The organism is Aeromonas molluscorum (genome assembly GCF_051376105.1).
Classification (GTDB): domain Bacteria; phylum Pseudomonadota; class Gammaproteobacteria; order Enterobacterales; family Aeromonadaceae; genus Aeromonas; species Aeromonas molluscorum.
The window spans coordinates 2,027,501-2,082,551 of sequence record NZ_JBPQCY010000001.1 but is presented as its reverse complement, the minus strand read 5'-3'; the positions used below and the strand labels follow the sequence as shown (position 1 = coordinate 2,082,551).

Below are 55,051 nucleotides of genomic sequence, written 5' to 3'. Positions count from 1 at the left end.
GCGGTACAGGGCATATTTCATCAGGGGTTGCGCTTGTATTTGGAGAAGTCGGGGCGGCGTTTCTCGTTGAAGGCGTTGCGACCCTCCTGACCCTCTTCGGTCATGTAGAACAGCATGGTGGCATTGCCCGCCAGCTCCTGCAGACCGGCCTGACCGTCGCAGTCGGCGTTGAGGGCCGCTTTCAGGCAGCGCAGCGCCATCGGGCTGTTTTGCAGCATCTCCCGGCACCAGCGCACGGTTTCGCGTTCCAGGTCCGCCAGAGGCACCACTGTGTTGACCAGCCCCATGTCGAGGGCTTGTTGGGCATCGTACATGCGGCACAGGAACCAGATCTCGCGGGCCTTCTTCTGGCCGACGATGCGGGCCATGTAGGAGGCTCCCCAGCCGCCATCGAAGGAGCCGACTTTCGGACCCGTCTGGCCGAACTGGGCATTGTCTGCCGCGACGGTCAAATCGCACATCATGTGCAGCACATGGCCGCCGCCGACCGCATAGCCGGCCACCATGGCGACCACGGGTTTGGGGCAGGTGCGGATGTCGCGCTGGAAGTCGAGCACATTGAGGTGATGGGTGCCCTCATCATCTTGATATCCACCGTAGTCGCCCCGGATCTTCTGGTCGCCACCGGCGCAAAATGCCTGCTCGCCGAAGCCGGTCAAGATGATGGTGCCGACATGATCGTCGTAACGGGCATCGGCCAGGGCCTGCAGCATCTCCTTGACGGTGCGGGGACGGAAGGCGTTGCGCACTTGCGGACGATTGATGGTGATCTTGGCGATGCCATCGCCGGATTTGTGATAGAGGATGTCCTCGTAACCGGCAGAGCAATCCTGCCACTCCACGGGGGCATAGAGCTCCGCTTCTGTCATTGCTTCAATCATCTGTGCTCTCTTCTCGTTGTTGTCCTGCCCATACCCTCAGGATCCGGGCAAATTGCACGGGTTGGCTGGCGTGCAGATTATGGCCGCCATCCAGCGTCAAGTGTCTGATTTTGGGGTTCTTGCTCCCCAGCTGGCAAGCCAGATCATGAAATTTCCGATCCCGTCGGCCGGAGACATAAATCACTGGCAGCAAGGTGGCGGCGAGCCAGGGGGCGAGATCCGGCTGGCGGCCCAGGGAGCTGGCTCTGAGCATGGCGGCGACGGCGTGGCCATCATTGCCGAGCCGTCTGGCCAGTTGCCGCTCTCTTTGCTCTTCATCGAGATCCGCAAACACCCCCTGCTGGTACCAGTCGGCAAGGACCTCAGCCAGCGGTTCACTCTCAAAGCGCCTGGCCCAGGCTTCGTCATGGGCAAGGCGAGCCTCTCGCTCGGCCAGGGGCAGGCCCGGGTGGCAGTTTTCCAGCAGCAGCCCATGCAGCCCGGCCGGTGCCTGGCTGGCGTGATAAAGGGCGAGGCGCCCTCCGAGGGAGTAGCCCGCCAGCCGGTAACGGGAGATACCTCTCGCCCGCAGCGCATCGCACAACCACTGATCAGCCTGCTCGAAGCCGTTCACCCCGAGCCCCCGGTTGCTCCCATGGCCGGGCAAGTCCAGTGCAATCATCCCGATCTCCGGCAGGGCATCCATGACCGGCCGCCAGTCATGGCCATCGCCGAGCAGCCCATGGAGCAGGACCAGCGGCACCTCGGCGGACAGCGGCTCAGTGGCCACGGATCTGTACGCCCAGAGCATGGAGATCCTCGGCCACTTCGCGGCTCGGCACCTTGATTTCAATCAGGGTTACTTTCTTTTCCGGCCCGGGGCTTGCCAGGGCCTCGCGGTAGGTCTGCTCGAACTGGGCCAGGGTCGCCGGGGCTTGATAACCGAGGCCGAACATGGCGGCGGCCTGCGCAAAATCCAGGCCGTGGGGCAGGCAGTAGTAGCTCTCCAGCAGCTCGCCCTTGGGCACGGGTAGCAGGCGGAAGATGCTGCCGCCGTCGTTGTTGAGAATGATCACCACCAGGGGGGCGATCGCCTTGGTGAGCAGCGCAAGGCTGTTGAGATCGTGCAGGGCGCTGAGATCGCCGATAAGCAGGGTCGTGGCCTGGGGGCTGGTTTGGGCAAAGCCGAAGGCGGTGGCGATCAGGCCGTCGATGCCGGAGGCGCCGCGATTGGTCATCACCCGGCTCGGGCCCTTGCCCGGCTCTCCGAGCATGTCCATCAAGCGGGCTGGCATGCTGTTGCCCACAAAGAGCTGTCCCTCGATGAGGGCGCCCAGACGGTGGCAGACCCCGAGTTCGGAGAAGCGATTGCAGGCGGTGGCTATCTTCAGGCTGCTGGCGCGCTGCACGTCGTGCAAGTGGTGCCAGGGAGTATTGCCCGAGGGTTGCGTGTGCGCGGCCAGGAAAGCGCCGGGCGTACAGAGCAGGCGGCGGCGCAGCCGGTAGTCGGGATCGAGCCGGGCCGGTTGGGAGTCGATGAGCCAGTAATCCTGCCAGGGATGGCTCTTGATGAACTGACCGAGCCGCTTGGAGATGAGGCGGGCGCCAAATTGCAGCAGTACCTCGGCCCGGGCCAGCTCGGCGCGAAAATGGTCATCTTGCAGGGCCAGATCATGGTGACCGAGATTGCGGCCATCGAAGTGGAGCTGGCTTTGCAGATCCGCCAATAGCGGCCAGCCGAGCCGCTCGCTCAGGGCTGCGATGGCGCTGGCTTGCTCGGGGTCCTCGATGCGACCGGCGACGATGATGCCTCGCTTGGTACTCAATTCAGACCAATCCGGCTGGGCCGGGCAGGGAGCCAGGTCGCTCTGCCAGGGGCTCCAGGCTTGCGCCGAGTGCAGCCAGTCTCCGAGCGGAGCCAGATAATCGCTGAAATCGAGATACTCATCCCCCGGATAGAGGGGCTCTGGATACATGCAGTTGAAGTGCACCGGCCCCGGGGTCAGCGCCTGTCTGGCCAGGGCTTGATCCACAGAGCTCAGCACGAAGGCGGCGGGGATGGTCGGGCTTGGGCTCGGCAGATTCTGCTGATAGACGGGGTAGCGGGCGAAGATGCCCTGCTGATCTATGGCCTGATTGGCACCATTGTCGATGAGTTCGGGGGGGCGATCCGCCGTCAGCAGTATCAGGGGCACCCCGGTCAGCTGAGCTTCGGCAACCGCAGGCCAGAGATTGGCAACCGCCGTCCCCGAGGTGGTGATGATGGCGACCGGACGGCCACTGCCCTTGGCCAGCCCCAGGGCCATGAAGCCCAGGCCCCGCTCGTCGAAATGCAGGTGACGGCGAAAGCCGGGATGGGCCGCCGCCGCCATGGTCAGGGGCGCCGAGCGTGAACCGGCGGCCAGCGCCAGGTCGCGTACCCCGAGGCGATGGAGCTCCTCCAGCAGGAGGGAGGACCAGACGTGATTGAAGGTGGCATGACGGCTCGCGAACATGAGGCTCTCGCTATGGGGGTTGGTGCTATCCCAGCAGGGACAGGACGTTGGCTATCTTGTTGTCGAGCTCGGCCCACTCGGCGGCAGGTTCTGATCCTGCGACTATGCCTGCCCCGGCGAACAGGGTGACCGCGTGGGGCCTGACAAGGGCGCTGCGGATGGCCACGCTGAATTCCGAGGTCTCCCGGCTCAGCATGCCACAGGCGCCAGCATACCAGCCGCGAGCATGGGGTTCATGGTCGCGGATGAAGCGCAGCGCCGCTTCCCGGGGGGCGCCGCCCACGGCCGGGGTCGGATGCAGGGCCGCCAGCAGTTGCCCGTCGCTTACCTCGGGATGCAATTCGGCCTCGATGTCGCACTTGAGGTGTTGCAGCAGCCGCAATTTCAGCACGCGAGGCTCGGTCAGGCTGGCGTCATGGGTCAGGGGGGCGAGGCGCTGCAATATGTCGGCATGCACCAGACGGTTCTCAAGCCGGTTCTTGCCATCGCCCAGCAGCTCGGCGGCGAGCTGGGCATCCGTCATCTCGTCACCACTGCGGCGTATGGTACCCGCCAGCGCTTCGGTATAGAGATGGCGCTGCTCGCGGCGATAGAGGCGCTCGGGGGAGCAGGCGATGAAGGCCTCGTCTGGTTCGAACTGGAAGCCGAACTGGAAGCACTCCTCGGCCTGCAGGGCCCAGCTTGCCAGCAGGCTCCAGGGGTTGACGCTGGCGCCTTCGAGTCGACTCTCCCGGGAGAGCACCACTTTGGGCGTCAGGGTCTGGAATGCGGGGGCGGTGACCGTTGCCACCAACCGTTGCCACTGGGGGAAATCCGGGCTGTCGTGCCGTTGCCACTGTTGGGGCTGCAGGGATGGCAAGGGGGCCTCGGGCTGCAGGGCCGTCAAGGCGCTGAGGGCGGCGGTTAGCTCGGCCTCCCGGTTACCCTCATCGAACCAGAGGTTGAGGCAGAGGCTGACGCACTCGCCGCGGCGTATCAGCTCAACCCGTGGCAGCACGAAGCGGCAAGGACCGAAGCCCGGCCAGTCGTGCTGCTCGGGATCGAAGGCGAGACCGCCGTAATAGCGTGGGCTCTCGTCCTGATTGCCATGGGCACCGATCTGCTGGATCTGTTCGGGCTCAGTCAGCTCGCGGATGCAGCCCAGGGCCACATACTGGGGTTTGTCATCTCCCCTGGCATGCCAGTAGATGCGTGGATAGAGGGTTTGGGCGTTGAGCCAGCCGAGGAAGGAGTCCACCTCCATTGCCACGCGCACTCTCACCAAGCCGCAGGCCTTGTCGTGACGCAGGGCGTCCAGTTGTTGCTTGATATGGGTCTGAGCCAACATGGATTTCGTATCCGAGCCTTGGGGTAGCGGTCTAATGGGCGGTGCAGGCCGCGGGTTTATGCCAAAGGGCGATTATTCCTATATATTATCTGCCCATTCGTCCATGTAAATTGCCCAAGGGAGCCCGGCTCCCAGGCTGGCAAGTATACCCAAATCCGTTTCGATAACCCTTAACACGATCAATATCTGATTGTTTGGCCACCAAAATATGACAAAAACCTTCTCTGTGTGGTTGCTGGCGGCGCGTTTGCGAACCCTGCCCCTGGCCTGCTCATCCATCTTGCTGGGGTCGGGTCTGGCTGCCAGTCGCGGCGCCTTCGATGGCGGCATCATGGCGCTCTCGCTGCTGACCGCCATCTTGCTGCAGATCCTCTCCAACCTGGCCAACGACTACGGGGATGCCGTCTCCGGCGCCGACAATGGTGAGCGGATCGGCCCCCAGCGCGCCGTGGTCTCCGGTCTTATCAGTCGTCATCAGATGTGCCTGGCCATGGGGCTGACCGCCCTGGCTGCGGTAGTGAGCGGCCTCGCCCTGTTGATCACTGTCTTCGGCGAGCAGTGGCTGCAGATCCTCGCCTTCGTCGGTCTGGGCGGCGCCGCCATCATTGCGGCCATCACCTACACGGTCGGCAAGACGCCCTATGGCTATCGCGGCTTCGGTGACATCTCGGTGTTTCTCTTCTTCGGCCTGCTGGGGGTGCTCGGCTCCTACTATCTGTTCACCCAGACCCTGGAGTGGGATCTGTTGCTGCCCGCCGCCGCCTGCGGCTTGCTGGCCACCGCTGTGCTCAACATCAACAACGTGCGCGACATAGAGACGGATGCCGCCAGCGGCAAGATAACCCTGGCGGTGCGGCTTGGCCGCAATCGCGCCATTGCCTATCACTGGGCCCTGCTGGGGGCGGCGCTGCTGGCCACCGTCGCCTTCCTGCTGACCCAGCCGACCGGCTTCTGGCCCTGGATCTTCCTGCCGGCGCTCAAGCCGCTGACCGATGCCGCCCGTACCCTGCGCCAGAGCCATGATGGCGAGGTGCTGACCGGCGCCCTCAAGAAGACGGCCATCAGCGCCTTTCTCTACAGTTTGCTGCTCTCCCTGGGACTGGCCCTCTCCTGAGGGATGTGCCCGCCATGAAAAGAGGCGCCCACTGGGCGCCTCTTTTCATGATGGCGCAGGCCCGGCCCCCTCCTCGGGGAGGGTCAGCTTGGGGTCGCTCATGCACAGGCGGGCACGAAACACCCCCTGCTCCAGGCGGGTTGTTATCTGCCAGCCCAGCTTGTCACAGATGCGCTCTATGATGGTGAGGCCACAGCCATAGCCCAGGATCTGATCCGGCACCGCCGCCGTGGGATTGCTGATGGTGAGTGTCTCCCCTTCCAGCCGGATGTCGATATGACCATCGGCATAGCTCAGGGCATTTTTGAGCAGGTTGCCCAGCGCGATGGCGAGCAGGGAGAGGGGGGCGTGCACCTTGCTCTGCTCATCCAGGGCCAGCTGGATGTCGAGGGGCTCCCGCTGCAGCAAGGGGGCCAGGCGTGCCAGCTCCTGCTGGATCAGGGGGGCCACCTGTTGGGGCGGGCGCTCCACGGCCTCCTTGCGGCCCAGCAGCAGGAAGGTCTCGGTGAGCAGCGCCATCTCGTCGCTGGCGGCGCGGATGCGGGCGGTGGCACGTTGCACCGGGGCGGGCAGATCCGTCACCTTGCCGAGCAGGGCGGCCGAGCCCTGGATCACCATGTTGGGGGTGCGCAGCTCATGGCTGGCGAAGCGGCTGAACTCCTGCTCCCGGGCGAATACGGCGGCCACCTCGTGTTTGCCTTCGAGCAGCGCCAGCTCTATTTCCCGCAGCTCCTGCCAGGGGGCATCGGGAATGAAGTCGGCCCGATCCGGGGTCAGCCGGGTGACCCTCAGCCGCAGCCTGTCCAGGGGGCCGACCAGATGGCCGACCAGCCAGATGCCAAAACCGATGCAGGCCAGCAGCAGGGCCAGACCGATGAGGCGGGTGGTCAGGTGCAGTTTGTCTTCATAAGGGTCCAGGTAGTCGTCGGCATCATCGTTGAATACCAGATAGATGAGCCCCTGACCCGAGGGGTGGGGGCGCACCAGGAAGTGCTTGTCCTCATCGGCGAGCTGTTGCTCGAAAAAGCCCGGGGCCTGGTAGGGTTTGAGCCAGCCGGGCAGGCGACCCCGCTCGGTCCAGTAGCTGGAAAATTGGCGCGGGCTGGGGGCGGGGGCCTGATCTCCCAACCGCAGCCAGTCATCCTGGTAGCGGGTCGCCTCGGCCTCCAGCCAGTGGCGCAGGCTCAGCTCCTCCATTTTGTCCTCCGCCACCACCATCAGCAGGCTGATCAGCACCAGCAGCAGCAGGCCGGCGCTGCCGAGGATCAGCACCAGTCGGCGGCGCAGGCTGGGCAGGGCCGCTTGCGGGGTCATGGGGTGACCAGCCGATAGCCCTGGCCGTGCAGCGTCTCCAGCATGGGGTGCTCGAACGGCTTGTCCAGCGCGTTGCGCAGGGCATAAATGTGGCTGCGCAGGGCGTCGGAGTCAGGTTCGTCATCGCCCCAGATGGTGTCGAGCAGTTCCTGGCGGCTCACCAGGGCCGGTGCGCGGCGGGCCAGCAGGCTGAGTATTTGAAAGGGGATCTTGCCTATCTTGAGCTCGACCCCGGCCCGCTTGGCACGGCCCGCTGCGGGGTCCACCTCCAGCTCGCCAAAACGCAGGGGGGCGGCGATATCGCCCCGGGGGCCGCGCAGGGCCAGGGCCTGCAACCGCACCTCCAGCTCCTCCATGGCGAACGGCTTGACCAGGTAGTCATCCCCCCCAGCCTTGAAACCGGCCAGCTTGTCGGCAAGGGCATCGCGGGCGGTGAGAAACAGCACCGGGGTGGCAATGCCGTCGGCCCTCAGCCGCTCGACCGTGGAGAGGCCGTCGAGGCGCGGCATCATGACGTCCATGATAATGACGTCAAAGCGCTGCTCGGCCAGCAGCTGCAGGGCGGCCTGGCCGTGATAGGCACAGTCCATGCTGTGCCCTGCCAGCTCCAGATAATCCATGATGGTTTCTGCCACCTGGGGATTGTCTTCCACCACCAGTATTCTCATCTATCGATCTCCTGCTCTTGACCGATATTTTCACGGTCATCTCACACCGGATAAGGCATCCTGTATGGCAGTGTAACCTCGAGGATCCCCGATGAAGAAGTCTCTCTGCGCTCTCCTGCTGCTTATATTGTTGCCACTTGGCACTGTGCAGTCGGCCGAGTTCAAACTGACCGGTCGTACCACCTGGCAACTGGGTCAGCTGATGGTCAATGGCATCCCCTTCGTGCTCGACGAACAGACTCGCTTCAAGGAGGGTCTCGACGAAGATGATCTTGGCGGTACCTGGGTCGAGCTGGAAGGGGAGGTGCAGACGACGGCGCAGGGGGCGCGACGGCTGATCCGCGAGGTGGAGCCTCTGGAAGAAAAGGATGAGATGGAGCTGGAGGGACAGGTAGAGCAGGGGCGAGTCTGGGGCTATGGCGCCGCCGACGAGAGCCTGGCGCCCTTCGAGGGACGCTGGCTAGAGCTGGAGTGTCGCTTCGACGGCCTGCGTCTGAGCCAGTGCCGAGAGGATGATTGAATCGCTGCTCAGTCGAGCGGAAAAATTACCCGTCCAGGCCCATAGTTAAACCTCATCGCTGGGTTGACCATGGACTTGTCTGCTATGACCAGAACCGCACTGTTCCTGCTGTTGCTCCCCTTTCACGCCCCTGCCGACCAGCCCGAGCGCTGGCTGGTGGAACTGGAGCATAACGATGGCATCCATCTGCAATTTCAAGGGGCCGAGCTGGAGTTGGGCAGTGCCCGGGTGGAAGGGGGAAATGCCCTCCTCAGGCCCGGCGTCTGGCTGGCCATCGACAGTGAGCAGGGGGTGGCGCAGCGGATCCGCCCCCTCGGCGCCTCCTGGCAGGCCGAGGATAGGCTCAACTGGCGCAGGGCTCAGGATCGGCTGCTGGCCCGGCAGGGGGATCGCCTCTTGCTGGCGCGGCTGGGGGCGGTCTCGCTCACGCCGGATGTCAGGCTGATCAACGGCCTGGCCGCCGACCTGCAACCGGGCCGCCAACTGGTGCTGAGCCGCAACGAAGCGGGCCGTCTGACCGAGATCCTGATCCCCAACCCCGAGGATGAATCGGAATAAGGTTCACGCCATTGAATAGAATAATATTGTTTTTGCTAATTTAGAAATATCTTTCATATATATGCCGGGCAATGAATAAGTGACGAATAAGATTATGGGGTAGATGCTCTGATATTATATTTGTCAATATTGAACGATCGTCAACTAATGGCTTTGTTAATATGCAACACATATTAAAGTGTGGGCGAGATCGCACATTGATATTAATGCGGCTGATACTGTCGTACTCACATGCGACCTACGGGTTTATTAGCTCGGTGGATGCATGTCAATGTTCAATATATCGGGGTTGCTATGCGAAAATTAAAAATAACTGGCTTGTCATTCATCATGTCCGGCCTGCTGATGGCACAGGCTCAAGCGGCAGAGCCCGTCTATCCAGATCAGCTACGCTTGTTTTCATTGGGCCAGGAGGTCTGTGGCGACAAGTATCGCCCTATCAATCGCGAAGAGACTCAAAGCGTTAAAAGCAATATTGTCAATATGATGGGGCAATGGCAAATAAGCGGGCTTGCCAACGGCTGGGTCATTATGGGGCCGGGGTATAATGGTGAAATAAAACCAGGGGCAGCATCCAATACCTGGTGTTATCCGACCAGCCCTGTCACAGGTGAAATACCGGCTTTATCCGCCTTGGATATTCCAGATGGTGATGAAATAGACGTGCAATGGCGACTGGTACATGACAGCGCTAATTTCATCAAACCAACCAGTTATCTGGCCAACTATCTTGGCTATGCCTGGGTGAGCGGCAATCACAGTCAATATGTCGGTGAAGACATGGATGTGACCCGTGATGGCGATGGCTGGGTGATCCGTGGCAACAATGATGGTGGCTGTGACGGCTATCGCTGTGGCGAGAAGAGCAGCATCCGGGTCAGCAACTTCGCCTATCACCTGGATCCTGACAGCTTCAAGCATGGCGATGTCACCCAGTCTGACCGCCAGCTGGTCAAGACTGTGGTGGGCTGGGCGGTCAACGACAGCGACACCCCCCAATCCGGCTATGACGTTACCCTGCGCTACGACACCGCCACCAACTGGTCCAAGACCAACACCTATGGCCTGAGCGAGAAGGTGACCACCAAGAACAAGTTCAAGTGGCCGCTGGTGGGGGAAACCGAGCTCTCCATCGAGATTGCCGCCAACCAGTCCTGGGCGTCCCAGAATGGGGGCTCGACCACCACCTCTTTGTCCCAGTCCGTGCGCCCGACTGTGCCGGCCCGCTCCAAGATCCCGGTGAAGATAGAGCTCTACAAAGCCGACATCTCCTACCCCTACGAGTTCAAGGCCGATGTCAGCTATGACCTGACCCTGAGCGGTTTCCTGCGCTGGGGCGGCAACGCCTGGCATACCCATCCGGATAACCGTCCGAACTGGAACCACACCTTCGTCATAGGTCCGTACAAGGACAAGGCGAGCAGCATTCGTTACCAGTGGGACAAGCGTTACATCCCGGGTGAAGTGAAGTGGTGGGACTGGAACTGGACCATACAGCAGAACGGTCTGCCTACCATGCAGAATAACCTGGCTAGGGTGCTGCGCCCGGTGCGGGCGGGGATCACCGGCGATTTCAGTGCCGAGAGCCAGTTTGCCGGCAACATCGAGATCGGCGCTCCCGTGCCGCTCGCGGCTGGCAGCAAGGTGCGCCGTGCTCGCAGTGTGGACGGTGGTGCTCCGGGCCTGAGACTGGAGATCCCGCTTGATACGCAGGAGCTCTCCGGGCTTGGCTTCAACAATGTCAGCCTCAGCGTGACCCCTGCCACCAATCAATAACGGCAGCGCGTTGCAGTAAGAGAACCGGGCCCATGGCCCGGTTGTTGTTTGTACTGGTCGGGCTTGTTAAAGGCTTGTGCTTTCCATTTCCCCACTTATACTGGCGCCATCTTGTCGGAGTGCCGACCGTCGAACGACGCGAGGCTGAGACCGTTAATTCGGGATCCGTGGAACCTGATCAGGCTAGAACCTGCGAAGGGAAACAAGGGTAACCAGAGGGTTGCCGCGCCGGGGGAGGGACAAGCCTCTCCCGCTCATCGAAAGGGCTATCCCTCGATGAGTCAAGGCGCACAAGAGGGAGCTTGCCCTGCCAGGGGCCATCTAGGTGGTAACATCAGGCAGCGACAAGGACGAGTCGGGAGCCAGCGGGCATCCCCTCCCTCTTGAGAGCAGATCTCAGCTCCTGGTTCATCACTTCTCCTCGAACTCCAGACAAGCAAACCCATAACTTCAACCAGTTAATGTGAGTTTTGCTATGTCTACCTCAAAAACTTCCGCACCGGAAAATGCCAAGTCAGTCCCCGTCGGCCGTCGCCAGCAACGCGCTAGCGCCCAGACCTTCATTGACAACTTGAAGGGCATGGCCCATCCCAACTCCAAACGCATCTTCATCCAAGGGTCACGCCCCGACATCCAGGTGGGGCTGAGGGAGATCACCCTGGCCGATACCTTCGTCGGTGGCACGGAAGAGAACCCCAAGTTCGAAGCCAACGAGCCGGTGCCCGTCTACGACACTTCGGGTGCCTATGGGGACGAGAGTGCCGAGATAGACGTGCGCCGCGGCCTGCCGCGCCTGCGTGAGCAGTGGATCCTGGAGCGGGGTGACACCGAGCCACTCGATGATCTCAGCTCCGCCTTCACCCAGGAGCGTCTCGCCGACGAGGGGCTGGATCACCTGCGTTTTGAACACCTGCCCAAGGCGCGCCGCGCCAAGGCTGGTAAGTGGGTCAGCCAGTTGCACTATGCCCGCCAGGGGATCATCACCCCCGAGATGGAGTTCATCGCCATTCGCGAGAACATGGGCCGTGAGCGGGTGCGCTCCGAGCTGCTGTTGACCCAGCATCCGGGTCAGGGTTTTGGCGCCAAGTTGCCAGACAGCATCACCCCCGAGTTCGTGCGCGCCGAGGTGGCCGCAGGCCGCGCCATCATCCCCAGCAACATCAACCACCCGGAAGCCGAGCCGATGATCATCGGCCGCAACTTCCTGGTGAAGATCAACGCCAACATAGGCAACTCGGCGGTCAGCTCCAGCATCGAGGAGGAAGTCGAGAAGCTGGTCTGGTCGACCCGCTGGGGCGCCGACACCGTCATGGATCTCTCCACCGGCCGCTACATCCACGAGACCCGCGAGTGGATCCTGCGCAACAGCCCGGTACCCATCGGCACAGTGCCCATCTATCAGGCCCTGGAGAAGACCAACGGCATCGCCGAGGATCTGACCTGGGAGCTGTTCCGCGACACCCTGCTGGAACAGGCCGAGCAGGGGGTGGATTACTTCACTATCCATGCCGGCGTGCTGCTGCGCTACGTGCCCATGACCGCCAAGCGCCTCACCGGCATCGTCTCCCGGGGTGGCAGCATCATGGCCAAGTGGTGCCTCTCTCACCACAAGGAGAGCTTCCTTTACAAGCATTTTCGCGAGATCTGCGAGATCTGCGCCGCCTATGACGTGGCTTTGTCGCTCGGCGACGGCCTGCGTCCGGGCTCTATTTATGATGCCAACGACGAGGCCCAGTTCGCCGAGCTGCGCACCCTGGGGGAGCTGACCAAGATCGCCTGGGAGTACGACGTGCAGGTGATGATAGAGGGTCCCGGTCACGTGCCCATGCACATGATAGAGCGCAACATGACAGAGCAGCTGGAGCATTGCCACGAGGCGCCTTTCTATACCCTGGGTCCGCTCACCACCGACATAGCGCCGGGCTACGATCACTTCACCTCCGGCATAGGCGCCGCCATGATCGGCTGGTACGGCTGCGCCATGCTCTGCTACGTCACCCCCAAGGAGCACCTGGGGCTGCCCAACAAGGAGGACGTAAAGCAAGGCCTCATTACCTACAAGATTGCCGCCCACGCAGCCGATCTCGCCAAGGGTCACCCCGGTGCCCAGATCCGCGACAACGCCATGTCCAAGGCGCGCTTCGAATTCCGCTGGGAGGATCAGTTCAATCTGGCGCTGGATCCCGAAACCGCCCGCAGCTATCACGACGAGACCCTGCCCCAGGAGTCCGGCAAGGTGGCTCACTTCTGCTCCATGTGTGGCCCCAAGTTCTGCTCCATGAAGATCACCCAGGACGTGCGCGATTACGCCGCCAAACTCGATGCCGCCAAGCTGGAAACCATAGAGGTGAAGCTGGTGGGTATGGATGGTCAGCAGCAGCGGGTGCAGGCCGAGGTCGAAAGCGGCATGGCCCGCATGGCGGAAACCTTCAAGGAGAAGGGGGGCGAGATCTACCATCAAGCCGCCAACCTCAAGGAAGAGGCATGAACCCCATGGTCCCACAACAGGCTGCCAGGCCCATTGTCTGGACCATAGCCGGTTCAGACTCGGGGGGCGGGGCCGGTATTCAGGCCGACTTGCACACATTGCACGACCTTGGCGTGCACGGCTGCTCGGTCATCTCCGCCATCACAGCCCAGAACTCGGTGGCGGTGAAGATGGTCGACCCCGTGCTGATGCAGTCCTTCACCGCCCAGATCGACGCCCTCGGCGTCGATCTGCCACCCGCCGCCATCAAGATAGGCCTGTTGCCGACCCGGCTCCATGTGGAGGTGCTGGCCCGGCGCCTGGATACACTGAACGCCCCCTTTGTGGTCTATGACCCGGTCGCCATCGCCAGCACAGGCACCCCCATGGCGGAGCCGAACATGCTGGCGGCGGTGCGCGAGCAGCTGCTGCCCCGTCTGTCGCTCATCACCCCCAACGGCCCGGAGCTGGAGGCGCTGACCGGCATTCCCGCCAGCAGCCCCGAACTGGTTCGGGCAGGGGCGGCCCGGCTGCGGGAACTGGGGGCCCGCGCCGTGCTGGTCAAGGGGGGGCATCTGGAGTGGAGCGGGGATCACTGCCTCGATTACTACCAGGACGAGAGCCGCGAGTTCTGGCTCGCGGCGCCGCGGCTCGATACCCGCCACGGTCATGGCACCGGCTGCGCTTACGCCAGCGCCATCGCCGCCGTGGTGGCGCAGGACTACCCGGTGGAAGACGCCATCACGGTGGCGCGCGCCTACCTCCAGCAGGGGTTGGCAGGGGCGCAGGGGGTGGGGGCAGGCCCAGGCCCCATCGCCCATCTGGGCTGGCCGACCAGCCTCGCCCATTTTCCCCGGGCCGTATTGGCGGGCTCCAGCCTGGATCGCCGTTTCGCGCTCTATTCCGCCAGCGAGGCTCGCCTGCCCGATGGCCCCTTTGCCCCGACCGAGCATCGTCTCGGCCTCTACCCTGTGGTGGATTCGGTCAGGTGGCTCGAACGGTTGCTGGGGGCCGGGGTCAAGACACTGCAGCTGCGCATCAAGGATCTGCCTGCCGATGAGGTGGCGCCCGCCATTCGTGAGGCGGTGGCCCTGGGTCGCCGCCATGGCGCGCGCCTCTTTATCAACGACTATTGGCAGCAGGCCATCGCCGCCGGCGCCTATGGGGTGCATCTGGGGCAGGAGGACATGGAGAGCGCCGATCTCGCCGCCATCCAGGCCGCCGGGCTTCGCCTTGGCATCTCCACCCATGGCTACTTCGAGCTGATGCGGGCCCGGGAATTGGCGCCCTCCTATATCGCGCTCGGTCATATCTTCCCGACCAACACCAAGCAGATGCCGTCCCGCCCGCAAGGGCTGGTGCGATTGCACCACTACCGCGCCCTGATGGCCAAGTGGCCCACGGTCGCCATCGGCGGCATCGGCGAGGAGCGCATCGGCGCTGTGCGGGAGAGCGGGGTCGGCAGCATCGCCCTGGTCTCGGCCATCACAGGGAGCGATGATTGGCAGGGGGCGACCGCTCGCCTGCTGGCCGCCGTGGGGGCAGGGGATGCCCCCCTGTCGGCGCGGCCGCACCAGATAGAGGAGGCCAGTCATGCTCTCTGACGAAGAGTACCTGCGCTACGGCAGGCAGTTGATGCTGAGCGAGATCGGCGAGGCGGGGCAGGCGAGGCTGAAAGCGAAATCTGTGCTGATCGTCGGTCTCGGCGGCCTCGGTTCGCCGCTGGCGCTCTATCTGGCCGGGGCCGGTGTCGGCACCCTGTGGCTCGCCGATGGCGACACCCTGGATTCGAGCAATCTGCCGCGCCAGATCCTCTACACCGGCGAGGGCGTGCGTCGCTCCAAGGCCGAGCTGGCCCGGGAGCGACTGGCGGAACATAACCCGGACCTTGAACTGATTGCCATCAATCAGCGACTCGATGGGCAGAGCCTGCCGGAGTTTGTGGCCGAGGTGGATCTGGTTGTCGACTGCTGCGACAACCTCCCTACTCGCCACGCCATCAACGTCGCCTGCGTGGCCCAGGGCAAGCCCTGGATCTCCGCCGCCGCCGTCGGCTGGCAGGGCCAGCTGATGGTGCGAAGCGCCCCCGAACAGGCCTGCTACGCCTGCCTCTACCCGGCGGATACCGACGTAAGGGAGAGCTGCCAGAGCAGCGGCGTCACCGGCCCCCTGGTGGGGGTGATGGGCGCCTTGCAGGCCCTGGAGGCGCTCAAACTGCTGCTCGGCCTGCCGAGCCCGGTGGCGGGCACATTGCGCCGCTTCGATGCCCTGGCCCATGAGTGGCAGACCCTGCACCTGCCCGCCGATCCCGACTGCCCTGTCTGCGGCAGCGCCATCCCGGCCCTGAAGGATTAACCATGAAGATCCGATTGAACGATATCGAACTCTCCCTGCCCATCGGCCAGAGCCTGAGCGAGCTGCTGGCGGTGCAGGAGATTGCCCCCCAGGGGGTGGCAGTGGCCCTCAACGGCGCCGTGCTGCCCCGCAGCCGCTGGCCAGAGACCCGGCTCAATGACGGGGACGAGATCCACCTCTTCACCGCGATAGCGGGAGGCTGACATGCTGCGTATTGCCGATCACACCTTCTCATCGCGCCTCTTTACCGGCACCGGCAAGTTTGCCCACCCCGAGCTGATGGCGGCCGCCATCGCGGCGAGCGGCTCCCAGCTCGTCACCATGGCCATCAAGCGCCTGGAGCCCGGCAAGCGTCACGACGACATCCTGAGCCCCTTGCTGGCCCTCGGGGTCAAGCTGCTGCCCAACACCTCGGGCGCCAAGACGGCCGCCGAGGCGGTGTTTGCCGCCCACCTGGCCCGGGAGGCGCTGGGGACGAACTGGCTGAAACTCGAGATCCACCCCGATCCCAAGTACCTGTTGCCCGACCCCATAGAGACCTTGAAAGCGGCCGAACAGCTGGTGAGAGAGGGCTTCGTGGTGCTGCCCTACTGCGGCGCCGATCCCGTGCTCTGTAAGCGGCTCGAAGAGGTGGGCTGCGCCGCCGTCATGCCGCTCGGCGCCCCCATTGGCTCCAATCAGGGGCTGGTGACCCGGGAGTTCCTGTCGATCATCATCGAGCAAGCCAATGTCCCCGTGGTGGTGGATGCGGGCATAGGGGCGCCGAGCCACGCGGCGGCGGCCTTTGAGCTGGGCGCCGATGCCGTGCTGGTCAATACGGCGATTGCCGTGAGCGGGGATCCGGTCGCCATGGGCCGCGCGTTCGCGCTCGCCTGCGAGGCAGGTCGCAGCGCCCATGAGGCGGGCCTCGGGGCGCGCGGCAGCCAGGCGCAGGCTTCCAGCCCGCTCACCGATTTCCTGGAGGCCCTATGAGCGCGCACTTCGCCCCTATCGAGGGGGCGAGTTTTCTCGATAGATGGCAGGCGCTTGGGTGGGACCATGTGGGCATGAGTATCCGCGCCAAGACTGCCAGGGACGTGGAGCGGGCGTTTGCCAGTTCGCGTCGCAGCCTGGATGACTTCATGGCGCTCATCTCCCCGGCCGCCGAGCCCTTCCTGCCCCGGATGGCGGAGCTGGCCGAGCGCCTCACCCGCCAGCGTTTCGGCAATACGGTGGGCTTCTATGTGCCCCTCTATCTGTCGAACCTGTGCGCCAACGACTGCTCCTACTGCGGCTTCTCCATGAGCAACCGCTTGAAGCGAAAGACTCTGAATGGCGAGGAAATCGAGCGCGAGTGCCTGGCCCTCAAGGCGCGGGGTTTTGACAGCGTGCTGCTGGTGACCGGCGAGCACGAGACCAAGGTGGGCATGGACTACTTTCGCGAGCAGCTGCCGCGGATCCGCCGCCACTTCAGCACCCTGGCGATGGAGGTGCAGCCCCTGTCCGAGGCCGAATACGCCGAGCTGAAAACCTTAGGGCTGGATGCCGTCATGGTCTATCAGGAGACCTACAACGCACCCGCCTACGCCCGCCATCACCTGCGCGGCAACAAGCAGGACATCGCGTGGCGCCTCGCCACGCCGGATCGGCTGGGGCGCGCCGGCATCGACAAGATTGGCCTGGGGGCGCTGATCGGCCTGTCGCCGGACTGGCGCGCCGACAGCTATTTCATCGCCGAGCACCTGGCCTGGATGGAGCGCCACCACTGGCAGAGCCGCTATTCCCTCTCCTTCCCGCGCCTGCGCCCCTGCACCGGGGGGCTTGAGCCCGAAGTGAGCATGTCGGACAGGCAGCTGGTGCAGCTTATCTGCGCCTGGCGCCTCTTCTCGCCGACCCTGGACTTGTCGCTCTCCACCCGGGAATCCCCTGCGTTTCGCAACGGCGCCCTGCGCCTTGGCATCACCCAGATGTCGGCGGAATCGCGCACCCAGCCGGGCGGCTATGCCGAAGGGGACAAGGAGGAGCTGGAGCAGTTCGCCATCCACGACGACAGGGCCCTGGGGGAGGTCGCCGCCGCCGTGCGGCAGGCAGGGTTGCAGCCGGTGTTCAAGGACTGGGAGGCGTTTTTGGGCCGATAGGGGCGGCCACGTCCCCCTTTGTCGGTGGCATCCGGGGCGTTCAGCCAGACTCCGTGCCTGTGGCAAGCAGGCACGGCTGCGCCGTGCAATCGTAGGGTCGATTAGCCGTCAGGCGTAATCGTCCGTTCCGTAGGGTCGATTAGCCATCAGGCGTAATCGTCCACTTTGTTGTGTGGGGATGGTGGATGGCACGGCTTCGCCGTGCAGGATGCGAGGCCGCTGGCCTCGAAGGGGTTTCGCCCGCCCTTCGGGCTGGGGCGAGTGACTTTGGAAAGACCCAAAGTCACCAAAGGTCTTCTCCCCCACCAATCCGACCGCTACGCGGTTTCCCTCGGGTCAGGTGCAAGGTCGGACGGACCGCCGCAGACGGCACATCCCTGATGGCGCTCCTGACCTTGCCCCTTCCCCTCGGCGGATTGGAGGGGGCACCAAAACCGTGCTCACCATAACCTCAGGGTGTAATTCACCTCGTTCATTTCACCCTACGGCTCTGAATAGAGTTTAATTAAATCAGTTCAGGGTTGAAGTAATTTCCATACTCGGTGGTAGTTTGTAACCATGTAGCTAACGTAACCTCAAATCCTTGTTGCTTAATTTTATGTCCGATATCTCTCATGAAGTCATCATTGGCCTTGAAGTCTCCTAACGATAAAATATCTTCCCCAAGCTTTGTGACTTTGTAGATTGGCAGCTTAACCTCTTTTTTAGGATCGTCAGAGTGTATCAGGAGTATTCTGTTTTTATTAATAATCTGGTTTGAAAATTTATCTGCATGGTTGCTTTTCATAGTAGCTTCAAGGCTACTTACACTCCCTCCCTGTACACCACTAATGATCCCGAGATCTTCCATTTGTAATAGAAATTCAAAGTCTATATCGTTGCTGTTTAGAGTGTCGCTTTTGAATAATATTTTTGCAGTAGTGAACATTCCAAGTTTTGATATGGATATAGCTTCATCTTGAGATAAATTTTTAATGAACTCCAAAGTTCTCATTGAATATGTTCCGGGACACTTTGTTTCACCCGCTAATGTTCTTGCCCATAGGCGTCTGAGATCTTCGTTTTCAGTTTGACTAACGTAATCCCTCCATCTGTAGAGCCAGTCAATATTTATGTCTTCTTTTGGTGGTGGTGTTTGAGAATTACTTAATTCTTCTTCTGCCATTAATATTGTTTTATTAATATTGATCTCTGATTGTATATTTTCAGCTTTTTTCTGTTGTTCAATATTAGAAAGTATTTTTTCAATCACTAATGTTGGTTCAACTCGCCCGAGATAGCATGAGGGAGCGTGAGAATCGATATCTTGGTGCAATTCGATGAGTTTTCCATCAGATAGCAGTTTTTTTCTCCCCTCTTTGATTGCTTTTGCCTCTACTTCAGCTTGAGCAAGCATCAGTATTTCATCTCTTCTTACCTCGGCATGAGCTCTACCTTCCCGCTTTATTTGCCATGGAGAAGCAAGGGAGCCAATTCCTCCTTTCACAAGGGTATCCCACATTTTTGTAACGAGTTGTTCCCCAAACATATAACTCACTCCATATTCAAAGTCATAATATAATGGTGCGATATTGTTTAATTGTTATGTTAATGCAGGTGCAAAACATTTTTGAGAGGCAGAAACTGACTCTGTAGATATGAATGCACATATCTTTAGTATGTCAATAGTGCGCTTTCATATAAATCCTATCATTTACATAAATGTGAAGTGTTGCAACTTTATCATAGAAGAGTCAGGGCATAAATTTGAATGTTGAACACTTTGACTGGGTGATTGTGGGGCGCTTCGCTCATACGGCTACAGAAAGCTTATCAAATATTCACTTTAGGTAACCCTAAAAATATTTTCTGTTACAGATGTGAGTTTGCATAAACAAGAGCATAGATATGTGCATCAAGAGGCTGGCCGTGGAGAAAGATGCGGTTTCTTGCCCGGCATTCAAAGGTAGCCCCGGCGGCGATAGCAACGGCTTCGCTGGCTCTGTTGCCAACCCCCGTCACGATCTCCAGCCGAAATAGACCTAACTGCCGAAAACCAAAGTCATGCAGCAGGGCGACTGCCTGCCGGGCGATGCCTTGTCCTTGGCGGGATTGGCGCACCCAATAACCGATATTGCCGTAGCGATGATGGGGCGACAGCTGGTTGATACTTGCGCCACCCAAGAGCTGGCCGGTGGTGGCGCAGAAAATGCCCATGTCAAAGGCGCGTCCCGCCGCGCGATCCTGATCGCAGGTGGCGAACCAGGCCAGTGCCTGCTCCCGGTTGAACGAGGGAGTGCACCAGCTCATCCAGCTGCCGACCGTCTCGATGGATTCGTGGGCCGCGCGGACAAACTCGTCTGCATCGCCCGGCTCGAAGGGACGGATCAGAATATTGGCGTTTCCAAGGGGCGGGAAGGTCATCAGCGCTCCTGTTTTTTCAGAAAGTAACTCACATGCCCCGGCGGCATATCGGGCAGCTGGCCAAAGACCTCGTAACCCTGCTTCTGGTAGAAGGGCAGGGCCTGAAAACTGGTGGTTTCCAGATGGTAGTTGGTGATGCTCTGGCTTTGGGCGTACTGCTCCATGGCGCCGAGCAGGCGGGCACCCCAGCCAGCTTGGCGGATGGCGTCATCGACCCAGAGTCCCTCGATATGGAGCCAGCCCCATTTTATCTCCCCCAGAATGCCACCCAGCACCATCCCTGCTTCATCCTTGATAAAGCTGGCGATCCGCTCGCGATGGAGGGGGCCGGTGACGGCTTCGTTGAAACCATTGAGGCCGCTGCGCAGGGCATCGAACTCATGGTTGTGGGGCGGTTGTGGTTGGTTAACTGCATAGGGTTTCCTGCTTGATGGTGTTTATCGGGCCGCAGCTTCCAGCGCCGCAATATCCCCGCCGCTGATAAGCGCCACGTGCTGGCTGATCCGCTCCACCGGCCAGTTCCACCAGGCGAGGGCGTTGAGGCGCTTGATGGTGTCGTCGTCGAAGCGGTAGCGGATCAGTTTGGCGGGGTTGCCGCCGACGATGGCGTAGTCGGGCACGTCGCCTGTGACCACGGAGCGGGCGGCGATGATGGCGCCGTTGCCGACCTTGACCCCCGGCATGATCAGCGCCTCGTAGCCAATCCAGACATCGTTGCCAATCACCGTATTTCCCTTGTAGGGCATGCTGCCCGGCGCGGGGGCGGCGCTCTCCCAGCCGTTACCGAAGATGAAGAAGGGGTAGGTGGAGGGGCCCGAGCTCTGGTGGTTGGCGCCGTTCATGATGAACTTGACCCCGCGGGCGATGGCGCAGAACTTGCCGATGATGAGCTTGTCGCCGATGAAGGGGAAGTGGTAGAGGACGTTGCGCTCAAAGCCTGCCGAGTCTTCCGGGTCGTCGTAATAGCTGTAATCACCCACCTCGATATTGGGCCCCTTGATGGTGTTCTTGATAAAGCACACCTGGGGGAAGCCGGTCATGGGGTGGGGATTGGTGGGGTCGGGTCCGTGCATGGGCTGCTCCTCTCGGATCTGGGTTTTGAATACCCTAACGGAACCTTGCAGCCCAGGGCCACCTTTTTGTACGCCCTGGTTCGCCAGGCTTTGTCGTCCCCTGCCTATGTGCGCATCGACCCGGAGCGAGTTTGTCTCTAGCATGGGAGGGATGCGGGGCCTGGGCTCCGTCACACGGACTTTTGACGGAGAAGCGATGATGAAGATGCGTTCCCTGCTCATGCTGAGCGCCCTGCTGCTCGGCGGTTGTGCGGTCAATCCCTATGGCGGCACCCCGGCGCCTGTTACCGAGCCGGCTCAGCCGGTGAGCCAGCCTGAGAAGCCTGTGACCAAACCGGACACAGGGGCGCCCCTGCCCAAACCCGCAGCCCCGACCGGCCTGGCGGTCGCCATGGCGGATGCCTTCTTGAAGGCCCCCGAGGTGAAGGCGCTGAGTCAGGATGGCAGTCCTATGCTGCTGCTGATGGCGCCCCAGAACGGCACCGGTGAGCCCTTCAGCACCCAGCCCATGGCGGTGGCCATGATCCAGCGCATTCAGGGGAGCAGCGGCTTTCGCTTCGCAGACCCGGGCCAGGTTTCCGCCATTACCAGCCAGCTTGAATACCAGCAGGGGGGCATGAACCCGGCCTCCCTGGTGCGTCTGGGTCGCCAGACCGGCGCCAGCTACATGCTCTACGGGGATCTGCTCTCCGAGGGGGGCCGCTATCGGCTCGCCATGAGCCTGATGGATCTCAAGAGCGGCGAGCTGCTCTGGAACGAGAGCCGCACCGCCAGCCGCTGAGCCCCCGCGCTATCGGGTCAATGAGACCATCGAGGGTGCGCCGCTCCTCGATGGCCTCGACTCGGCAACTGGCGCTACCTCCCTGCAATGACCCCACATCCTCTCTGCTGGCATTCCCCTTCCTTTTCCCGATGAAACACCATAAAAATCGCGGCCAGACTGCCAGGGGCAGGGCCGCGAAAGGTGGAGCGTGGCGCCGCGTTCGCGGCGCTGTTCAACCGAGCAGGCCGGAGAGCCCCTGCCCGGCCATCAGCACTCCCACGGCCAGCACGGCAAACCAGACCAGGGTGGCGGCCACCAGGGCGTAGCCGAGGGCGACGAAGAGACCGTCCCGCTGCAACATGCCGATGGCCAGCAGCAGTATGGCCCAGGCGGGCAGGGTGTTGGTGAGCGGGATGGCGCCAAACGGCATCATCAGCAGCAGGGCGGCCAGCATGATCATCAGGCCGTTGGCCCGGTTGATGGTGCTGCTGGCGGTGAGCATCAGCAGGCGGGGACGCACGAACTTGTCCAGCCGGGCCAGCAGGTCGGCCCCCTTGTGCAGGGTCGACTTGAGCTGCTCGGTGGCGAAGCTGCGGGCCATCAGCCGGGCGGGCAGCCAGGGCACCCGGTTGAGGGTGATGCCGATACCGATAAAGAGGATCAGCAGGCCAAACACGCTGCTGATGCCGGGAATGCTGACCGGCAGCAGGAAGGGCACCGTCAGCAGCAGGCAGAACAGCAGCATGCCCTGCTCCCCCACCAGGCCGAGCAGTTCGCGCAGGCTGATCTGGCCTTCACCCATGGCCTGGGCTGTGGTGCGCAGGGTCTGGGAGAGGCGGGCCTCGGGATCCTTGAGATCGATGGCAACCATGTTGTGTCCTTGCAAAACGTCGTGGAAAGAGGGGGTTGTGCCACTGGGGCAGGCGCGCCACAGCATACGGTGACTGGGTGAATCGCCGATGAATAATCGGCGCGGCGGCCAGCGTGGTCGAGCCTGGGGCAGGGCAAAAAAAAAAGCGGCCCTGAGGCCGCGAAATGGCGTGAAGTTCCCTTTCTGCCGCTTGCTATGTTCAGTGGCCGTAGGGCAGGGGGGAGTGGTGCAACATGATGCGCACCTTGCCATCGTCCCCTTTCTTGAAGCCCCAGCCATCTTGCGCCGCCTTGATCTCGGCCTCAGTGATGTTGCCGTTGGCTATTTCGGTGGCGTGCAGCGAGACGCTGGCGCCGAACAGCAACAGGGTCAGGCCGTCTTTGAGTGGCTTCATGGAGGTGATTCCTTGTGGTCACATCAGAGTCTATGCATCGGCGATGAACAGAGATTGAACTCCCTGTTCAGGGTAGTGAGGCTGGCAGGAAGCGCGCAAAGGCGGGGAAAGGGGAAGCAAGAGGATGTCGGGGGCGGGCGGAAAAATGCGCTCAGGAGCGCAAGCGGCAGCCCAAAAAAAGGGGAGCATAGCCCCCCTGAAAGCATGGAACCCAGGGGGATCAGGCCCGGCTTTGGGCCAGTTCATCCGCTTGCTCGCCATGGAGCAGCGCCTGGTCGGTCTGGCCAAGCAGCTGGCTGGTGATGGTACCGGCCGTCATGGCGCCGTTGACATTGAGGGCGGTGCGGCCCATGTCGATCAGCGGCTCGACCGAGATGAGCAGCGCCACCAGGGTGACCGGCAGCCCCATGGCGGGCAGCACTATCAGGGCGGCGAAGGTGGCGCCGCCACCGACCCCGGCGACCCCGGCGGAGCTGAGGGTGACTATGCCGACCAGGGTGGCGATCCAGAGGGGATCAAAGGGATCTATGCCCACGGTCGGCGCAACCATGACCGCCAGCATGGCCGGATAGAGACCGGCGCAACCGTTCTGGCCTATGGTGGCGCCAAAGGAGGCGGCAAAGCTGGCGATGGCCTCGGGCACGCCGAGGCGGCGGGTCTGGGCTTCCACGTTGAGGGGGATGGTGGCGGCGCTGGAGCGGCTGCTGAAGGCAAAGCTCAGCACGGGGGTCACCTTGCGCAGGAAGGTGAGCGGGTTGACGCCAACCAGGGCGAGCAGCAGACCGTGTACCAGGAACATCAGTCCCAGCCCCAGGTAGGAGGCGAGTACGAAGCTGCCCAGCTTGATCACTTCCTGAGGATTGGAGCCGGCGACCACCTTGGTCATCAATGCCATGACGCCATAGGGGGTCAGGGTCATGATGAGGCGCACCAGCTTCATCACCCAGGCCTGCAGGGTGTCGATGGCGGCGAGCACCTTGTCACCCTTGCTGGCATCATCCTTTTTAAGCTGCAGGGCAGCGATCCCGAGCAGGGCGGCGAAGATCACCACGCTGATGATGGAGGTGGGGTTGGCACCGGTCAGATCGGCGAAGGGATTCTTGGGAATGAAGGAGAGCAGCAGCTGCGGCACCCCCAGATCGCTCACCCGGCCGAGGTAGCTGGTCTCGATGGCATCGAGGCGCGCGCTCTCCTTCACCCCTTGCACCAATCCCTCGGCGGTCAGGCCGAACAGGTTGGTGACCAGCACGCCAACCAGGGCGGCAATCAGGGTGGTAAACAGCAGGGTGCCTATGGTGATCACGCTGATGCGGCCCAGAGAGGCGGCATTGTGCAGCTTGGCCACGGCACTCAGGATGGAGGCGAACACCAGGGGCATGATGATCATCTGCAACAGTTGCACATAGCCGCTGCCCACCAGATTGAACCACTCGATGGAGGCGGCGATGACGGGGTGACCGGCGCCATAGCCCAGTTGCAGGCCGAAGCCGAACAGTACGCCCATCAGCAGACCGGTCAAGACTTTGCGCGACAGGCTCCAGCTTGGCTTGCTGAGTTTGGCCAGGGCCATCAGCAGGGCGGCGAACAGCAGCACATTGATGATGAGGGGGATATTCATAGGGGCTCTCCAGCGGCAGATATGGATCACTGCGGACGGGCGAGCCCGGATCCGGCAGAGCTGCGTATGGTACCAGCCCTGCCGGTCGGCTCTTAGACGGAAATAGAATTTTATATAAGGATCAGATGGTTGGCTCATTTACTGAGCAAAGCAAATCCCAGCCTGCCCATGCCACGGCTTGGCCGGGCGGCGCCGCCCGGCCGGTGAGCCTGCGGGCGTGTCTAGCGTGCTTGCAGCAGCCAGCGGCTGATGGGGTGGGCGGCCAGCAGTCGGTAGGCCAGCAGGGAGAGGGCAAAGAGGATCGGCACCTTGCATATCTCCCACCAGAGGTGCTGGCCCTGGGGACCGAGTATCACCAGCCAGACGACCAGCATCATGTGCAGGCAGTAGAGGCCAAGCACCTTGGGGGCCTGGCGCTCCAGCCAGCTGCCCGCGCCCCATCCGGGATTGGCCAGCAGCAGGGCGAACAGCCCCAGGGTCCAGGGTACTGAGCCGAGCAGGAAGTCATGGCGGGCCGCAGCCACATCGGCAAGGTGCAGCAGGGCAAAGACCTCCAGGGCATAGAGCGCCATGCCCGTTCCCAGCAGCGTCCAGGCCAGGGTCTGGCCGGGCTGCCAGTGACGGGCCCTGAGGGCGGCGCCGAGCGCCACGAACAGCAGGGAGAAGAAGGGGCCGTTGCGGGTCAGAAAGGCCCACTCAGCGCCGAGCAACAGGTTGCCATAGGAGCCGCCGATCAGGGCCAGCAGATAGAGCAGGGCACCAAGGCCGAGCGCGAGGCGCGGCTTGCCGAGTTGCTGGCACAGCGCCAGTATCAGCACGGCCAGGATCAGGGCAGGCAGGAACCAGAGGTGGATCATGCCGCCCACCCACCAGGCGTTGAGGCTGTCACCTAGCTGCATCTGCCACTGATCCGTCATCACGGTCAGGTAGCCCTCCTTCATGGCCGCGACCGGGTTGAAAGGCACCAGCAGATAGACGAGGCTCCAGGCCAGCCAGAGCAGCAAGAGGGGGCGGCAGTAAGCCAGTGCCACCGCCAGCGGCTTGCCGGTGGCGAGCTTGGGTTGCAGGAAGTAACCGGCGCACAGGAAGAAGAGCGGCACGGCGAAGCGGCAAAGCTGATTGATGATGTCGCTCAGCCAGAAGTAGAGGGGGCTGTTCCACAGCTGCGGATCAAAGGGGTTGGTGAAAGGGGCCAGGTGGATCGTCATGACGGCCATGATGGCCAGCACCCGACCGCATTCGATACTGGAGATGCGCATGATACCTCGTGAACGCGCGGGAGCAGGGGGGCAGCATATCAGTCGCAACTGGCACTCATCCAGCCAGGGGCGCGTAAAGTGTGACCGCCATGGCGCCCGGTTACCCTTTGTTGCCCCGGCCTGGCTGAGGGTGCCAGCCAGAGAAGCCAGCGCGGCTTGGTCTGGCATGGGGAGGGCGTTACTATCGAGGAACGGGGCTGCTGCGGCCCCACAGGATGAAGGAGACAGGGATGGATGAGGTGATCAGGGCGGATCTGAACAAGGCGGAGCATGGCGAGGCGCTGGTCATGCTGCTCGATGCCTATGCCAGGGACGAGATGGGGGGCGCCACCCCCTTGCCCGCCGCGGTGAAGGCGAGTCTGGCGGCCACCCTGGCGCGGCGCCAGGGGGCCCATGTGCTGCTGGCCTGGGTCGATGGCAAACCCGCCGGGGTAGCGACCTGCTTCGAGGGATTCTCAACCTTTTCCTGCCGCCCGCTGCTCAATATTCATGACATGGCCGTGCTCCCTGATTATCGGGGCCGGGGCCTTGGCAAGCGGCTGCTCGCCGAGGCGGAGCGGCTTGGCCGCGAGCTGGGATGCTGCAAACTGACGCTGGAAGTGCTGGAGGGAAACCGGGTGGCGCAGGCCGCCTATCGCGCCAGTGGCTTTGCCGGTTATGAGCTGGATCCCGAGGTGGGCAAGGCGTTGTTCTGGCAAAAAGCTCTGTGCTAGCGGGCGCGGGCGGTTCTTGTCATGGGGAGACCATGGCGCTAGAATTTGCCCTCTTAAAATTTTGCCATGCAAGGTGTTGATCCCTTTCGGGTCGACCTAATCGTCAGGACAATATGACCGCTTTATATGCCTCGGATCAGCGAGTGACCCGAGTGAGCTCCGAACAGCAGCGTGCGATGACGCATTGTCCGGAGCCTGATCCGAAAGCCTGAGCTTTCGATCTCATTCATCGTTCCATCCGCCCGCCGGTGCCATAGTGACACCCGGTGGTGCGTGGCCGTGGGACGATCACCAGAGGGCCACAGACAATGCTGTCTGTGGCCCTTTTCGTTGGATTCGCCCGGTCATCACCGGTCGAGTCATCTCGAGCAGAGGGCCCTCCGGGCCCTCTGCTTTTTTATTGCCTGGCGGGCGCATACCCGCGTGTTATGACGGCATGTAAGTGATCGTATGAATCTTGTTTGCTAGGCTTATCCCATGACTGAGGAGTCAAACATGTCACAGAATATTTATGATAATCAGGCCTTTTTCGAAGGCTATGCCCAGCTTCCCCGCTCGGTGCAAGGGTTGGCGGGCGCCCCTGAATGGCCTGCGCTGCAAGCCATGCTGCCGCCGCTGGCGGGCAAGCGGGTGCTGGATCTTGGCTGCGGTTATGGCTGGTTTTGCCGCAGCGCCCGTGAACAGGGTGCCCGTGAGGTGGTGGGCATAGATCTCTCCAGCAAGATGCTGGCCAGGGCGGCCGAGCTGACCCGGGATCCTGCCATCCATTATCGGCGCGGGGATCTGGCGGCGCTGACCCTGGACGACGAGCGCTATGATCTCATCTACAGTTCCCTGGCTCTCCACTACCTGGCCGAAGTTGGCCCCCTGTTTGGGCAGTTGTTTGATGCCCTGACGCCGGGGGGAAGCCTGGTATTCTCGGTGGAGAATCCCATCTTCACCTGCCCGCGTCAGCAGGGGTGGCTGCATGATGAGAGCGGTCAGCGCTCCTGGCCCATCAACAGTTATCAGGCCGAGGGGCCAAGGTTGAGTAACTGGCTGGCCGAGGGGGTATTGAAGTACCACCGTACCCTAGGGACTTATCTCAATAGCTTGATTGCCGCAGGGTTCCGGCTTGGTCACGTGGCGGATTGGGGACCGAGCGCCGCTCAGATAGCTGCCAATCCCGCCCTGGCCGAGGAGGCGGAACGGCCCATGTTGCTGCTGGTGGCCGCCAGCAAGCCATGAAGCCGCTGGATTGTTGAGGCTGGTGCGGCTCCCCGGACCATGAGATAACAGAAGGGCGCCTTGGTGGCGCCCTTTCAGGTTGAGACAGGACATCTCATATGGCACTGACGGTTGAACAACTCTATGAAGTCATGGCCCAGTTGCCCGATCCCTTGTTCGTGCTCAGCGAAGATGGCTATTACATAGAGTATCTGGGGGGCATAGAGCAGCAATCCTATCAGGATGGCAACCCTCTGATCGGCAAGCGGTTGCAGGACATGCTGCCGCCGGACAAGGCCGAGTGGATCATGATGCAGATAGCCCTCACTCTGGAGAGCAATCAGGTCCAGGTGGTGGAGTACGATCTGGCTGCCGCAGAGGTCAAGGACATAGAGAGCGGGGAGGGGCCTCAGGGGATGCAGCGCTTCGAGGGCAAGATAGCGCCCCTGCCATCACGTTATGGGGGCAAGCGCGCCGTCTCCTGGATGACGCGCAACATCACCCGCCAGCATGAACTGCAGCGGCGCTTGCAACTGCTCAGCGAAACGGATCAATTGACCGGTCTGCACAATCGCCGCTACTTCTTCGAGCACTTTCCCCAACTGGTGGCAAGCCAGGGCAGGGCAGGACTCATCATGATGGACATAGATCACTTCAAGCAGATCAACGATCTCTACGGGCATCAGCAAGGAGACAGGGCATTGCAGCGCTTCTGCACCTGCGTCGCCAGCCAGTTGCGTGCCGGGGATCTGTTCGTGCGCAGCGGCGGCGAGGAGTTTCTGATCCTGCTGCCCCAATTGCATGGTCCGGGTCTCTGGCAGCTGGCCGAGCGCATTCGCGGCGCTGTCGCGGCCATGACCCTCGATGATGGGGTGCCCGAGCTGCACATCACCGTCAGTCTGGGGACCACCGAGATACAGCCAGGAGAGGAGGCAGGCACAGTGCTGGCCCGTGCCGACGAGTGGCTCTATCGCGCCAAGCGGGCGGGACGCAACCAGACGGCTCACTGCCCGTCCCCCTGAACCACGACATGGATTGGCGAACCCTGGGCGACATTGATGAGGGCATCAAACCAGGCCCCGCACGGGTTCTGGGCTGGTAGCTTTCCTCTTTGATACTCCTCTGAATAGGCCTGCGTCTTGACGAACGGGATTGTGAACTGTTCTCATGGCAGCTCCCTGCTATTCATTGGAACCTTGCCATGAAAAAAATCGTACTGATTGCCCTGACTTCACTGCCGCTGTTTGCCCATGCTGGCCTGCTCGATGCGGTCACGGGCGCTGTCTCCGACAGTACCAAGGAGATGGCTCTCGGCGCCGCGGATAGCTACACCAATGATGGGGTGCAAGCCGCCCTTGGCATCAAGCCCGGGATCTCCACCAAGGAGACCATCAAGGAGAAGTTTGGTGCACCGGCCAGCACTGGCACCGAAGAGAAGCTGGAGCTGTGGAACTACGATCTGGCTGCCCTCAGCGAGAGCTCGCCAACCCTGACCCAGACCACCAAGGCACTGCTGCCCGATGTGGATCTGGACAGCAAGCTGGTGGTGATCCGTTTCGAAGGCGAAACCGTCAAGAGCCTGCGTCTGGCCGACAAGCCCAAGGCATAAGCCAGGGTGACGAGTGCACATGAAAAAGGGGCCTGTCGGCCCCTTTTTTGTATTCTGATCTGCCGAATAAGCAGACCGAAAGAGGGGTCAACAGACCCCTGCTGCTTACTGGTGCGCGTCCGCGAAGGCTTTCATCGCCTCGGCATGTTTGGTCATGCCCTCGGCACGTTCACCCAGACGTTTGACGAACTCGGCCTGCTTGGCCGGATCCTCTAGCTTGTCGTAGCGTTGTTGCAGCTGGGCCTGGATCTCTGCCGGCGTCATCTTCTGCATGCGCTCCATCCGGTCATGGCGTTTGTGATGCTTGCCGCCCATGCCGTCCATGGGACCACCCATGGGGCAATCGACTGCGGGACGCTCGGCCGGTGCTGTGGTCGCCGCTTCGCTGGCGGCATAGGCGCCAAGGGGCAGGCCCAGGATCAGGGTGGCGGTCAGCAGTGTCTTGGTCAGTTTTTTCATGGTGTATCTCCTCGAAGAATGAATGCGGAGTCGGCGTTTTGCCTTGCCCTCAAGTAAACACCCAGTCCGTGTCTGAACTTTGCCAGTCAGGCGCTTTTTTGTAGCAGAGTGTGCCACCCGGCCCATTTGCCACAGTTTGACACAAACACCCCGGGGGATTTTCGTATAATCGAGCCAGTTCCGCTCATGCCCTTTGCCTTATAGAGAGCCGCCATCATGAATCAGTTGCACAACCATATCCTGGTGGTCGATGACCACGGTGAGATCCGCGATCTGCTCAAGCGCTTCCTGGAGCAGCACGGCATGCGGGTCAGCTGCGCCCGGGACGGGCGGGAGATGAAGAAGCTGCTGGAGGAGCGGGAGTTCGATCTGCTGGTACTGGATCTCATGCTACCCGGCGAGGATGGCCTGACCCTGTGCCGTGAGCTGAGGGCGAAGTCGAACCTGCCCATCATCATGCTCACCGCCATGGGGGAGGAGACAGACCGCATCATAGGGCTGGAGATGGGGGCCGATGACTATCTCGCCAAGCCGTTCAATCCCCGTGAGCTGCTGGCGCGGATCAAGGCGGTGATGCGCCGCACCCAGGCCGACCAGCAGCCGGTTGCCGAGACGCTGTCCCGGGACTTGCGCTTCGACCGCTGGTTGCTCGACATCAATCGCCGGGAGCTGATCGACGAGGATGGGGTGGGGCTCAGCCTCTCTACCGCCGAGTTTGACCTGCTCAAGGTATTTCTGGAGCGTCCCCAGCGAGTGCTGAGCCGGGATCAACTGCTGGATCTGGCCCGAGGCCGCGAGGCGGTGGCCTTTGATCGTGCCATCGACACCCTGGTCAGTCGGCTGAGGCGCAAGCTCGAACGTGACCCCAAGAATCCCGAACTCATCAAGACCATCTGGGGCGGCGGTTACCTGTTCGCCGCCGATGTGAGCCAGGTCTGACACCATGCCCTTCATCAAGCGGCTCTGGCCCAAGGGGCTGACCGGCCAGATAGTGCTGGTGGCCCTGGCGGGGCTCATTTTAATCCAGCTGCTCAGCATTCAGATCTATCGCTCGGACCGGGAGGAGGCGCTGGGCTTCGTCAACAGTCGCAACGCCATGCAGCGCATCGTCTCAGTGGTCAGGTTGCTGACCCTCTCTCCCCCCGAGTTGCACCGGGAAATATTGAAGGCGAGCCGCAGCGAGACCCTGTTTCTTCGCCTAGCTCATGAACCGCTGCAGCCGGACAATCGCAGCCCCCGCTTCGAGGGACTGGTGCGCAGCAAGCTGGGCTACCCCCCTGAACTCATGGTGGAGATCAGCGCCGAGCTCAGCAAGGATGCGCCGCGCAGCCGGGCCTGGCGTCACCATGTGCGCATGATGGACGATCGCAAGGGGCCGCCGCCCCAGGATATGCGGCTTTACGGCTCCATCGAGCTGCCCGGCGGCCAGTGGCTGCAGTTCAGCTCCTTGGTGGACAAGGAGGTGGGCACCTGGTCGCTGCGTACCACCTTCAACCTGCTGCTGGTGGCCAGCCTGGTGATAGGGCTGATGATCTGGCTGTTTCGCCGCGCCACGCTGCCGCTTAAGCAGTTGGCCCGCAACGCCGACAAGCTGGGGCGCGGTGAAGAGACTGCTCTGCTCAAGGAGGAGGGGCCGACCGAAATTCGCGACTCCATCCAGGCATTCAACCGCATGCATACCCGGCTCGATCGCTTCGTGCAAGACAGAACCCAGATGCTGGCCGCCATCTCCCATGACTTGCGCACCCCCATTACCAGCCTGCGGTTGCGCAGCGAGTTTTTGGCCGATGGTGAGGATAAGGACCGCATTCAGCAAACTCTGCAGCAGATAGAGCAGATGCTGGCGGCGACCTTGAGCTTTGCGCGGGATGAAGGCACCCAGGAGCAGACCCGGGAACTGGACTTGGTCAGCCTGCTGGAAAGTCTGTGTGACGACTACGCCGACATGGGCCAGCCGGTGCACTTCGAGGCCGAGGGCAAGCTGGTCTATGCCTGCCGGGCCAATGCCATGCGCCGGGTGCTGCAAAACCTGGTAGGTAATGCCCTCAAGTACGCGGGGGAGGTGGAGGTGCGCCTCGAACCGAGTCCTCAGGAGCTGATCATCCGGGTGCTCGATCAGGGGCCTGGGATAGCACAGGACCAGCTCGACGAAGTGTTCAAGCCTTTTGTGCGCCTGGATGAGGCCCGCAATACCGAATCGGGCAGCGTGGGTTTGGGGCTCTCCATCGCTCGGACCCTGGTGCATCAGCACGGCGGCGAGCTGACGCTGCACAATCGGGCGGAAGGAGGGTTGGAGGCCAGGATCCGGTTGCCGCGCTAGGGGATGGCTTGGCAGCCAGGCAGTCATAAAAGAGGCCCGCACTGTGCGGGCCTTTTTTAGTTGAGGTCGTGTTTAGAACTGATAGGTCAACCCAAGGTTGTAGCGGCGACCGTCCAGCACTGTGCCGTAGCTGCCGTAATCCACCGTCTTGTCCAGCAGGTTGTAGATGCCGGCAGTGACGCTCAGTGCCTGGTTCGCCTTGTAGACCAAGCCGGTGTCGAAGAAGGTGTAGGAGGGGGTGCCTTCTGCCATCCGAACCCGGTTCAGGTAGTCCGATGTTTTGCTGCGAAAGTTGACCCGCGACCAGAGGCTGACCTCATCCGTGGTCTGCCAGTCCACCGAGGTATTGAACATATGGCGCGGCATCTGGTTGAGCGCTTTGCCAGCCATGGGGCCGCTCTTTTGCTCGGACTGGGTATAGGTATAGCTGGCCGCCAGGGACCAATCGGTATTGATCGCCCAGTTGGTCGTGCTCTCCACCCCGCGCATGTTGGCTTCATCGACGTTGATGCGATCGCTGATGAAGTCATAGGTGTAACCATTCAGAGTGCAGCTTGGGTCATTCTTGCTGGAACAGCGCCGAACCTCAGAGATCTTGTCCTTAAAATCGGTATTGAACAGGGTCAGGCCGGCATTCAGTCCTTGCTGACCATCCCACAGCAGGGCGATCTCTTCACTGATGCTGGTTTCTGGCTTGAGAGCCGCGTTGCCGACCAGGATGCCATCCTGGGTACCACCACCGGTTGCCTGCCCCCAGTTGGCGGCGGACATGCGCAAATCGGGGGAGCGATAGCCGGTGGAGACGCCTCCCTTCAGGGTCCAGAATTCGGCCGGATGCCAGACGCCATACAGGCGCGGGCTCCAGTGGTCACCGTAGTTCTCGTCCTGATCCAGGCGGACACCGGCGGTGAGAGCGAAACGTTCGGTCATGGCCCACTCATCTTCCACAAACAGGGCCCAACTCCAGCGAGTCAGCTGGTCGGCGCTATTGGTCACCTTGAGCTGGTTGCCCTGATCCTGCAGATCCTCATAACGGTACTGGCCACCGATGCTCAGATAGTGATCGCCGAGTATGAACTGGGTGTGGGTGTCGGCTATGGTGTTGAGCATCCTCATCTGCCGACCCGGATTGGTGTTCTCCTCGTGCTGCAGATAGCTGGAGGATGAGCCGAACTCATATTGGCCATCGTGGGTGATGGCGTAGTTGGTGCGCTCGTAGCGGTTCAGACTCGGCTTGGCTTTGGTGGGAATCGATTCACCTGGAGTGCGATTCCTATCTTGCAGGCCGCGACTGACCTCGAAATCGACCCTGTTGTGCTCATCCGGGGTCAGGCTAAAGACAAGGGTGCCGCTGCGCATCTCCTGCTCGGCAAAACCGTTAGTGAATTGATCCTCACCGCGATGGGACAGCAGGCCATTGATCCTCATCCCCAGCAATCCGTCTACCAGGGATCCTGCTGCATAGGCATCTGTCTGGAAGATATCCCCAGAGGCCTTGTTCTCCTGGAAGGTGGTGTCGCCATGGAGCGACCCCTGCCAGGCCGCCATGCTGGCTGTCTTGCGGGTGATGACGTTGATCACGCCCCCCATGGCATCCGAGCCGTAGCGGGAGGACATGGGACCACGTACCACCTCGATGCGCTCGATCGCCTGCAAAGGTGGCAGCCAGCCTTGCTCTATGCCTGGACCGTCGCTGTTGGGACGAGTGCCACGGCTGTCGACCCGCTTGCCATCGACCAACATCAGTGTGTATTTGGAGCCCATGCCCCGGATGCTGATGTCGCTGCTGCTGCCGCCACCTGTCACCACTACGCCGGGCACGTCTTTCAGCGCATCAGTGACGTCACGATAGGCGCGTTTCTCCAGTTGTTCGCGCGTCACGACCGAGATGGAGGCGGCGGAGTCTTCGATCTTTTGCTGGAAACCCGAGGCGGTCACCACCATCACTTCGTTCTGGTTGGCGTGTGCCTGGCTGATGAGAGCGGCGAATATCAAGGTGGCGATAGGGGTAATGCGTATGCTGGTCATGGAAGCCTGAACTCCTGGAAGAAAAAGTTTCTCAATCGGCCATTGAGTCCCGGGATCTTGATGTCGCACTGGGACGGCGAGATTGAGCCTCAAACGGGAAAACCGTCATCGGCAGGCATTTTAATTAAATGAGAATTAAACGCAATTGATATTAGTTATCATTTGTGTGGTTGTGAGGAGAGAGCGTGAGGGAGAAGAGGGGGCTGCCACTGTTTTTCAGGCAACAAAAAACCCGCCTAGGCGGGTTTTTTTAATTCTTGCAGTGGTCAGTCAGCAGACTTGAGTCCGGTTACTTGACCCTTGGCTTGAATTACAGACCAACTACGTTGGCAGCAGCAGGACCTTTCTGGCCTTGCTCGATGGTGAACTCAACGCGCTGACCTTCGTCCAGGGTTTTGAAGCTGGTGGACTGGATAGCGGAGAAGTGTACGAACACGTCTTTGCTGCCGTCAGCCGGGGAGATGAAACCAAAACCTTTCTCAGCGTTGAAGAACTTAACGGTACCAGTCATTTTGTTAGACATAATAATTTCCTTTACAGTGTTTAAGTGCCATATGGCAATTTATGATTTTTCGTCAGAATACGTATGGCGCACTAAAGAAGGAGAATTATTTGATAAGTGGAATCCGAGGACAACGCTTATCTAATCACTGCTTTACTAGAGACTACCTAACATAATGTGGTCTGAACTACCGAACCATCGAGAAACATTAAAACACGCCATCACAGTGATGGCAATCTTTATCTCGCAGATCATTTCTTTCAGCAGTCGATCTGGCAATCACTTTTACCCAAAAAGAGACTTGAATGGTTCAAGTGCTTCTTGGGAAGAAAAGAGGCAGAACCTTGCATGGCCTGCCTTGGCGCTGAATTCTCGCCCCTGCCTGCTGGATATAATGCCGGAGGGCTTGTTGGGTGAAAAAACCTGAAAAAAATGTGGATAAGGGGCGAGCCGGGGCAGGCTCGACTCGTCACGCGGGACTTTTTTCCCTGGGTGACGAGCCTAAGTGGTCAGCGGCGGCCGCGGAACTTGTCGCTGACGGAGTCAATCCAGCTGAAGGTTTCCGGCAGCACTTGATTGCGAGCCCGTTCCTTGGCTTTCTCGCGAGCAAGGCGAGAGGCCTCTTTGGCGGCTTCGGCGCGATCGGCAACCACCTTGAGACGGCCCTCTTCCCGAATTTTGTTGCGCTCGCCATTGGTCAGCGGATGATCCGCATTGGCCTGTGCCTTTTGCAGCAGTTGGGCGATATCGGCTTTTTCTTTATCAGTCAGATCTTTCATTTCCAATTTTTTCACGGGGCTCTCCTGGCAAGTTGGGAATGAAATACTTTATCACATTCCGCTGATTATTTCTTATTCTCCGCTTGCCATCACATTTACCCCCTGTTAGCACCGGATTATTGCCCTATTCAGTTGGCACTCTGTCAGACATATTTATGACAGTAGATAGCACATTAAATGTTGGTTCTGGTCAGGCGTTAAATTAAATAGTGATATGGATTAATGGCTTGCTCTGTTTTAGCTCAGAGCAGCGGGATAGAAAGGTGTGAGTCAGGGGGAGCAAATGGGGATGGATCCCGGCCTTGATTAGGGAGTATGCTGAATTTGCTTCCAGCTCAATAGGGAGGCAAGGAAGTACTGTAGTTAACGATTCGGATTGCAACGGGGGTCCGCTCCCGAGTGTCGGTCACATTTTTGGAGTTTGATGATGAGTAACAAAGAACATCACAACGGCAAAGATGGCAAGAAGAAGCCGCAGATGTCACTGAAGGAAAAGCGCGAGGCCAAGCGCCAGAAAGCCGATCTAAAGAGTGATGGCGTCATGAAGTAACTCAGCTCAGTCGAGCCAGTACCACAAGCCAGCCTCAGGGCTGGCTTTTCTATTGCCGCGCATTGTTTGCTGCAGGAACTATGGCTTGGCGCCATAGTTGGCGAAGATCTGCTCGTAACGACCATCCACCCGCATCGCCAGCAGTGCCCGGTCAAAATGATCCCGTACTGCCGCATTCCTAAAGGCGAAGTGATAGAGAGTGGGTTTGAACAGGGCGTTGGCCTGGATCCGTTCCCGGTTATAAATGTGGGGCTCGGCTCTCTCCTGCCTTAATTGTTCCAGATGGTAATAGAAGACGCGCTCCTCCATCACAACGGCATCGACCCGGCCGAGTAGCAGTTGATGCACCTGGCCCTGCTGCTTGGCGACTTCTTCATAACGGGCATTGTGCGCAGCCATAGTGGCAAACGCGGGTCCCAGAACCTGAGTGGCCCGTTGGAAGGCGCTTACCTTCAGGGTCGTGAGTGCCGTCAGGTCTGCCACTTTGAGCGGACTGAGGGTGAATACCTGATTGTGGAAGTGGATAACGGGGCGGGAGAGGAAGGCGCCATCCAGCATGCCGGGTCTGACATTGATGATGGCGTCCAGCTTGCCGTCGGCCAGCATGCGGAAGGTGCGTTCAAGGGGCAGATATTGAAAAGAGAGTTGATAGCCGCTGTCCTGGAAGGCGGTGCGCAGCAGATCCAGCTCTATGCCCTGCGCCTCTTTTTCTATGACGTAAGGTGGAATGGCAAAACTGACACCCACCTTGAGCTGTGCGGCACTCAGAAATCCACTCAGTACTAACCCAATGATCAGGATCCCGCGTTTTATCATGTCCCACTACTCGATGGCGATTCACTGCATCATACCCTGTCCCCCCGGTGTTATCTCAATTCAGGGTGGCGAGCCGGGCTGAAATTCAAGGGACACTGTTTTCTTGCGTCAGGAATGCGCACTATGCTCACAAAATTTGCAAAAGAAAGGCCCTGAATAGTCAGGGCCTTTTTAGATCTAGTTTCTAGAACGGAATGTCGTCGTCAAAGTCCATCGGCGGTTCGTTGTAAACCGGCGGTGCTGACTGAGGTTGCTGCTGCGGACGGCTATAGCCACCCTGCTGCATATTCTGTTGCGGTGCTGCGTTCTGCTGGGGAGCAGAAGGACGCGGCATGTTCTGCTGAGGTGCAGCTTGTTGAGGCTGGCCCCAATTGCCCTGAGACTGCTGACCGCCCATGCCCTGACCGGCGCCACCTTGTGGACGCCCCCCCAGCATCTGCATGACACCGCTGAAGCTGTCTACCAATACCTCGGTGGTATAGCGCTCCTGGCCACCCTGATCTTGCCATTTGCGGGTCTGCAGTTTGCCTTCGACATAGACCTGGGAACCCTTCTTCAGGTATTCGCCAGCGACTTCGGCCAGTTTGCCCATGAACACCACGCGATGCCATTCGGTGCGCTCTTTCTGCTCACCTGTTTGCTTGTCGCGCCAGGTTTCGGAGGTGGCCAGGGTGATGTTGGTCACGGCACCGCCGCTCGGCATGTAGCGCACTTCCGGGTCTTGCCCCAGGTTACCGATCAGAATGACTTTGTTGATGCCTCGACTGGCCATAATCTCTCTTCCACCTTTATATGCCGACCAGCTACCTGGTCTGGTTCTACTCAAAATATTGCTGCCGTCCAGGCCCGGCACCATCTTGCCTGCGGAACCTGGGCCTGTTGTCGATGGGGTATTGACCCTGTCATCGACATCCGGATTAGCCCGCCATAGTAACAGTTGATGCCGTCGATAGCACATCTTTAGCGCCCTGAAACGGGTTTGACTCGCGGGTTCCGTATTGGGGAATACGCTAACGCAGGTGCCGGGATCCGGGCAAGCGGCGCTGTGGGGGCTGGCTCACGTTCCAGCAAATTTTGCCCATATCCGAGGGATAAAGACAGAGATGACAGTTGGAGTATCTATGTCTCATTTGCCCCCCCCAAATAGGGGGGGTGTCCTAGTCCTCTGTATTGTCTAGAAAAAAAACAGTTTCACTCGGGGTTGAATGACGCCTAATACTTTTTTAATGCTGTGCAAAAACAGGGGCTTGTTACTCTCTTGCGACCATTATTGGCACATAAAAACGATTCAAGCCGATAGGCACACTGTTCAAGGAAGAGCCCCATGACGACAGAGACTCCGTTGGTACTAGTGACCGAAGGCAATGTTCAGGCGACGACCTTCACCACCTATCTGATGGCCCAACTCGGTCAACCTATACGTCTGATCAGCCATCCGGATCAGTTGCTGGCCATCAAGGATTGCAACCTGTTCCTGATCGATCTGGACTATCTCAAGTCGAGCCAGCAGTTTGGCTGGAACCGGGATATAGCCGCCTTCGAATCAGCCCGCACAGTCCTGCTCAATGCGCCGACCAGCACGGATCGCGATCTGCTGCTGATGTGGCCCAATACCAGCGGTCTCTTCTTTCGGCAGGATCCCCTGGATCGCCTGGTGGCCGGTATCAAGAAGGTGCTGCAGGGGGAGTTCTGGATCCCGCGCCATCTGATGTGCGAGCTGGTCAACTACTACCGGCAGGGAATGGAACCGGCTCAGCGCAGTCAGAATCTGTTGACGGTGCGCGAGCGCGAGATCATTCGTTATCTGATGACGGGGGCCTCCAATACCGAGATAGCCGACACCCTGTTTGTCAGCGAGCACACCATCAAATCCCACCTTTATAACGTCTTCAAGAAGCTGAACGTCAAGAATCGGTTGCAGGCCGTGAGCTGGGCCAAAGAGTACCTCGATATGACGAGCTCCCACTGATGAGACACTGGCTGCTCTGTCTCTGGTTGCTTTCTGGGGCCCTGGCGGCCAACGAAGGCGCTGCAAATGAACCTATCGAGTCACTGCAACCCGAGCAGGAGAGCGACAGGATAGAGATAGGTGGCCTGGTCATAGACCGCACCTTCACCCGTTTCGGCCAGGTTTTTTATCACCACTTCAGCCGGTTGCGGGAGGATGACGATCCGAATGCGCGGGAGAATATCACCATACACGAGCGGCCCACTGCGCGTTGGGGGAGCCTTATCTGGATCACCCACAATCGCAAGGTGTTGTTCAGGACGGCGCTCTCTCCGGTACGGAGTCAAGGAGAGGCTGCCGCGCAGCAGGCCTGGGCTCAGGTGAGCGAGGCTTTACGACAGCAGAAGGTCGCCAACCTGTTCATGGATACCTTCGATCTGGAACACGATGAACTATAAGGACATGGTATATGCGCTCACGCCTCCTGCTCCTGGCGCTGACGGTCAGCATGACCGCCTCTGCTTCCGAGCTTATCTATCGGCCTGTCAACCCCAGCTTTGGCGGTAACCCGCTCAACAGCAGTCATCTGCTGGGTACGGCCAATGCCCAGAACGATTACAAGGATCCCTCTGCCGGTGGCAGCAGTGGCACCTCGGCCCTGGATCGGCTGACCTCCAGCCTGCAATCCCGACTGGTGAGCCAGTTGCTTGCCGACATCGGCAAGGATGGCAGCCAGACCGGCAGCCTGGTTACCGACGAGTTCGCGATCAATGTAGTGGACGAGGATGGCACTCTGGCCATCTCCATCACTGATAGAGCGACGAATGAAACCACCATGATCGAAGTGAATGGCCTGATCGCCGACTGAGGACGTTATGACAAGGACACCGTTATTTACCGCCCTGCCTTTGCTCGCCATTCTGTTTGCTCTGGGGGGGTGTGCTACTCATATAGGCTCTCCCGAGGCGGATGAGAAGGCGACCCTGATGCCGAGATCCATCTCCTACAAAGAGTTGATCAGCCTGCCCAAACCCAAGGGCAAGATAGTGGCCGCCGTCTATGATTTTCGCGATCAGACCGGTCAGTATCTGCCAGCCCCAGCCTCCAACTTCTCCACCGCAGTGACCCAGGGTGGGGTCGCCATGCTGAGCACGGCGCTATGGGACTCCCAGTGGTTCGTGCCTCTGGAGCGGGAAGGGCTGCAGAACCTGCTGACCGAGCGCAAGATAGTGCGGGCCACGCAAAACAAACCCAATGTGCCCGGCAATAATCAGCATCAATTACCCTCCCTGGTGGCGGCCAATATCCTGATCGAAGGGGGCATAGTGGCCTATGACAGCAATGTGCGTACCGGCGGTGCCGGGGCCAAGTACTTCGGCATAGGGGCGAGTGGCGAATACAGGGTCGATCAGGTGACCGTCAATCTGAGGGCCGTCGATATCCGCTCCGGCCGGATTCTCAACAGCGTCACCACCTCCAAGACCATCTTGTCCCAGCAGGTGCAGGCCGGAGTGTTTCGTTTCGTCGAGTACAAGCGCTTGCTGGAGGCCGAGGCGGGCTTTAGCACCAACGAACCGGTGCAGATGTGCGTCATGTCTGCCATCGAATCGGCGGTGATCCGGCTCATTGCCAACGGGGTGCGAGACAACCTCTGGCAGCTGGCCGATGCGCGGGACATGGAAAACCCCATACTGCAGGGTTATCTGCAAGACAGCGCCCCCATCCTCTAGTCGAGGCAGCGTCGCTAGTTTCTATCTATCGCTTGCCCCTTTCAGCTCTTCTCCACAGGCCCATCATGGGCCTGTTTTCATGGTCTATCCCCCTCCACCCCTTGGCGCGACACCTGCAAAAAAGAGGCATGGCTCAGCTTGACCTCAGCCTTTTCTACCAGACAAACCCTGGATCCGAATCAGCCTCGAATCAGCTGTGTGCCTGATGGCCCTGGCCCGGGGGGCTGAGGATACTGGACCCGCACTTCAAAAAGGTAATCGCAGATGAAATACCTGAATCCCGTCCTGCTGATCATGAGTCTGCTAGGCCTGCCCGCATTGGCGCAGGACCTGGCTTCCCTGAGTGAACTGGGTCAGGGCAACGAACTTGAGCTGGTTCAGCGGGGGGAGGGCAACCAGGCCCACCTCTGGCAGCTTGGCTCGGATAACGAATTGCAGCTCAGCCAGTCAGGCAATGACAACCAGATCCGCCTGATGCAACAGGGCCAGCAGCAGCAACTGCGGCTGGATCAAGTCGGCGACAACAACTGGGTAGATGCGGTCCAGCTCGGAGTTGGCAACAGCGCCGAGCTCTACCAGGCCGGTATCGGCAACCAGATCTGGCTGTGGCAACAGGGGATGGACAACCAGGCCTGGATCAGCCAGAGCGGATATGACAACAGGGCACGGGCCGTTCAGCTCGGTGATGGCAACTTGGCCAGCATAGAGCAAAACGGCTCCGGCCTATCGGCCACCGTCATTCAGACGGGCGCCAACCAGCAAGTGAGAGTAGTTCAAACCAACTGAGCCCCGGCTCACACCAAAGCACGAGAGGGAAATCATGTTCAAACGTACCATCATCGCCTCTGCCGTATTACTGGCTACTTCCAGCGTCTGGGCGGCTTCCGCCAACAACCAGGCCACGGTCGCCCAGACCGGTAACAACAACTTGGCCACCGTCGAGCAGATCGATAACAGCAACCATAATCAGGCGAGTATCAGCCAGATTGGTGCCGACAACGAAGCGAAGACCATCCAGAAAAACACCAGCCAGTCCGAAGCCAGTGTGGCTCAGGTCGGGGCAGGCAACGATGCCCTGGTGACCCAGGAGTCCAGCACCGCAGGATCCGTCGCCCAGGTGGCAAGCACAGGCAACTTCAACGTCGCGACCGTGACCCAGCAGGTGTTCAACGAAGGCTCCCACGCCTCCGTGGCCCAGGTCGGCAACCACAACAGTGCCGACGTGATGCAGGATAACGGTGATGGTGCCAGCTCCACCGTGAGCCAAGTTGGCAACAACAACGATGCCAGCATCAACAACTATTGGTCCGATAAAGCCATCGCCAACGTCAGCCAGCTTGGCAACAGCCACGAAGCCAGCGTTTCCCAGCAGATTGCCGATGGTGCCGAAGCCCAGGTGGCCCAATCCGGTCAGTTGAACAAAGCCACCGTCACCCAGGCCACCAATAATTATGGTTACGCCTATCCGGAGGGGACTCTGGCAAAGGTGACTCAATCGGGCAGCGGCAACGAGGCCCTGGTCGACCAGCGCGATCTCGATAACAAGGCTTATGTCACCCAGAGCGGTGTCGATGGCTATGTGAAGACGGCGCAGTCTGGCTCTGCGGCCGGTGAGGGCAACACCCTGACCGCCAATCAGGCTGGTACCAACGAGAGCGCCACCCTGACCCAGGTTGGCAACCGTAATGAGATCGAAACCAGCCAGACTGGCCGTGACGATGCATTGACCATCGATCAGCTGGGTGATGACAACTTGGCCACTGCCTATCAGGGCGGTGTCGGTGAGCAGGGCTCCATCATCCAGGTGGGTGACGGTAACCGTGCCGATACCGAGCAGGGAGGGTCGGGCAACCAGGCCAGCGTCGATCAGATGGGTGACGGCAACCAGGCCGTGGTCAAGCAGCTGGCGAGCAGCACCGCTGGCGTGGTGACCATAGATCAGAGCGGTGATGACAACTACGCCAACGCGGTGCAGGAAGCTGGCAGCAACAACCAGATCGCCATCGACCAGCAAGGGGATCGCAACCAGGTGGCGGCCGCGCGTGATGTGCAAGGCAAAGGCGCCTGGACCTGGGGTTCAGACAACGAGCTGACCGTGGCCCAGACCGGCAACGACAACTGGGCCTATGCCGATGCGTCCCACTCCGGCTCTACCGTGACCGTGACCCAGACCGGCGACCTGAACAACGCCTCTGTCGAGTCCTACCTGGGTAGCGACAACGATCTGACCGTCAGCCAGACCGGCAACAACCATGTGGCCGACGTCTATGTCAACGCCGGTATGAATGGCGGTGGCAACCTGGTCGATGTGGTACAGACTGCGAGCTTCAACACGGCTCAGGTCGATGTCTATGGCAGCAACAACCACGCCTATGTTTATCAGGGCGGCAACTGATGATTTGCACATTCGGGGGCCTGCGGGCCCCTTTTTTATTGGTGCGAACCCGGGACTGGCTGGCTGGTCCATGCCATCAGACCACTCCCCTGCACCGGCGGCTAGTGATGCTGCTCCTGTGGCTCAGCTTGTCTCCCTCGGGATGGGCGGGCGAGTCAGAACCGGCCAAGGAGGCCAAGGTGATCCCCAAGATAAGCCTCAATGTCCAGCAGGGGCCGACCGGCCTCTCCCTGGCCCCTACCCTGCAAAGCGATCAGTCGGGGGCTGTTACCTTTGCCCTGGATCTCTGGAGCCAGGGGGCGGGGGGGCGCAGTCATCAGCGCCAGAGCGGGGGGGCCGAACTGGTCGCCAACCGGCCCCATAGCGTGGGACGACTGAGTCTGGGACTGGCTTGTCCCTATCAGGTAAGAATACGGCTGCAGCTGTGGCAGGGGGCCTTGTTGCTGAGCGAAATCGACCAGACATTCGAGTGCCCCTCATCTCCATGATTTCCCGTCTGGACTGTCTATTCATCCAGTAGTCTCTATGCCATACTGGCCCGCTCTGGTTACCGTATCGAGCGCGCAACAAGATGGAAAAAATCGTGATCCGGGGTGCCCGCACCCACAACCTCAAGAACATCAATCTGACTCTGCCCCGCGACAAGCTGATCGTGGTCACCGGCCTCTCTGGCTCCGGCAAGTCTTCTTTGGCGTTCGATACCCTCTATGCCGAAGGCCAGCGCCGTTATGTGGAGTCCCTCTCCGCCTATGCCCGCCAGTTCCTCTCCCTGATGGAGAAGCCGGATGTGGATCATATCGAGGGCTTGTCGCCGGCCATCTCCATCGAACAGAAGTCTACGTCTCATAACCCGCGTTCGACCGTCGGCACCATCACCGAAATTTATGACTATCTGCGCCTGCTGTTTGCCCGGGTGGGTGAGCCTCGCTGCCCCACCCATGCCATACCGCTCGCCGCCCAGACCATCAGCCAGATGGTGGATCAGGTCTTGGCTCAGCCAGAAGGCAGCAAGCTGATGCTGCTGGCGCCCGTGGTGCGCGATCGCAAGGGGGAGCACAGCAAGCTGCTGGAGAACCTGGCGGCTCAGGGTTATATCCGTGCCCGCATCGATGGCGAGGTGTGTGACCTCTCGGATCCCCCCAGCCTGGAGCTGCACAAGAAGCACACCATCGAAGTGGTGGTCGACCGTTTCAAGGTGCGCGAGGATCTGGCCCTGCGCCTGGCCGAGTCCTTCGAGACGGCCTTGACCCTCTCCGGCGGCATCGTGCTGGTGGTGCCCATGGACGGGGAGGAGGGGGTTGAACCCATGACCTTCTCGGCGAATTTCGCCTGCCCCGAGTGCGGTTACTCCATGTCGGAGCTCGAACCGCGGATCTTCTCCTTCAACAACCCAGCCGGTGCCTGCCCCACCTGCGACGGCCTGGGGGTACAGCAGTACTTCGATCCCGCCAAGCTGATCCACGATCCGAGCCAGAGCCTGGCAGGGGGCGCCATCCGTGGCTGGGACAAGCGCAGCTTCTATTACTTCCAGATGCTGAAATCCCTCGCCGAGCACTATCAGTTCGATCTGGAGCTCCCTTGGGGGGATCTGCCCGCCAAGGTGCAGGAAGTATTGCTGCGGGGCTCGGGCAAAACCGAGATCGAGTTCCGCTACATGAACGACCGTGGTGATGTGGTGGTGCGCAAGCACCCCTTCGAGGGGATCTTGCACAACATGGAGCGCCGCTACCGGGAAACCGAATCCAACTCGGTACGCGAAGAGCTCTCCAAATACATCGCCAACAAGTCCTGCACCAGTTGCGGCGGCAGCCGTTTGCGGGAGGAGGCGCGTCACGTATTCGTCGATAACCGCAACCTCTCCGCCATCGCCGAACAATCCATCGGCGATGCGCTGGCCTTCTTCGAGGGGCTGGCGCTCACCGGCCAGCGTGCCCAGATAGCGGACAAGATCCTCAAAGAGATCGTCGAGCGGCTCGGCTTTCTGGTCAACGTGGGCCTCAACTATCTGAGCCTGTCCCGCAGCGCCGAGACCCTCTCCGGCGGCGAAGCCCAGCGCATCCGCTTGGCGAGCCAGATCGGTGCCGGTCTGGTGGGGGTCATGTATGTACTGGATGAGCCCTCCATCGGCCTGCACCAGCGGGACAACGAACGGCTGCTCAAGACCCTGACCCACCTGCGCGACCTCGGCAATACCGTGATCGTGGTCGAGCATGATGAAGACGCCATTCGCCTTGCCGACCATGTGCTCGACATAGGGCCGGGGGCCGGGGTGCACGGCGGCGTCATCGTCGCGCAAGGCACGCCGGAGGAGATCATCAATAACCCGGACTCCCTGACCGGTGACTATCTCTCGGGGCGCAAGGAGATCGCCGTCCCTGCGCAGCGCACCCCGCTCACCGATCGCTGGCTCAAGCTCAAGGGCGCAAGCGGCAACAACCTGCGCAGCGTCAATCTGGACTTGCCCCTCGGGGTCATGACCTGCGTCACCGGGGTGTCCGGTTCCGGCAAGTCGACCCTGATCAACGACACCCTGTTCCGCATTGCCCACCGGGAGCTGAACAAGGCGACCGAATCGACCCCGGCGCCTTATCGCAGCATCGAGGGACTCGATCAGCTGGACAAGGTGGTGGATATCGATCAGAGCCCGATCGGCCGTACCCCGCGCTCCAACCCGGCCACCTACACAGGCCTGTTCACCCCGATCCGCGAGCTGCTCTCCGGCACGCAGGAGGCGCGTTCTCGCGGCTACCAGCCGGGTCGCTTCTCCTTCAACGTGAAAGGGGGGCGCTGCGAGGCCTGTCAGGGGGATGGGGTCATCAAGGTGGAGATGCACTTCCTGCCGGACGTCTATGTGCCGTGCGATGTCTGCAAGGGCAAGCGCTACAACCGCGAGACCCTGGAAGTGAAGTACAAGGGCAAGAACATCAACGAGATCCTGGAGATGACGGTGGAGGACGCCCGCGCCTTCTTCGACCCGGTTCCTGCGGTAGCGCGCAAGCTGCAAACCCTGATGGACGTAGGGCTCTCCTACATCCGTCTCGGCCAGTCGGCGACCACCTTGTCGGGGGGCGAGGCGCAGCGGGTCAAACTGGCGCGGGAACTTTCCAAGCGCGACACTGGCAAGACCCTCTATATCCTGGATGAACCGACCACGGGTCTGCACTTCCACGACATCCAGCAACTGCTCAAGGTGCTGCACCAGTTGCGGGACAGGGGTAATACCATGGTGATCATCGAGCACAATCTGGATGTCATCAAGACCGCAGACTGGGTGGTGGATCTGGGGCCGGAAGGGGGGGCTGGTGGTGGCCGGATCCTGGTGGCAGGTACCCCGGAACACGTTGCGAAGAACAAGGAGTCACACACGGCGCGCTTCCTTGCCCCCTTGCTGGACAAGCATGGGGCCAGGCAAGCCAGCCAACCGGCGGCGCGCAAGGGACGCAAACCGCGCCAGGCAGCACAGAGCGAATAACCGCCTCTGCCAGCATATGAAAAAACGCGGGCGACTTGACCGTTAACAGAGAGGGGCCCATCGGGCCCCTCTCTCCTGTCCAGCCTCAGTGCGTCCGCACCATCAGCCAGGCTAACCCGAGACAGAAACCGACGAAGATAAACAGCAGGGAGCCGAGGCCGAAAATAGCGGCCAGTATGCTGGTGACGGGATGAGGCTGATAGGGCTTTTTCATAAAAACAGGATGACAACTCGACAACAATGGATGCGGAAAATACGCTAGCCGATAACAAGCTGCAATCAAAAAATAGCCAACTCGTGTCACAAAACTTATATTCCGCTTATGCATTAATCGTTGAAAATAAAGACGGTCTTTATAGTTAGTTATTTTAAATCAGTTGGTTAGGTTATTCATGTGCGACAAATTTCTCATGAATAAGCTATTTCGTACATCTATCTATTTATTGGTAACTTTTGCGCTAAATCAATAACCCGCCAGTCACATCCTTTTATAGTCGCCCTGCTTACAACACAGAACGAAAACTAAAAAAGGAAATATGGTGATGAACAAGTTTCTTCCTCTGATGATCGCAGCCGCCTTTGCTTCTCCCGTCATGGCTCACCAAGCCGGGGACATCCTGGTGCGCGGTGGCCTGGCCTTCGTCTCTCCTCAGGAGAGCAGCGACGATGTATTGGGTTCGGGCGAGTTCCAGATTGATGACAACATGCAGCTCGGGCTGACCTTCTCCTATCTGATCACCGACAACTGGGGCGTCGAGCTCCTGGCCGCCACCCCCTTCTCTCATTCGGTCAGTACGCCAGGCCTGGGAGAGGTCGCCAAGGTCAAACAGCTGCCGCCGACCCTGATGGCCCAATACTACTTCGGCGATGCCCAGAGCAAGGTGCGCCCCTATGTGGGCATCGGCATCAACTACACCACCTTCTTCAGCGAGAAGGGCAAGGGCGCTCTGGATGGCGCTGACGTCAAACTGGATGATTCCTGGGGTGTCGCCGGTCAGATCGGGATCGACATGGCCATCAATGATCGCTGGTTCGTCAACGGCTCGGCCTGGATCATGGACATAGACACCGAGGTGCACGTCAATGGCGGCGAGGGGATCAAGACCTCCATCGACCCCATGGCCTTCATGGTCGGCGTCGGCTACCGCTTCTAATCCCCGCTATTTGCACTGCACGTCCTTTTCGCCCGGCTGAGCCGGGCTTTTTTGTGGGCGCCTATTGATTCCCTTGTCATAAAAACATCATAAATTCACCTCTCCTGCCTCCACTAATGGGCCGCCCGGCCGATATCTCTTGTACTGTCCCTTTCCCAACGAGTGAGGATGTCTCATGGGTTTGTCTATTGTGCAGCGGATCATCGCCGGATTCGTGTTGATGCTGCTGTTGTTAATCCTGCTGGGGGTCGTCAGCGCCCTCAAGATACGGGGGATCAGCGACGGCCTCTCTCAGGTGTCGGATAAGGCCACCCCTTTGGTCATCACGGTGGCTGGCCTCAAGGGGGCGCTGCAAGACAGTAACCGCTGGGTACTGGAGTACAGAGCCAGCGAGCAGGCCGGCAGGTTGCCTGAGCTGGCCAGTCGCTTCGAGCAGCAACAGGCCGGTTTCAAGACCCTGAGCCAGCAGATGGGGCGCTTCACCGCGCTGGATGAGGCACGTTCGCGCTTCGCCGGGGTGGAGCAGGCCACGGGACAGTTCTATAACCTGGCCGGGCAGGTGCTGAATCAGCACAGCCAATGGGTCGATACCCTGGCCCAGCGCCAACGGTTGGAGATGGCCTTCATCCGCCTGGAAGATACCTATCAGTGGTCTGCGGACCTGCTGTTGCAACAGGCATCCGCCAAGCGATCCATGCGCAACAAGGCTGAACTCATCACCTCCGGCATCGCCCGGGATCTGAAGAACATACGCCGCGCCGACGCAAGCACGGATCTCAATGAATTGGAGCGGGTGCTTGGCAAGGATATCGAGATGGCCCGCAAGCGGCTGGAGCGGGTCGATGTGCCCGCCGACGTCAAACAGCGCTTCCTCTCCAACCTGGACAGGATGCAGGAGCTGGCCTTAGGCAAACAGGGTCTGCTTGCCACCATGCGTCAAAGCCAGCAACTGGCAGCCTCCCTGGAACAGCTCAACCAGCAGCTCGATGCCGCCCTGGTCAGCAGTCTCAATCAGCTCGATGAGATGGGCAAGAGTGCCGGCACCATCGCCAGCTCCAGCCGCGCCCTGGCCGATGATGCCGTCAGCAGTGCCAGCATCTGGATCCTGCTGGTGGCGGCAGTGTCTGCCGCCGCCGCTCTGCTGATCGGCTACACCACGGCCCGCAGCATACAGCGCCCCTTGCAGCGTATCGGGCATGAGCTGAGCCTGATGGCGGCAGGGGACATGACCCGCCGCATCGATTATCGCAGCCGTTGCGAGTTCGGCAGCCTGTCCCGTTCCATCGATACCCTGGCGGGCAAGACAGGTGAACTGCTGGCGCAGATCAATGCTGGTTCCCGTCATCTGGTGGAGGAGGCGAGCCGCGCCGCCGAGATCAGCGAGCGAGCCATGGCCCGGGTGCAGGATCAGAAGAGCCAGACCGATCAGGTGGCTGCCGCCATCACCGAGTTGGAGGTGAGCGCCACCGAGGTGGCTCGCTCCACCGATGGCACCAAACACGAGGTCGATCTCGCCGACGAAGAGGCTCGTGCCGGTCGGCAGCAGGTCGCCGTGACCCGTCGCCTCACCGAAGAGCTGGCGGGGGCCATGGCCGAGGCAGTGGGCATCACCCACAAGCTGGGGGAATTCAGCCACAACATCGGCAGCATTCTGGATGTGATTCGCGGCATCGCCGAGCAGACCAATCTGCTGGCGCTCAACGCCGCCATCGAAGCGGCCCGGGCCGGTGAGGCCGGTCGCGGCTTTGCCGTGGTGGCCGACGAAGTGCGGGCTCTGGCCAACCGGACCCAGACCAGTACGGAAGAGATCCAGGCCATGATCGAAAACTTGCAGAGCGCCAGCAGCCAGGTGGTCGAGGTGATGGGCCGTAGTCAGGTGCAGACCGGCAGCTGTGTCGATCAGACTCGCCAGATGGACGCGGCCCTGCAATCCATCGCCGAGCGGATGAGCGCCATCAAGTCGATGGCGGATCAGGTTGCCCAAGCAGCTCAAGAGCAGATCTCGGTCAGCCAGGGGGTGGCTCGCCATATCTCCGGTATTGCCGAGGTGGCCTACGAGACAGAGCGGGAAGCCCGTCAATCGGCCAGCAGCAGCGAAGTGCTCGCCAATCTGGTTGCCAAGCAGCAGCAATTGATCGCCCATTTCAAGGTATGAGAGGACTTATGGCTAACAAGTGGATCGGAGCCCTGAGCCTCCTGTTGTGTGGTCAGTTGATGGCCAGTGAGCTGGTGATCGAGAGCTGGCGTACCGATGACAAGGCGTTGTGGGAGCAGAAGATCATCCCGGCCTTCGAGACCGAGCATCCCGGCATCAAGGTGGTCTTCCACCCGGTGCAAAACGTCAACTATATACCGACCCTGTGGCAGAGCCTGAAGGCGGGCAAGGCGGGAGATCTCATCACCTGTCGCCCGTTTGATGACTCGTTGGCGCTGTTCAAGGCCGGCTATCTTGCCGAATTGACCGAGATGGCCGGGATGGAGAACTTCCCGAGCTTTGCCCAGTCTCCCTGGCAGACGGACTCCGGGGCCCAGACATTCTGCGTGCCCATGGCCTCTGTCATTCACGGTTTTTTCTATAACAAGACGATTTTCAAGGAGCTGGGCCTGAGTCTGCCCGAGACCCGGGAGGATTTCTTCCAGGTATTGGAGAAGGTGAAGGCTGATGGCCGTTATGTGCCGCTGGCCATGAGCGGCAGTGAGAGCTGGGTCGCCTCCGAGCTCGGCTTCCAGAACATAGGCCCCAACTACTGGAAGGGTGAAGATGGTCGTCTGGCGCTGGTCAACGGCCAGGAGCGACTCGACGATCCTCAGTACCGGCAGGTATTCGAGGAGCTGGCTCGCTGGCGCCCCTATCTGGGTGAGGGCGCCGCGCAGCGGGACTATGCAGCCAGTAATGAGTTGTTCACCAGTGGCAAGGCCGCCTTCTATGTGGCGGGATCCTGGGAGATAGCCCCCTTCACCGGCAAGCTGGACTTCGGCGTGATGCGCCCGCCTGTGGCCAAGCGTGGAGATGGTTGCTTCTTCACCGACCACACCGACATCGGCATGGGGCTCAATCCTGCCAGCAAGAACAAGGAGGCTGCCATGGCCTTCCTGCAGTGGCTGACCAGCGCCCAGTTCGCCGAGTTGTACACCAATGCCTTGCCCGGCTTCTTCTCCCTCTCGAACCACTTCTTCGAGGTGAGCAATCCTGCGGCGCGGGAGATGATGGAGTGGCGTGATCAGTGTGACTCGACCATCCGGGTTGCGACTCAGATCCTGTCTCGTGGCGAACCCAAGCTGGGGGATGAGTTGGCGAGCCAGAGTCAGGCCGTGCTGCTGGGCAACCAGACGCCACAAGGGGCGGCGACGTTGCTCGAGCAGGAGCTCAAGTCCTGGTATGCCCCCCATCAGGGCAGCAAGGTCAAAGGCGCCGCTTGCCAATGCGAGGGGACAGTGGCCTCCAGTGACCCCCTGGCGACAGGCCCGGTGGTCGACGAGACGCTGACCGCTGCACCCGCCCAGACGCCAGTACCGGTTCAGGTTGAGGGCAGTGTGGCCGAGGCTGCGCCTTTACCTGCGGCCAGCCCGCAGACGGAGGCTGCCCTGGCTCGGCAGTTGGAAGGCACTCAGTGAGTCGATGCCGGGCATGCTGGCTCGGCGTGCAGATATGAAGAAGGGAGGCTTGGGCCTCCCTTCTTTGTTTATCGTGATTTTCGCCGAGCCTCCCCTCAGGGCGCTGCCGCTTCCCGGGGCCAGCGGCAGAGACTGGCGATGCGCGCACTGGGGATGAATCCCAGGTCGCGATAAACCCGCTGGGCGTGATACTGCTCGTCCGCCACTATCACCAGTTGCGGGACCCGTGTCAGGCCCTGTTCGGCGACCCGGGCAAGTAACAGCTTGCAGAGTCCGCGGTTGCGCCAGGCCTGGCGAGTGCGCACCAGCTGGAAACGACCCAGGGTTGGGGTGAAGAAGAGACCGCAACTCGCCGCCAGTTGATCTTCTTGCCAGAGGCCCCACCAGTTGCCCAGCCCATCGTCCGTCATGGCCTGATAGAGCCGTTGGCGACTCTCCAGGTAGGCGAGGTAATGCCCGGCCGGATAGTCTGGCTCGCGCTCCTCCAGCTCCAGGGCGAGCCAGTCGGCCCAGTCCGCCGTCGTGAAGGGACGGATATGGGAGCCCGTGCTGTCGGGGGGGATGAGCAATTGCTCCCGCTCCAGGGTCAGCACCACGCACTCCATATACTGGTAGCCGGTCGCGACGAAGCCGGCAACCCGGCTGTTCTGCCCTTCGGCCAGGGGCCACTGGAAGGTGCGATGACGCACCCTGGGATCGGTCGCAATCAGTTTGTCGAAGCTCTGCTCCAGCCAGCCTTTGTCCCGATCGCTAGGGGCCGCGCTCAGCAACAGGTAATTGCCGAAGTAGTAATCGGGGGCTGCGGGGGTGCGCACCGCCCAAAACTGGGGGTGTGTGCTGACCTCGCCCTGATAGCGGTCGAACAGCAGGTCGGTGGCAAAGCCGGGATGGGTATCCATGATGAGCTCCTGCTAGTTGGATATTGGGTTATCGGCAGAGGAGGCTGGATATTGAAAAAGGGGCCGGAGCTGGGCTCCGGCCAAACAATCACACGCAGATTCAGAACGTCCAGGACGATCCGCCGCCATCATAACCTGAGCCAACGCGTTTTGGCATGGGAGCAAACTCGCAATAACGAGATAATATGGCCACATATGGACCCTATTTTGATGGAGAGGCATTTCCTGATTGACATTCGAGCGGTTTGTCTTAAAGATAGCAAGACGTTTAGACGTCCAGACATTCATTTGGCGTCAGGAAGAGCAGCGAGCAGGGCAGGGAGTAGAGCGATGGGATTTCACAGTGCACGTCAGGTTGAAGCACTCAACCAGAGTCTGGCCGATTTAAGCGGTGACATAGGGGTCAGTTTCGAGTTTTTCCCACCCAACAGCGAAGGGATGGAGAACACTCTCTGGCAATCCATAGAGCGTCTCAAGGTGCTGGAACCCAAGTTCGTCTCCGTGACCTATGGCGCCAACTCGGGTACCCGGGATCGCACCCACAAGGTGATCAAGGACATCAAAGATCGCACCGGTCTCATCGCCGCCCCGCACCTGACCTGCATCGATGCCAGCCGTGACGAACTGCGCACCATAGCCCGTGACTACTGGAACAGCGGTATCCGCCACATAGTCGCCCTGCGCGGTGACCTGCCCCAGGGAGTCGACAAGCCGGAGATGTATGCCACTGATCTGGTTGCCCTGCTCAAGGCCGAGGCCGACTTCGATATTTCCGTGGCCGCCTATCCGGAAGGTCACCCCGAAGCCCGTAGTGCGCAATCGGACTTGCTGAGTCTGAAGCGCAAGATCGATGCCGGTGCCAATCGCGCCATCACCCAGTTCTTCTTCGATGTGGAAACCTATCTGCGTTTTAGGGATCGCTGCGCCGCCATCGGCATAGATGCCGAGATAGTGCCGGGCATACTGCCGGTCTCCAATTTCCAGACCCTGGCCAAGTTTGCCGGTTTCACCAACGTCAAGGTGCCGCGCTGGATGCACCAGCGTTTCGAAGGGCTGGATAACGATCAGATGACTCGCAACCTGGTGGGCGCCAGCATCGCCATCGATCAGGTTCGCGTGCTGAGCCAGGAGGGGGTGAAGGATTTCCACTTCTATACCTTGAACCGCTCCGAGCTGACTTACGCCATCTGCCATACCCTGGGGGTGCGTCCCAAGGTGTGACCCGGTAACGGACTAGATGATCAAAGGCCAGTGCATTGCACTGGCCTTTTGCTATGTGCGACAGGGGTCAGGTGCATCGCAGCCGATACAGACCCCAGCCGATGAGCAGGCCCCAGCAGGCGGATCCCACTCCGAGCAGGCTGATGCCGGAGGCCGTGATCATGAAGGTGAGCAGGGCGGCCTCCCGCTCATTTTCTTGCTGCAACGCCCCATAGAGGCTGTTGCCAATGGTGCCGAGCAGAGCCAGGCCCGCCACGGCCGTGACCAGGGCGGGTGGAAAACCATTGAACAAGGCCACGACGGTAGCGCCGAAACAGCCACTTATCAGGTAGAAGCCGCCGGCCCAGACGGATGCCGCCCAGCGTCGTGCTGGATCCTGATCGACCTCCTTGCCCATGCAGATGGCGGCCGTGATGGCGGCCAGGTTGAACGCAAATCCCCCGAAGGGGGCCAGCACGACACCGATGAAACCCGTCCAGCCAACCAGGGCGGAGGCGGAGACCTGATAACCATGGGCCTTGAGAATGGCGATGCCCGGCATGTTCTGGGAACTCATGGTGACGATGAAGAGTGGCAGGGCAATGCCCAGCAAGGCATCGAGCGAAAAGTGCGGACTGACCCAGACAGGGCTGGCCAGCTGCCAGCTGACATCGGCCAGCTGCAACTGACCGCGCAGTGCGCACAGTCCCACGCCAACCGCCAGTACCACCACCATGGTGTAGCGTGGCCAGAGATGGCGGGCAGCGATGAAGCTGAACAACAGTGCCCCGATCAGCAGTGGGTCTTTCGGGGTTATCTTGAACAGATCCAGGCCAAAGCGCAGCAACACCCCGGCCAGCATGGCGGCGGCCAGGCTGGCCGGGATTTGGCGCATCAGTCGCTCGAACCAGCCGGTGATGCCGCAGAGTGTGATGAGAAGAGATGAGAGCAGGAAGGCGCCGATTGCCTCTGCCAGGCTGAATTGACCCAGGCTGGTGATGAGCAGTGCCGCCCCCGGAGTCGACCAGGCCGTCAGTATGGGAGTGCGGTAATAAAGAGAGAGACCGATGCAGCTCAACCCCATGCCGATACCCAGCGTCCAGAGCCAGGAGGCCGTTTGGGCGGCGTCAGTACCGGCGGCGCTGGCCGCCTGGATGATGAGCACCACTGAGCTGGTGTAGCCAACCAGCACGGCGATGAAGCCAGCGACCAGATGGGGGAGTGCGAATGGCATGGGGACATCCTTGTGTCAGTTTGTGCGTTATTGCGTACAATATGGCTGAGTATAGGGATGGGCGCTATAGCGCACAAGGGGGATTGCATGCAGACCATGAGCCAGCATCTGGCACAACGATTGAAAGGACTTCGCACTGAACTGGGCTGGAGCCTGGATGTGGCGGCGCGGGAAACAGGGGTGAGCAAGGCCATGCTCGGCCAGATAGAGCGCGGTGAGTCGAGTCCGACGGTCGCCACGCTCTGGAAGATAGCAACCGGCTTTCGGGTCTCCTTTTCCAGTTTTATCGAGGCGACACCAGAGCCGGTGCGGGAGACCCTCCATCGCGTCGCTGACGAGATTCGCCAGCAGCCCGCCGGGGAGGGGATGTTGGTCGCACCATTATTTCCATTTGAACCTGGTATTGGCTTCGAGTTATTCGAATTGACCCTGCTGCCCGGTTATCAACGGGAGTCAGAACCCCATGCACC

Annotated in this window: 54 protein-coding genes, 1 pseudogene and 1 riboswitch (2 of these 56 cut by a window edge); of the genes and pseudogenes, 31 read left to right on the top strand and 24 right to left on the bottom strand. The window is 60.7% G+C overall.

All coding sequences use genetic code 11. The annotated features are described in order from the left end of the window. The 5 genes in view from menC to ACSMDR_RS10280 are tightly spaced (at most 25 nt apart) and all read right to left on the bottom strand, a layout consistent with a single transcriptional unit that may run on beyond the window. Positions 1-21, bottom strand: the 5' end (the start) of a protein-coding gene (menC, locus tag ACSMDR_RS10300; RefSeq protein ID WP_436468122.1) for an o-succinylbenzoate synthase. It extends 909 nt beyond the left edge of the window; 21 of the gene's 930 nt are visible here — the first part of the coding sequence; its start codon is at positions 19-21; its stop codon lies off the left edge, out of view. After that, on the bottom strand, positions 21-881 hold the full coding sequence (gene menB, locus ACSMDR_RS10295; protein ID WP_005899750.1) for a 1,4-dihydroxy-2-naphthoyl-CoA synthase: 861 nt from the start codon (positions 879-881) through the stop codon (positions 21-23). Before menB ends, menC begins: the two co-directional genes overlap by 1 nt. Next, on the bottom strand, positions 874-1,671 hold the full coding sequence (gene menH, locus ACSMDR_RS10290; RefSeq protein WP_436468121.1) for a 2-succinyl-6-hydroxy-2,4-cyclohexadiene-1-carboxylate synthase: 798 nt from the start codon (positions 1,669-1,671) through the stop codon (positions 874-876). Before menH ends, menB begins: the two co-directional genes overlap by 8 nt. Continuing rightward, positions 1,640-3,355, bottom strand: a complete 1,716-nt coding sequence (gene menD, locus ACSMDR_RS10285; RefSeq protein WP_436468120.1) for a 2-succinyl-5-enolpyruvyl-6-hydroxy-3-cyclohexene-1-carboxylic-acid synthase — start codon at positions 3,353-3,355, stop codon at positions 1,640-1,642. The genes menH and menD overlap by 32 nt, the downstream gene beginning before the upstream one ends. Positions 3,356-3,380: 25 nt before the next feature. Next, on the bottom strand, positions 3,381-4,682 hold the full coding sequence (locus ACSMDR_RS10280; protein ID WP_436468119.1) for an isochorismate synthase: 1,302 nt from the start codon (positions 4,680-4,682) through the stop codon (positions 3,381-3,383). Positions 4,683-4,890: 208 nt separating this feature from the next. Here ACSMDR_RS10280 and ACSMDR_RS10275 point away from each other — a divergent pair, with 208 nt between their 5' ends. Further along, the gene (locus tag ACSMDR_RS10275) at positions 4,891-5,796 is read left to right on the top strand and encodes a 1,4-dihydroxy-2-naphthoate polyprenyltransferase (protein ID WP_436468118.1); all 906 of its coding nucleotides are present in this window, start codon (positions 4,891-4,893) and stop codon (positions 5,794-5,796) included. A 45-nt stretch (positions 5,797-5,841) separates the two neighbouring features. Here the strand turns inward: ACSMDR_RS10275 and ACSMDR_RS10270 are convergent, their stop codons facing one another. Both ACSMDR_RS10270 and ACSMDR_RS10265 read right to left on the bottom strand, forming a co-directional pair. Next, a complete protein-coding gene (locus ACSMDR_RS10270; protein WP_436468117.1) occupies positions 5,842-7,110 on the bottom strand; it encodes a sensor histidine kinase in 1,269 nt (422 codons plus the stop codon). Continuing rightward, a complete protein-coding gene (locus ACSMDR_RS10265) occupies positions 7,107-7,778 on the bottom strand; it encodes a response regulator transcription factor (RefSeq protein ID WP_436468116.1) in 672 nt (223 codons plus the stop codon). The genes ACSMDR_RS10270 and ACSMDR_RS10265 overlap by 4 nt, the downstream gene beginning before the upstream one ends. A 91-nt stretch (positions 7,779-7,869) precedes the next feature. Here ACSMDR_RS10265 and ACSMDR_RS10260 point away from each other — a divergent pair, with 91 nt between their 5' ends. The 9 genes from ACSMDR_RS10260 to thiH all read left to right on the top strand — a co-directional run bounded on the left by ACSMDR_RS10260 (position 7,870) and on the right by thiH (position 17,571). Continuing rightward, positions 7,870-8,298, top strand: coding sequence for a hypothetical protein (locus tag ACSMDR_RS10260; protein WP_436468115.1), 429 nt, complete (start codon positions 7,870-7,872; stop codon positions 8,296-8,298). 84 nt (positions 8,299-8,382) lie between these two features. Beyond that, positions 8,383-8,856, top strand: a complete 474-nt coding sequence (locus ACSMDR_RS10255; RefSeq protein WP_436468114.1) for a hypothetical protein — start codon at positions 8,383-8,385, stop codon at positions 8,854-8,856. A 294-nt stretch (positions 8,857-9,150) separates the two neighbouring features. Beyond that, on the top strand, positions 9,151-10,632 hold the full coding sequence (gene aerA / locus ACSMDR_RS10250) for a beta-barrel pore-forming toxin aerolysin (RefSeq protein WP_436468113.1): 1,482 nt from the start codon (positions 9,151-9,153) through the stop codon (positions 10,630-10,632). Positions 10,633-10,737: 105 nt separating this feature from the next. Continuing rightward, positions 10,738-10,851: riboswitch (TPP riboswitch) on the top strand. 256 nt (positions 10,852-11,107) lie between these two features. Beyond that, a complete protein-coding gene (gene thiC / locus ACSMDR_RS10245) occupies positions 11,108-13,120 on the top strand; it encodes a phosphomethylpyrimidine synthase ThiC (RefSeq protein ID WP_436468112.1) in 2,013 nt (670 codons plus the stop codon). After that, positions 13,117-14,703: a thiamine phosphate synthase gene (thiE, locus tag ACSMDR_RS10240; protein WP_436468111.1), complete on the top strand. Its 1,587-nt coding sequence runs from the start codon at positions 13,117-13,119 to the stop codon at positions 14,701-14,703. Before thiC ends, thiE begins: the two co-directional genes overlap by 4 nt. Beyond that, entirely contained in the window at positions 14,693-15,454 is a 762-nt protein-coding gene (locus ACSMDR_RS10235) for a HesA/MoeB/ThiF family protein (protein WP_436468110.1), read from the top strand. The genes thiE and ACSMDR_RS10235 overlap by 11 nt, the downstream gene beginning before the upstream one ends. Before the next feature lie 2 nt (positions 15,455-15,456). Continuing rightward, positions 15,457-15,657, top strand: coding sequence for a sulfur carrier protein ThiS (thiS, locus tag ACSMDR_RS10230; protein ID WP_005902171.1), 201 nt, complete (start codon positions 15,457-15,459; stop codon positions 15,655-15,657). Position 15,658: 1 nt separating this feature from the next. Then, complete coding sequence (locus ACSMDR_RS10225) at positions 15,659-16,426, top strand: thiazole synthase (RefSeq protein ID WP_436468109.1); 768 nt, start codon at positions 15,659-15,661, stop codon at positions 16,424-16,426. Beyond that, positions 16,423-17,571 carry a 2-iminoacetate synthase ThiH gene (gene thiH, locus ACSMDR_RS10220; protein ID WP_436468108.1) on the top strand — a complete coding sequence of 383 codons (1,149 nt, stop codon included), beginning with the start codon at positions 16,423-16,425 and terminating at the stop codon, positions 17,569-17,571. Before ACSMDR_RS10225 ends, thiH begins: the two co-directional genes overlap by 4 nt. A 505-nt stretch (positions 17,572-18,076) precedes the next feature. Here thiH and ACSMDR_RS10215 read toward each other — a convergent pair. The 4 genes from ACSMDR_RS10215 to ACSMDR_RS10200 all read right to left on the bottom strand — a co-directional run bounded on the left by ACSMDR_RS10215 (position 18,077) and on the right by ACSMDR_RS10200 (position 21,047). After that, positions 18,077-19,099 carry a DUF2806 domain-containing protein gene (locus ACSMDR_RS10215; RefSeq protein WP_436468107.1) on the bottom strand — a complete coding sequence of 341 codons (1,023 nt, stop codon included), beginning with the start codon at positions 19,097-19,099 and terminating at the stop codon, positions 18,077-18,079. A gap of 323 nt (positions 19,100-19,422) precedes the next feature. Then, on the bottom strand, positions 19,423-19,974 hold the full coding sequence (locus ACSMDR_RS10210) for a GNAT family N-acetyltransferase (RefSeq protein ID WP_436468106.1): 552 nt from the start codon (positions 19,972-19,974) through the stop codon (positions 19,423-19,425). After that, on the bottom strand, positions 19,974-20,342 hold the full coding sequence (locus ACSMDR_RS10205) for a GNAT family N-acetyltransferase (protein ID WP_436468246.1): 369 nt from the start codon (positions 20,340-20,342) through the stop codon (positions 19,974-19,976). The genes ACSMDR_RS10210 and ACSMDR_RS10205 overlap by 1 nt, the downstream gene beginning before the upstream one ends. 69 nt (positions 20,343-20,411) lie before the next feature. Beyond that, a complete protein-coding gene (locus ACSMDR_RS10200; RefSeq protein WP_436468105.1) occupies positions 20,412-21,047 on the bottom strand; it encodes a Vat family streptogramin A O-acetyltransferase in 636 nt (211 codons plus the stop codon). Positions 21,048-21,246: 199 nt separating this feature from the next. On the opposite strand from ACSMDR_RS10200, the gene ACSMDR_RS10195 reads away from it, so the two are divergent. After that, a complete protein-coding gene (locus tag ACSMDR_RS10195; RefSeq protein WP_005909774.1) occupies positions 21,247-21,828 on the top strand; it encodes an LpoB-related protein in 582 nt (193 codons plus the stop codon). 214 nt (positions 21,829-22,042) lie between these two features. On the opposite strand, the gene ACSMDR_RS10190 is transcribed toward ACSMDR_RS10195, so the two are convergent. From ACSMDR_RS10190 to ACSMDR_RS10175, 4 genes are all read right to left on the bottom strand, one after another. After that, positions 22,043-22,681 (bottom strand): exopolysaccharide biosynthesis protein, encoded by a 639-nt coding sequence (locus tag ACSMDR_RS10190; protein ID WP_005909772.1) that lies wholly within the window; start codon positions 22,679-22,681, stop codon positions 22,043-22,045. Between the two features lie 199 nt (positions 22,682-22,880). Continuing rightward, positions 22,881-23,075, bottom strand: a complete 195-nt coding sequence (locus tag ACSMDR_RS10185) for a hypothetical protein (RefSeq protein ID WP_436468104.1) — start codon at positions 23,073-23,075, stop codon at positions 22,881-22,883. A 220-nt stretch (positions 23,076-23,295) separates the two neighbouring features. After that, positions 23,296-24,693 carry an L-cystine transporter gene (locus ACSMDR_RS10180; RefSeq protein ID WP_436468103.1) on the bottom strand — a complete coding sequence of 466 codons (1,398 nt, stop codon included), beginning with the start codon at positions 24,691-24,693 and terminating at the stop codon, positions 23,296-23,298. A gap of 221 nt (positions 24,694-24,914) precedes the next feature. Beyond that, complete coding sequence (locus ACSMDR_RS10175) at positions 24,915-25,952, bottom strand: acyltransferase (RefSeq protein WP_436468102.1); 1,038 nt, start codon at positions 25,950-25,952, stop codon at positions 24,915-24,917. A gap of 230 nt (positions 25,953-26,182) precedes the next feature. Between ACSMDR_RS10175 and ACSMDR_RS10170 the strand changes: the two genes are divergently transcribed. The 4 genes from ACSMDR_RS10170 to ACSMDR_RS10155 all read left to right on the top strand — a co-directional run bounded on the left by ACSMDR_RS10170 (position 26,183) and on the right by ACSMDR_RS10155 (position 29,480). Continuing rightward, the gene (locus tag ACSMDR_RS10170) at positions 26,183-26,665 is read left to right on the top strand and encodes a GNAT family N-acetyltransferase (RefSeq protein ID WP_436468101.1); all 483 of its coding nucleotides are present in this window, start codon (positions 26,183-26,185) and stop codon (positions 26,663-26,665) included. Positions 26,666-27,160: 495 nt separating this feature from the next. Next, positions 27,161-27,892 carry a class I SAM-dependent methyltransferase gene (locus ACSMDR_RS10165; RefSeq protein WP_436468100.1) on the top strand — a complete coding sequence of 244 codons (732 nt, stop codon included), beginning with the start codon at positions 27,161-27,163 and terminating at the stop codon, positions 27,890-27,892. A 98-nt stretch (positions 27,893-27,990) separates the two neighbouring features. Continuing rightward, entirely contained in the window at positions 27,991-28,893 is a 903-nt protein-coding gene (locus tag ACSMDR_RS10160) for a sensor domain-containing diguanylate cyclase (RefSeq protein ID WP_436468099.1), read from the top strand. Between the two features lie 179 nt (positions 28,894-29,072). Continuing rightward, on the top strand, positions 29,073-29,480 hold the full coding sequence (locus ACSMDR_RS10155) for a hypothetical protein (protein ID WP_005905147.1): 408 nt from the start codon (positions 29,073-29,075) through the stop codon (positions 29,478-29,480). A gap of 105 nt (positions 29,481-29,585) precedes the next feature. On the opposite strand, the gene ACSMDR_RS10150 is transcribed toward ACSMDR_RS10155, so the two are convergent. Then, the gene (locus ACSMDR_RS10150) at positions 29,586-29,939 is read right to left on the bottom strand and encodes a hypothetical protein (protein WP_436468098.1); all 354 of its coding nucleotides are present in this window, start codon (positions 29,937-29,939) and stop codon (positions 29,586-29,588) included. A 216-nt stretch (positions 29,940-30,155) separates the two neighbouring features. Here ACSMDR_RS10150 and ACSMDR_RS10145 point away from each other — a divergent pair, with 216 nt between their 5' ends. Both ACSMDR_RS10145 and ACSMDR_RS10140 read left to right on the top strand, forming a co-directional pair. Continuing rightward, a complete protein-coding gene (locus ACSMDR_RS10145) occupies positions 30,156-30,878 on the top strand; it encodes a response regulator (protein ID WP_005905143.1) in 723 nt (240 codons plus the stop codon). Between the two features lie 4 nt (positions 30,879-30,882). Then, entirely contained in the window at positions 30,883-32,259 is a 1,377-nt protein-coding gene (locus ACSMDR_RS10140; RefSeq protein ID WP_436468097.1) for an ATP-binding protein, read from the top strand. Between the two features lie 72 nt (positions 32,260-32,331). On the opposite strand, the gene ACSMDR_RS10135 is transcribed toward ACSMDR_RS10140, so the two are convergent. The 3 genes from ACSMDR_RS10135 to yjbD all read right to left on the bottom strand — a co-directional run bounded on the left by ACSMDR_RS10135 (position 32,332) and on the right by yjbD (position 35,583). Further along, complete coding sequence (locus ACSMDR_RS10135; protein ID WP_436468096.1) at positions 32,332-34,287, bottom strand: ligand-gated channel protein; 1,956 nt, start codon at positions 34,285-34,287, stop codon at positions 32,332-32,334. A gap of 310 nt (positions 34,288-34,597) precedes the next feature. Then, positions 34,598-34,810, bottom strand: coding sequence for a transcription antiterminator/RNA stability regulator CspE (gene cspE, locus ACSMDR_RS10130; protein WP_005316548.1), 213 nt, complete (start codon positions 34,808-34,810; stop codon positions 34,598-34,600). A gap of 488 nt (positions 34,811-35,298) precedes the next feature. Then, the gene (gene yjbD, locus ACSMDR_RS10125; protein ID WP_040319253.1) at positions 35,299-35,583 is read right to left on the bottom strand and encodes a DUF3811 domain-containing protein; all 285 of its coding nucleotides are present in this window, start codon (positions 35,581-35,583) and stop codon (positions 35,299-35,301) included. A gap of 412 nt (positions 35,584-35,995) precedes the next feature. Here yjbD and ACSMDR_RS10120 point away from each other — a divergent pair, with 412 nt between their 5' ends. After that, positions 35,996-36,118: a hypothetical protein gene (locus ACSMDR_RS10120; protein WP_005905132.1), complete on the top strand. Its 123-nt coding sequence runs from the start codon at positions 35,996-35,998 to the stop codon at positions 36,116-36,118. A gap of 78 nt (positions 36,119-36,196) precedes the next feature. On the opposite strand, the gene ACSMDR_RS10115 is transcribed toward ACSMDR_RS10120, so the two are convergent. After that, positions 36,197-36,934: a substrate-binding periplasmic protein gene (locus tag ACSMDR_RS10115; protein ID WP_436468095.1), complete on the bottom strand. Its 738-nt coding sequence runs from the start codon at positions 36,932-36,934 to the stop codon at positions 36,197-36,199. A 184-nt stretch (positions 36,935-37,118) separates the two neighbouring features. Then, a complete protein-coding gene (locus ACSMDR_RS10110) occupies positions 37,119-37,706 on the bottom strand; it encodes a single-stranded DNA-binding protein (protein WP_005895578.1) in 588 nt (195 codons plus the stop codon). 552 nt (positions 37,707-38,258) lie between these two features. On the opposite strand from ACSMDR_RS10110, the gene ACSMDR_RS10105 reads away from it, so the two are divergent. The 8 genes and pseudogenes from ACSMDR_RS10105 to uvrA all read left to right on the top strand — a co-directional run. Further along, positions 38,259-38,903, top strand: coding sequence for a LuxR C-terminal-related transcriptional regulator (locus tag ACSMDR_RS10105; protein WP_436468094.1), 645 nt, complete (start codon positions 38,259-38,261; stop codon positions 38,901-38,903). Beyond that, positions 38,903-39,340, top strand: a complete 438-nt coding sequence (locus tag ACSMDR_RS10100) for a CsgE family curli-type amyloid fiber assembly protein (protein ID WP_005895584.1) — start codon at positions 38,903-38,905, stop codon at positions 39,338-39,340. The genes ACSMDR_RS10105 and ACSMDR_RS10100 overlap by 1 nt, the downstream gene beginning before the upstream one ends. An 11-nt stretch (positions 39,341-39,351) precedes the next feature. Then, positions 39,352-39,750, top strand: a complete 399-nt coding sequence (locus ACSMDR_RS10095; RefSeq protein ID WP_436468093.1) for a curli assembly protein CsgF — start codon at positions 39,352-39,354, stop codon at positions 39,748-39,750. Between the two features lie 7 nt (positions 39,751-39,757). After that, a complete protein-coding gene (locus ACSMDR_RS10090; protein ID WP_041204616.1) occupies positions 39,758-40,612 on the top strand; it encodes a CsgG/HfaB family protein in 855 nt (284 codons plus the stop codon). Positions 40,613-40,876: 264 nt separating this feature from the next. Further along, the gene (locus ACSMDR_RS10085; protein WP_005895593.1) at positions 40,877-41,398 is read left to right on the top strand and encodes a hypothetical protein; all 522 of its coding nucleotides are present in this window, start codon (positions 40,877-40,879) and stop codon (positions 41,396-41,398) included. A gap of 34 nt (positions 41,399-41,432) precedes the next feature. Next, positions 41,433-43,007, top strand: coding sequence for a curlin (locus ACSMDR_RS10080; RefSeq protein ID WP_436468092.1), 1,575 nt, complete (start codon positions 41,433-41,435; stop codon positions 43,005-43,007). Between the two features lie 179 nt (positions 43,008-43,186). After that, positions 43,187-43,495 carry a curli-like amyloid fiber formation chaperone CsgH gene (gene csgH, locus ACSMDR_RS10075; RefSeq protein ID WP_436468091.1) on the top strand — a complete coding sequence of 103 codons (309 nt, stop codon included), beginning with the start codon at positions 43,187-43,189 and terminating at the stop codon, positions 43,493-43,495. An 83-nt stretch (positions 43,496-43,578) separates the two neighbouring features. Continuing rightward, a pseudogene (uvrA, locus tag ACSMDR_RS10070) lies at positions 43,579-46,398 on the top strand (excinuclease ABC subunit UvrA); the annotation flags it as partial. A 166-nt stretch (positions 46,399-46,564) separates the two neighbouring features. On the opposite strand, the gene ACSMDR_RS10065 reads toward uvrA, so the two are convergent. Then, on the bottom strand, positions 46,565-46,693 hold the full coding sequence (locus ACSMDR_RS10065; protein ID WP_263479990.1) for a hypothetical protein: 129 nt from the start codon (positions 46,691-46,693) through the stop codon (positions 46,565-46,567). 328 nt (positions 46,694-47,021) lie between these two features. On the opposite strand from ACSMDR_RS10065, the gene ACSMDR_RS10060 reads away from it, so the two are divergent. From ACSMDR_RS10060 to ACSMDR_RS10050, 3 genes are all read left to right on the top strand, one after another. Then, a complete protein-coding gene (locus tag ACSMDR_RS10060; protein WP_436468090.1) occupies positions 47,022-47,633 on the top strand; it encodes an OmpW family outer membrane protein in 612 nt (203 codons plus the stop codon). Positions 47,634-47,808: 175 nt separating this feature from the next. Beyond that, the gene (locus tag ACSMDR_RS10055) at positions 47,809-49,788 is read left to right on the top strand and encodes a methyl-accepting chemotaxis protein (RefSeq protein ID WP_436468089.1); all 1,980 of its coding nucleotides are present in this window, start codon (positions 47,809-47,811) and stop codon (positions 49,786-49,788) included. Positions 49,789-49,796: 8 nt separating this feature from the next. Then, a complete protein-coding gene (locus ACSMDR_RS10050; protein WP_436468088.1) occupies positions 49,797-51,248 on the top strand; it encodes an ABC transporter substrate-binding protein in 1,452 nt (483 codons plus the stop codon). Between the two features lie 95 nt (positions 51,249-51,343). Here the strand turns inward: ACSMDR_RS10050 and ACSMDR_RS10045 are convergent, their stop codons facing one another. After that, the gene (locus ACSMDR_RS10045; RefSeq protein WP_436468087.1) at positions 51,344-52,147 is read right to left on the bottom strand and encodes a GNAT family N-acetyltransferase; all 804 of its coding nucleotides are present in this window, start codon (positions 52,145-52,147) and stop codon (positions 51,344-51,346) included. Positions 52,148-52,477: 330 nt separating this feature from the next. Here ACSMDR_RS10045 and metF point away from each other — a divergent pair, with 330 nt between their 5' ends. Further along, a complete protein-coding gene (metF, locus tag ACSMDR_RS10040; protein WP_005907772.1) occupies positions 52,478-53,368 on the top strand; it encodes a methylenetetrahydrofolate reductase in 891 nt (296 codons plus the stop codon). A gap of 67 nt (positions 53,369-53,435) precedes the next feature. Here the strand turns inward: metF and ACSMDR_RS10035 are convergent, their stop codons facing one another. Continuing rightward, complete coding sequence (locus ACSMDR_RS10035; protein ID WP_436468086.1) at positions 53,436-54,581, bottom strand: benzoate/H(+) symporter BenE family transporter; 1,146 nt, start codon at positions 54,579-54,581, stop codon at positions 53,436-53,438. An 87-nt stretch (positions 54,582-54,668) separates the two neighbouring features. Here ACSMDR_RS10035 and ACSMDR_RS10030 point away from each other — a divergent pair, with 87 nt between their 5' ends. Then, a protein-coding gene (locus ACSMDR_RS10030; RefSeq protein ID WP_436468085.1) for a helix-turn-helix domain-containing protein crosses the window boundary here: on the top strand, positions 54,669-55,051 show its 5' portion. It continues 181 nt past the right edge of the window; the window shows 383 of its 564 coding nt (coding positions 1-383); the start codon lies at positions 54,669-54,671; its stop codon lies off the right edge, out of view.

Excerpts from the sequence above, each read along its gene's own strand:
- menB (WP_005899750.1), bottom strand. The coding sequence starts at position 881 with ATGATTGAAGCAATGACAGAAGCGGAGCTCTATGCCCCCGTGGAGTGG.
- menH (WP_436468121.1), bottom strand. The coding sequence starts at position 1,671 with ATGCTCTGGGCGTACAGATCCGTGGCCACTGAGCCGCTGTCCGCCGAG.
- menD (WP_436468120.1), bottom strand. The coding sequence starts at position 3,355 with ATGTTCGCGAGCCGTCATGCCACCTTCAATCACGTCTGGTCCTCCCTC.
- ACSMDR_RS10280 (WP_436468119.1), bottom strand. The coding sequence starts at position 4,682 with ATGTTGGCTCAGACCCATATCAAGCAACAACTGGACGCCCTGCGTCAC.
- ACSMDR_RS10275 (WP_436468118.1), top strand. The coding sequence starts at position 4,891 with ATGACAAAAACCTTCTCTGTGTGGTTGCTGGCGGCGCGTTTGCGAACC.
- ACSMDR_RS10270 (WP_436468117.1), bottom strand. The coding sequence starts at position 7,110 with ATGACCCCGCAAGCGGCCCTGCCCAGCCTGCGCCGCCGACTGGTGCTG.
- ACSMDR_RS10265 (WP_436468116.1), bottom strand. The coding sequence starts at position 7,778 with ATGAGAATACTGGTGGTGGAAGACAATCCCCAGGTGGCAGAAACCATC.
- ACSMDR_RS10260 (WP_436468115.1), top strand. The coding sequence starts at position 7,870 with ATGAAGAAGTCTCTCTGCGCTCTCCTGCTGCTTATATTGTTGCCACTT.
- ACSMDR_RS10255 (WP_436468114.1), top strand. The coding sequence starts at position 8,383 with ATGACCAGAACCGCACTGTTCCTGCTGTTGCTCCCCTTTCACGCCCCT.
- aerA (WP_436468113.1), top strand. The coding sequence starts at position 9,151 with ATGCGAAAATTAAAAATAACTGGCTTGTCATTCATCATGTCCGGCCTG.
- thiC (WP_436468112.1), top strand. The coding sequence starts at position 11,108 with ATGTCTACCTCAAAAACTTCCGCACCGGAAAATGCCAAGTCAGTCCCC.
- thiE (WP_436468111.1), top strand. The coding sequence starts at position 13,117 with ATGAACCCCATGGTCCCACAACAGGCTGCCAGGCCCATTGTCTGGACC.
- ACSMDR_RS10235 (WP_436468110.1), top strand. The coding sequence starts at position 14,693 with ATGCTCTCTGACGAAGAGTACCTGCGCTACGGCAGGCAGTTGATGCTG.
- thiS (WP_005902171.1), top strand. The coding sequence starts at position 15,457 with ATGAAGATCCGATTGAACGATATCGAACTCTCCCTGCCCATCGGCCAG.
- ACSMDR_RS10225 (WP_436468109.1), top strand. The coding sequence starts at position 15,659 with ATGCTGCGTATTGCCGATCACACCTTCTCATCGCGCCTCTTTACCGGC.
- thiH (WP_436468108.1), top strand. The coding sequence starts at position 16,423 with ATGAGCGCGCACTTCGCCCCTATCGAGGGGGCGAGTTTTCTCGATAGA.
- ACSMDR_RS10215 (WP_436468107.1), bottom strand. The coding sequence starts at position 19,099 with ATGTTTGGGGAACAACTCGTTACAAAAATGTGGGATACCCTTGTGAAA.
- ACSMDR_RS10210 (WP_436468106.1), bottom strand. The coding sequence starts at position 19,974 with ATGACCTTCCCGCCCCTTGGAAACGCCAATATTCTGATCCGTCCCTTC.
- ACSMDR_RS10200 (WP_436468105.1), bottom strand. The coding sequence starts at position 21,047 with ATGCACGGACCCGACCCCACCAATCCCCACCCCATGACCGGCTTCCCC.
- ACSMDR_RS10195 (WP_005909774.1), top strand. The coding sequence starts at position 21,247 with ATGAAGATGCGTTCCCTGCTCATGCTGAGCGCCCTGCTGCTCGGCGGT.
- ACSMDR_RS10190 (WP_005909772.1), bottom strand. The coding sequence starts at position 22,681 with ATGGTTGCCATCGATCTCAAGGATCCCGAGGCCCGCCTCTCCCAGACC.
- ACSMDR_RS10185 (WP_436468104.1), bottom strand. The coding sequence starts at position 23,075 with ATGAAGCCACTCAAAGACGGCCTGACCCTGTTGCTGTTCGGCGCCAGC.
- ACSMDR_RS10180 (WP_436468103.1), bottom strand. The coding sequence starts at position 24,693 with ATGAATATCCCCCTCATCATCAATGTGCTGCTGTTCGCCGCCCTGCTG.
- ACSMDR_RS10175 (WP_436468102.1), bottom strand. The coding sequence starts at position 25,952 with ATGCGCATCTCCAGTATCGAATGCGGTCGGGTGCTGGCCATCATGGCC.
- ACSMDR_RS10170 (WP_436468101.1), top strand. The coding sequence starts at position 26,183 with ATGGATGAGGTGATCAGGGCGGATCTGAACAAGGCGGAGCATGGCGAG.
- ACSMDR_RS10165 (WP_436468100.1), top strand. The coding sequence starts at position 27,161 with ATGTCACAGAATATTTATGATAATCAGGCCTTTTTCGAAGGCTATGCC.
- ACSMDR_RS10160 (WP_436468099.1), top strand. The coding sequence starts at position 27,991 with ATGGCACTGACGGTTGAACAACTCTATGAAGTCATGGCCCAGTTGCCC.
- ACSMDR_RS10155 (WP_005905147.1), top strand. The coding sequence starts at position 29,073 with ATGAAAAAAATCGTACTGATTGCCCTGACTTCACTGCCGCTGTTTGCC.
- ACSMDR_RS10150 (WP_436468098.1), bottom strand. The coding sequence starts at position 29,939 with ATGAAAAAACTGACCAAGACACTGCTGACCGCCACCCTGATCCTGGGC.
- ACSMDR_RS10145 (WP_005905143.1), top strand. The coding sequence starts at position 30,156 with ATGAATCAGTTGCACAACCATATCCTGGTGGTCGATGACCACGGTGAG.
- ACSMDR_RS10140 (WP_436468097.1), top strand. The coding sequence starts at position 30,883 with ATGCCCTTCATCAAGCGGCTCTGGCCCAAGGGGCTGACCGGCCAGATA.
- ACSMDR_RS10135 (WP_436468096.1), bottom strand. The coding sequence starts at position 34,287 with ATGACCAGCATACGCATTACCCCTATCGCCACCTTGATATTCGCCGCT.
- cspE (WP_005316548.1), bottom strand. The coding sequence starts at position 34,810 with ATGTCTAACAAAATGACTGGTACCGTTAAGTTCTTCAACGCTGAGAAA.
- ACSMDR_RS10120 (WP_005905132.1), top strand. The coding sequence starts at position 35,996 with ATGAGTAACAAAGAACATCACAACGGCAAAGATGGCAAGAAGAAGCCG.
- ACSMDR_RS10115 (WP_436468095.1), bottom strand. The coding sequence starts at position 36,934 with ATGATAAAACGCGGGATCCTGATCATTGGGTTAGTACTGAGTGGATTT.
- ACSMDR_RS10110 (WP_005895578.1), bottom strand. The coding sequence starts at position 37,706 with ATGGCCAGTCGAGGCATCAACAAAGTCATTCTGATCGGTAACCTGGGG.
- ACSMDR_RS10105 (WP_436468094.1), top strand. The coding sequence starts at position 38,259 with ATGACGACAGAGACTCCGTTGGTACTAGTGACCGAAGGCAATGTTCAG.
- ACSMDR_RS10100 (WP_005895584.1), top strand. The coding sequence starts at position 38,903 with ATGAGACACTGGCTGCTCTGTCTCTGGTTGCTTTCTGGGGCCCTGGCG.
- ACSMDR_RS10095 (WP_436468093.1), top strand. The coding sequence starts at position 39,352 with ATGCGCTCACGCCTCCTGCTCCTGGCGCTGACGGTCAGCATGACCGCC.
- ACSMDR_RS10090 (WP_041204616.1), top strand. The coding sequence starts at position 39,758 with ATGACAAGGACACCGTTATTTACCGCCCTGCCTTTGCTCGCCATTCTG.
- ACSMDR_RS10085 (WP_005895593.1), top strand. The coding sequence starts at position 40,877 with ATGAAATACCTGAATCCCGTCCTGCTGATCATGAGTCTGCTAGGCCTG.
- ACSMDR_RS10080 (WP_436468092.1), top strand. The coding sequence starts at position 41,433 with ATGTTCAAACGTACCATCATCGCCTCTGCCGTATTACTGGCTACTTCC.
- ACSMDR_RS10065 (WP_263479990.1), bottom strand. The coding sequence starts at position 46,693 with ATGAAAAAGCCCTATCAGCCTCATCCCGTCACCAGCATACTGGCCGCT.
- ACSMDR_RS10060 (WP_436468090.1), top strand. The coding sequence starts at position 47,022 with ATGAACAAGTTTCTTCCTCTGATGATCGCAGCCGCCTTTGCTTCTCCC.
- ACSMDR_RS10055 (WP_436468089.1), top strand. The coding sequence starts at position 47,809 with ATGGGTTTGTCTATTGTGCAGCGGATCATCGCCGGATTCGTGTTGATG.
- ACSMDR_RS10050 (WP_436468088.1), top strand. The coding sequence starts at position 49,797 with ATGGCTAACAAGTGGATCGGAGCCCTGAGCCTCCTGTTGTGTGGTCAG.
- ACSMDR_RS10045 (WP_436468087.1), bottom strand. The coding sequence starts at position 52,147 with ATGGATACCCATCCCGGCTTTGCCACCGACCTGCTGTTCGACCGCTAT.
- metF (WP_005907772.1), top strand. The coding sequence starts at position 52,478 with ATGGGATTTCACAGTGCACGTCAGGTTGAAGCACTCAACCAGAGTCTG.
- ACSMDR_RS10035 (WP_436468086.1), bottom strand. The coding sequence starts at position 54,581 with ATGCCATTCGCACTCCCCCATCTGGTCGCTGGCTTCATCGCCGTGCTG.